This is a genomic window from Pseudomonas sp. AD21 (assembly GCF_002878485.1).
GTDB lineage: Bacteria > Pseudomonadota > Gammaproteobacteria > Pseudomonadales > Pseudomonadaceae > Aquipseudomonas.
Window position 1 is genome coordinate 1 of sequence record NZ_NQYG01000034.1, and the last position, 57,443, is coordinate 57,443.

General features: G+C 61.4%; 51 protein-coding genes (1 of these 51 running past the window's edge). 27 read left to right on the forward strand and 24 right to left on the reverse strand.

The annotated features are described in order from the left end of the window. Positions 1–159: 159 nt before the first annotated feature. Positions 160–1,653, reverse strand: a complete 1,494-nt coding sequence (locus PseAD21_RS18990) for a CoA-acylating methylmalonate-semialdehyde dehydrogenase (protein WP_102357029.1) — start codon at positions 1,651–1,653, stop codon at positions 160–162. Between the two features lie 143 nt (positions 1,654–1,796). Then, positions 1,797–3,146: an aspartate aminotransferase family protein gene (locus PseAD21_RS18995; protein WP_102357030.1), complete on the reverse strand. Its 1,350-nt coding sequence runs from the start codon at positions 3,144–3,146 to the stop codon at positions 1,797–1,799. A gap of 138 nt (positions 3,147–3,284) precedes the next feature. Between PseAD21_RS18995 and PseAD21_RS19000 the strand changes: the two genes are divergently transcribed. From PseAD21_RS19000 to PseAD21_RS19030, 7 genes are all read left to right on the forward strand, one after another. After that, the gene (locus PseAD21_RS19000) at positions 3,285–4,205 is read left to right on the forward strand and encodes a LysR family transcriptional regulator (protein WP_007968115.1); all 921 of its coding nucleotides are present in this window, start codon (positions 3,285–3,287) and stop codon (positions 4,203–4,205) included. 120 nt (positions 4,206–4,325) lie between these two features. Further along, positions 4,326–5,714 (forward strand): uracil-xanthine permease family protein, encoded by a 1,389-nt coding sequence (locus PseAD21_RS19005; RefSeq protein WP_102357032.1) that lies wholly within the window; start codon positions 4,326–4,328, stop codon positions 5,712–5,714. 87 nt (positions 5,715–5,801) lie between these two features. Next, positions 5,802–6,452: a TetR/AcrR family transcriptional regulator gene (locus PseAD21_RS19010; protein ID WP_102357034.1), complete on the forward strand. Its 651-nt coding sequence runs from the start codon at positions 5,802–5,804 to the stop codon at positions 6,450–6,452. An 8-nt stretch (positions 6,453–6,460) separates the two neighbouring features. Next, positions 6,461–7,042, forward strand: coding sequence for a YigZ family protein (locus tag PseAD21_RS19015; RefSeq protein ID WP_102357035.1), 582 nt, complete (start codon positions 6,461–6,463; stop codon positions 7,040–7,042). A gap of 538 nt (positions 7,043–7,580) precedes the next feature. Further along, positions 7,581–9,140, forward strand: a complete 1,560-nt coding sequence (locus PseAD21_RS19020; protein WP_102357037.1) for an ABC transporter ATP-binding protein — start codon at positions 7,581–7,583, stop codon at positions 9,138–9,140. Between the two features lie 14 nt (positions 9,141–9,154). Beyond that, a complete protein-coding gene (locus PseAD21_RS19025; RefSeq protein ID WP_102357038.1) occupies positions 9,155–10,261 on the forward strand; it encodes an ABC transporter permease in 1,107 nt (368 codons plus the stop codon). Next, the gene (locus tag PseAD21_RS19030; RefSeq protein ID WP_102357040.1) at positions 10,261–11,187 is read left to right on the forward strand and encodes an ABC transporter permease; all 927 of its coding nucleotides are present in this window, start codon (positions 10,261–10,263) and stop codon (positions 11,185–11,187) included. The genes PseAD21_RS19025 and PseAD21_RS19030 overlap by 1 nt, the downstream gene beginning before the upstream one ends. 79 nt (positions 11,188–11,266) lie before the next feature. Here the strand turns inward: PseAD21_RS19030 and PseAD21_RS19035 are convergent, their stop codons facing one another. Further along, positions 11,267–11,626 (reverse strand): hypothetical protein, encoded by a 360-nt coding sequence (locus PseAD21_RS19035; protein ID WP_256588190.1) that lies wholly within the window; start codon positions 11,624–11,626, stop codon positions 11,267–11,269. 223 nt (positions 11,627–11,849) lie between these two features. Between PseAD21_RS19035 and PseAD21_RS19040 the strand changes: the two genes are divergently transcribed. Then, positions 11,850–12,536, forward strand: a complete 687-nt coding sequence (locus PseAD21_RS19040; protein ID WP_102357041.1) for an SDR family oxidoreductase — start codon at positions 11,850–11,852, stop codon at positions 12,534–12,536. A 258-nt stretch (positions 12,537–12,794) separates the two neighbouring features. Then, entirely contained in the window at positions 12,795–14,153 is a 1,359-nt protein-coding gene (locus PseAD21_RS19050; protein ID WP_102357043.1) for an 8-oxoguanine deaminase, read from the forward strand. A gap of 112 nt (positions 14,154–14,265) precedes the next feature. On the opposite strand, the gene PseAD21_RS19055 is transcribed toward PseAD21_RS19050, so the two are convergent. Then, entirely contained in the window at positions 14,266–15,357 is a 1,092-nt protein-coding gene (locus PseAD21_RS19055; RefSeq protein WP_102357044.1) for a calcium:proton antiporter, read from the reverse strand. Positions 15,358–15,645: 288 nt separating this feature from the next. On the opposite strand from PseAD21_RS19055, the gene PseAD21_RS19060 reads away from it, so the two are divergent. The 3 genes from PseAD21_RS19060 (at position 15,646) to PseAD21_RS19075 (ending at position 18,862) form a co-directional block, all read left to right on the forward strand. After that, the gene (locus tag PseAD21_RS19060) at positions 15,646–16,719 is read left to right on the forward strand and encodes a BMP family ABC transporter substrate-binding protein (protein WP_102357092.1); all 1,074 of its coding nucleotides are present in this window, start codon (positions 15,646–15,648) and stop codon (positions 16,717–16,719) included. A gap of 143 nt (positions 16,720–16,862) precedes the next feature. Continuing rightward, positions 16,863–17,828, forward strand: coding sequence for a 2-oxoglutarate and iron-dependent oxygenase domain-containing protein (locus PseAD21_RS19070; RefSeq protein WP_102357046.1), 966 nt, complete (start codon positions 16,863–16,865; stop codon positions 17,826–17,828). An 80-nt stretch (positions 17,829–17,908) separates the two neighbouring features. After that, a complete protein-coding gene (locus PseAD21_RS19075) occupies positions 17,909–18,862 on the forward strand; it encodes an adenosine deaminase (RefSeq protein WP_102357047.1) in 954 nt (317 codons plus the stop codon). Positions 18,863–18,980: 118 nt separating this feature from the next. Here PseAD21_RS19075 and PseAD21_RS19085 read toward each other — a convergent pair whose 3' ends face one another. The 3 genes from PseAD21_RS19085 to PseAD21_RS19095 form a co-directional block, all read right to left on the reverse strand. Then, positions 18,981–20,363 carry an MFS transporter gene (locus PseAD21_RS19085; protein WP_102357049.1) on the reverse strand — a complete coding sequence of 461 codons (1,383 nt, stop codon included), beginning with the start codon at positions 20,361–20,363 and terminating at the stop codon, positions 18,981–18,983. A gap of 130 nt (positions 20,364–20,493) precedes the next feature. After that, complete coding sequence (locus PseAD21_RS19090; RefSeq protein ID WP_102357050.1) at positions 20,494–21,225, reverse strand: helix-turn-helix transcriptional regulator; 732 nt, start codon at positions 21,223–21,225, stop codon at positions 20,494–20,496. A gap of 315 nt (positions 21,226–21,540) precedes the next feature. After that, complete coding sequence (locus PseAD21_RS19095) at positions 21,541–22,470, reverse strand: LysR family transcriptional regulator (protein ID WP_102357052.1); 930 nt, start codon at positions 22,468–22,470, stop codon at positions 21,541–21,543. Positions 22,471–22,590: 120 nt separating this feature from the next. Between PseAD21_RS19095 and PseAD21_RS19100 the strand changes: the two genes are divergently transcribed. From PseAD21_RS19100 to PseAD21_RS29775, 3 genes are all read left to right on the forward strand, one after another. Beyond that, positions 22,591–22,884, forward strand: a complete 294-nt coding sequence (locus tag PseAD21_RS19100; protein WP_102357053.1) for a putative quinol monooxygenase — start codon at positions 22,591–22,593, stop codon at positions 22,882–22,884. 32 nt (positions 22,885–22,916) lie between these two features. Beyond that, entirely contained in the window at positions 22,917–23,930 is a 1,014-nt protein-coding gene (locus tag PseAD21_RS19105) for a zinc-binding alcohol dehydrogenase family protein (RefSeq protein ID WP_102357055.1), read from the forward strand. A 153-nt stretch (positions 23,931–24,083) separates the two neighbouring features. Then, positions 24,084–24,257 carry a hypothetical protein gene (locus PseAD21_RS29775; RefSeq protein ID WP_007914687.1) on the forward strand — a complete coding sequence of 58 codons (174 nt, stop codon included), beginning with the start codon at positions 24,084–24,086 and terminating at the stop codon, positions 24,255–24,257. Between the two features lie 5 nt (positions 24,258–24,262). Here PseAD21_RS29775 and PseAD21_RS19110 read toward each other — a convergent pair whose 3' ends face one another. Both PseAD21_RS19110 and PseAD21_RS19115 read right to left on the reverse strand, forming a co-directional pair. Beyond that, a complete protein-coding gene (locus PseAD21_RS19110; protein WP_102357056.1) occupies positions 24,263–25,465 on the reverse strand; it encodes a multidrug effflux MFS transporter in 1,203 nt (400 codons plus the stop codon). A gap of 90 nt (positions 25,466–25,555) precedes the next feature. Beyond that, positions 25,556–25,753 (reverse strand): cation transporter, encoded by a 198-nt coding sequence (locus tag PseAD21_RS19115; RefSeq protein ID WP_102357058.1) that lies wholly within the window; start codon positions 25,751–25,753, stop codon positions 25,556–25,558. A gap of 148 nt (positions 25,754–25,901) precedes the next feature. Here PseAD21_RS19115 and PseAD21_RS19120 point away from each other — a divergent pair, with 148 nt between their 5' ends. The 3 genes from PseAD21_RS19120 to cueR all read left to right on the forward strand — a co-directional run bounded on the left by PseAD21_RS19120 (position 25,902) and on the right by cueR (position 29,218). Next, complete coding sequence (locus PseAD21_RS19120) at positions 25,902–26,285, forward strand: hypothetical protein (protein WP_025111720.1); 384 nt, start codon at positions 25,902–25,904, stop codon at positions 26,283–26,285. Between the two features lie 129 nt (positions 26,286–26,414). Further along, complete coding sequence (locus PseAD21_RS19125) at positions 26,415–28,808, forward strand: heavy metal translocating P-type ATPase (protein ID WP_102357059.1); 2,394 nt, start codon at positions 26,415–26,417, stop codon at positions 28,806–28,808. Continuing rightward, positions 28,805–29,218: a Cu(I)-responsive transcriptional regulator gene (gene cueR / locus PseAD21_RS19130; protein WP_102357061.1), complete on the forward strand. Its 414-nt coding sequence runs from the start codon at positions 28,805–28,807 to the stop codon at positions 29,216–29,218. Before PseAD21_RS19125 ends, cueR begins: the two co-directional genes overlap by 4 nt. Here the strand turns inward: cueR and PseAD21_RS19135 are convergent. From PseAD21_RS19135 to PseAD21_RS19145, 3 genes are all read right to left on the reverse strand, one after another. Further along, positions 29,172–30,374, reverse strand: a complete 1,203-nt coding sequence (locus PseAD21_RS19135) for an MFS transporter (protein WP_102357062.1) — start codon at positions 30,372–30,374, stop codon at positions 29,172–29,174. The two genes, cueR and PseAD21_RS19135, sit on opposite strands and share 47 nt — an antisense overlap. Positions 30,375–30,641: 267 nt before the next feature. After that, positions 30,642–31,538, reverse strand: a complete 897-nt coding sequence (locus PseAD21_RS19140) for a PA4780 family RIO1-like protein kinase (protein ID WP_102357064.1) — start codon at positions 31,536–31,538, stop codon at positions 30,642–30,644. A 318-nt stretch (positions 31,539–31,856) separates the two neighbouring features. Continuing rightward, positions 31,857–33,134, reverse strand: a complete 1,278-nt coding sequence (locus PseAD21_RS19145; protein ID WP_102357065.1) for an acetyl-CoA C-acetyltransferase — start codon at positions 33,132–33,134, stop codon at positions 31,857–31,859. A gap of 350 nt (positions 33,135–33,484) precedes the next feature. Here PseAD21_RS19145 and PseAD21_RS19150 point away from each other — a divergent pair, with 350 nt between their 5' ends. From PseAD21_RS19150 to PseAD21_RS19165, 4 genes are all read left to right on the forward strand, one after another. Continuing rightward, the gene (locus PseAD21_RS19150; protein ID WP_102357067.1) at positions 33,485–34,837 is read left to right on the forward strand and encodes a 3-oxoacyl-ACP reductase; all 1,353 of its coding nucleotides are present in this window, start codon (positions 33,485–33,487) and stop codon (positions 34,835–34,837) included. A gap of 2 nt (positions 34,838–34,839) precedes the next feature. Then, positions 34,840–35,694, forward strand: a complete 855-nt coding sequence (locus PseAD21_RS19155) for a MaoC/PaaZ C-terminal domain-containing protein (RefSeq protein WP_102357068.1) — start codon at positions 34,840–34,842, stop codon at positions 35,692–35,694. Between the two features lie 326 nt (positions 35,695–36,020). Beyond that, entirely contained in the window at positions 36,021–37,595 is a 1,575-nt protein-coding gene (locus PseAD21_RS19160) for a collagen-like triple helix repeat-containing protein (RefSeq protein ID WP_102357070.1), read from the forward strand. Between the two features lie 134 nt (positions 37,596–37,729). Beyond that, positions 37,730–39,400, forward strand: coding sequence for a ShlB/FhaC/HecB family hemolysin secretion/activation protein (locus PseAD21_RS19165; RefSeq protein WP_102357071.1), 1,671 nt, complete (start codon positions 37,730–37,732; stop codon positions 39,398–39,400). 146 nt (positions 39,401–39,546) lie between these two features. Here the strand turns inward: PseAD21_RS19165 and PseAD21_RS19170 are convergent, their stop codons facing one another. The 9 genes from PseAD21_RS19170 to cpaB all read right to left on the reverse strand — a co-directional run bounded on the left by PseAD21_RS19170 (position 39,547) and on the right by cpaB (position 49,622). Further along, positions 39,547–41,946 carry an autotransporter outer membrane beta-barrel domain-containing protein gene (locus PseAD21_RS19170; RefSeq protein ID WP_102357073.1) on the reverse strand — a complete coding sequence of 800 codons (2,400 nt, stop codon included), beginning with the start codon at positions 41,944–41,946 and terminating at the stop codon, positions 39,547–39,549. Positions 41,947–42,165: 219 nt separating this feature from the next. Next, entirely contained in the window at positions 42,166–42,438 is a 273-nt protein-coding gene (locus PseAD21_RS19175) for a DUF3613 domain-containing protein (protein WP_102357074.1), read from the reverse strand. A 17-nt stretch (positions 42,439–42,455) separates the two neighbouring features. Next, positions 42,456–43,178, reverse strand: a complete 723-nt coding sequence (locus tag PseAD21_RS19180; RefSeq protein WP_102357076.1) for a tetratricopeptide repeat protein — start codon at positions 43,176–43,178, stop codon at positions 42,456–42,458. A gap of 23 nt (positions 43,179–43,201) precedes the next feature. Beyond that, the gene (locus PseAD21_RS19185) at positions 43,202–44,086 is read right to left on the reverse strand and encodes a type II secretion system F family protein (protein ID WP_102357077.1); all 885 of its coding nucleotides are present in this window, start codon (positions 44,084–44,086) and stop codon (positions 43,202–43,204) included. A gap of 1 nt (position 44,087) precedes the next feature. Next, complete coding sequence (locus tag PseAD21_RS19190) at positions 44,088–44,972, reverse strand: type II secretion system F family protein (RefSeq protein WP_102357079.1); 885 nt, start codon at positions 44,970–44,972, stop codon at positions 44,088–44,090. Positions 44,973–44,990: 18 nt separating this feature from the next. Continuing rightward, positions 44,991–46,259: a CpaF family protein gene (locus PseAD21_RS19195; RefSeq protein ID WP_025111734.1), complete on the reverse strand. Its 1,269-nt coding sequence runs from the start codon at positions 46,257–46,259 to the stop codon at positions 44,991–44,993. After that, positions 46,256–47,449 (reverse strand): pilus assembly protein, encoded by a 1,194-nt coding sequence (locus tag PseAD21_RS19200; protein WP_102357080.1) that lies wholly within the window; start codon positions 47,447–47,449, stop codon positions 46,256–46,258. The genes PseAD21_RS19195 and PseAD21_RS19200 overlap by 4 nt, the downstream gene beginning before the upstream one ends. Further along, complete coding sequence (locus PseAD21_RS19205) at positions 47,446–48,669, reverse strand: type II and III secretion system protein family protein (protein ID WP_102357081.1); 1,224 nt, start codon at positions 48,667–48,669, stop codon at positions 47,446–47,448. The genes PseAD21_RS19200 and PseAD21_RS19205 overlap by 4 nt, the downstream gene beginning before the upstream one ends. A 20-nt stretch (positions 48,670–48,689) precedes the next feature. After that, positions 48,690–49,622, reverse strand: a complete 933-nt coding sequence (gene cpaB / locus PseAD21_RS19210) for a Flp pilus assembly protein CpaB (protein ID WP_102357082.1) — start codon at positions 49,620–49,622, stop codon at positions 48,690–48,692. A 345-nt stretch (positions 49,623–49,967) separates the two neighbouring features. Between cpaB and PseAD21_RS19215 the strand changes: the two genes are divergently transcribed. The 3 genes from PseAD21_RS19215 to PseAD21_RS19225 all read left to right on the forward strand — a co-directional run bounded on the left by PseAD21_RS19215 (position 49,968) and on the right by PseAD21_RS19225 (position 50,978). Continuing rightward, positions 49,968–50,174, forward strand: a complete 207-nt coding sequence (locus PseAD21_RS19215) for a Flp family type IVb pilin (RefSeq protein WP_102357094.1) — start codon at positions 49,968–49,970, stop codon at positions 50,172–50,174. A gap of 117 nt (positions 50,175–50,291) precedes the next feature. Next, complete coding sequence (locus PseAD21_RS19220) at positions 50,292–50,504, forward strand: Flp family type IVb pilin (RefSeq protein ID WP_102357083.1); 213 nt, start codon at positions 50,292–50,294, stop codon at positions 50,502–50,504. 66 nt (positions 50,505–50,570) lie between these two features. Continuing rightward, positions 50,571–50,978: a response regulator gene (locus PseAD21_RS19225; protein ID WP_102357084.1), complete on the forward strand. Its 408-nt coding sequence runs from the start codon at positions 50,571–50,573 to the stop codon at positions 50,976–50,978. A gap of 60 nt (positions 50,979–51,038) precedes the next feature. Here PseAD21_RS19225 and PseAD21_RS19230 read toward each other — a convergent pair whose 3' ends face one another. Both PseAD21_RS19230 and PseAD21_RS19235 read right to left on the reverse strand, forming a co-directional pair. Beyond that, positions 51,039–51,824: a response regulator transcription factor gene (locus PseAD21_RS19230; RefSeq protein WP_102357086.1), complete on the reverse strand. Its 786-nt coding sequence runs from the start codon at positions 51,822–51,824 to the stop codon at positions 51,039–51,041. Positions 51,825–51,943: 119 nt separating this feature from the next. After that, complete coding sequence (locus tag PseAD21_RS19235; protein WP_102357087.1) at positions 51,944–52,414, reverse strand: prepilin peptidase; 471 nt, start codon at positions 52,412–52,414, stop codon at positions 51,944–51,946. A 76-nt stretch (positions 52,415–52,490) separates the two neighbouring features. Between PseAD21_RS19235 and PseAD21_RS19240 the strand changes: the two genes are divergently transcribed. After that, a complete protein-coding gene (locus PseAD21_RS19240; RefSeq protein WP_041068044.1) occupies positions 52,491–52,937 on the forward strand; it encodes a TadE/TadG family type IV pilus assembly protein in 447 nt (148 codons plus the stop codon). After that, positions 52,934–55,681: a PAS domain-containing sensor histidine kinase gene (locus PseAD21_RS19245; protein WP_102357089.1), complete on the forward strand. Its 2,748-nt coding sequence runs from the start codon at positions 52,934–52,936 to the stop codon at positions 55,679–55,681. The genes PseAD21_RS19240 and PseAD21_RS19245 overlap by 4 nt, the downstream gene beginning before the upstream one ends. On the opposite strand, the gene PseAD21_RS19250 is transcribed toward PseAD21_RS19245, so the two are convergent. Further along, positions 55,678–57,443, reverse strand: partial view of a pilus assembly protein TadG-related protein gene (locus PseAD21_RS19250; RefSeq protein ID WP_102357091.1) — the 3' portion only. Its footprint extends 223 nt past the window's final position; the window shows 1,766 of its 1,989 coding nt (coding positions 224–1,989); its start codon lies beyond the right edge, outside the window; the stop codon is at positions 55,678–55,680. The genes PseAD21_RS19245 and PseAD21_RS19250 overlap by 4 nt on opposite strands.

Genomic DNA, 57,443 nt, shown 5'->3' on the forward strand with positions numbered 1-57,443 from the left:
AAGGAGTTTTCCGTTTCGACTGCGCCGGAAGTGGGGCGAATTATAGACATCTGAAATCTGCCGTCAACCGTTAATTTCACATTTCTGTCATATCCGTCAAAAAAGCCCGAAAACACGAAGGCCGACCTCTAGAGGTCGGCCTTCGTTATGCCCTTCTACTTACAAGCTAGGGAAAGCGAATTGCGAAGCCTCGTGGCTCGCACGTTGCGGCCAGCGCTGGGTGATGGCCTTGCGACGGGTATAGAAGCGCACACCGTCCGGGCCATAGGCATGCAGATCGCCGAACAGCGAACGCTTCCAGCCGCCGAAGCTGTGGTAAGCCACCGGTACCGGCAGCGGTACGTTGACGCCGACCATGCCGACTTCGATCTCGTCGCAGAACAGACGCGCCGCTTCACCGTCACGGGTGAAGATGCAAGTGCCGTTGCCGTATTCGTGATCGTTGATCAGCTTCATCGCCTCTTCAAGGCTGTTGACCCGTACCACGCACAACACCGGCCCGAAGATCTCTTCCTTATAGATGCGCATCTCAGGGGTGACGTTATCGAACAGGCAGCCACCGAGGAAGAAGCCGTCTTCATGGCCTGGAATGCTCAAGCCACGACCGTCGACCACCAGGGTTGCGCCCGCCGCCACGCCGTCATCGACATAACCGCTGACTTTGTCACGTGCCTGACCAGTGACTAGTGGCCCCATGTCCAGACCACACGAAGTTCCGGCACCGATTTTCAACGCCTTGATCTGTGGAACCAGTTTGGCCACCAGTGCATCGGCTACTTGGTCGCCAACGCACACTGCTACCGAAATCGCCATGCAGCGCTCGCCGCAGGAACCGTAAGCTGCGCCCATCAGTGCGCTGACCGCGTTGTCCAGATCCGCATCCGGCATCAGCACGGCGTGGTTCTTCGCGCCGCCGAGTGCCTGCACGCGTTTGCCGCGCTTGGTGCCTTCGGCGTAGATGTACTCGGCAATCGGCGTCGACCCCACGAAGCTCAGCGCTTTGACTTCCGGCGCTTCGATCAGCGCATCCACCGCCGTCTTGTCGCCATGCACCACGCTCAGCACGCCTTTCGGCAGGCCGGCTTCCAGCAGCAGTTGAGCGATCAACAGCGTCGAGCTTGGATCACGCTCGGACGGCTTGAGAATGAAGCAGTTGCCGCAGACGATCGCCAGTGGGTACATCCACAACGGCACCATCGCCGGGAAGTTGAATGGAGTGATACCGGCGACCACACCCAGTGGCTGGAAGTCCGACCAGGCATCGATGTTCGGGCCGACGTTGCGGCTGTACTCGCCCTTGAGGATTTCCGGAGCTGCGCAGGCAAACTCGACGTTCTCGATACCGCGCTTCAGTTCACCGGCGGCGTCTTCCAGCGTCTTGCCGTGTTCTTCGCTGATCAATTGCGAGATACGCGCTTCGTTCTGCTCCAGCAATTGCTTGAAGCGGAACATCACCTGGGCACGTTTGGCCGGTGGCGTGTTGCGCCAGGCCGGGAATGCGGCCTTGGCGGCATCGATCGCGTGTTGAATGGTTTCGCGGGTGGCCAGCGGCAGCTTGTGAATCGCTTGACCGGTGGACGGGTTGAACACATCAACCGCGCGACCGTTCTCGGTTACCAGTTCGCCATTGATCAAATGCGGGATAACGCTCATCGAAAGCTCCTGAATTCTTGTCCACAGACGCCCGTTTAAGAGCGCCTTCTATATATAGGTAGTTTTGATCAGGAGCCGGATGTCACTGGCGCGATTTAGTACGCCTTCGCGAGCAAGCTCGGCTCCCACAGGTTCTACATCAATCAGTCGAGCTTGTTCAGCACTTCGCCAACCGCGTCGAACAGACGATCAAGGTCTTGCGGCTTGCTGTTGAAGGTTGGGCCGAACTGCAGGGTGTCGCCGCCGAAGCGCACGTAGAACCCGGCTTTCCACAAGGCCATGCCGGCTTCGAATGGACGCACGATGGCATCGCCGTCACGGGCCGCAATCTGGATCGCACCGGCCAGGCCGTAGTTACGGATGTCGATGACGTTCTTCGAACCTTTCAGACCGTGCAGGGCATTTTCGAAATGCGGTGCAACCTCGGCGACGCTCTGCACCAGGTTTTCCTTTTGCAGCAGGTCGAGTGCCGCAAGACCTGCGGCGCAAGCCACCGGGTGCGCCGAGTAGGTGTAGCCGTGCGGGAATTCCACGGCGTATTCCGGAGTAGGCTGATTCATGAAGGTCTGGTAGATCTCGGAGCTGGCAATCACCGCGCCCATCGGGATCGCGCCGTTGGTGACTTGCTTGGCGATGCACATCAGGTCCGGGGTCACGCCGAAGGTGGTGGCGCCGAACATGGTGCCGGTACGGCCGAAACCGGTGATCACTTCGTCGAAGACCAGCAGAATGTTGTGCTGATCGCAGATCTCGCGCAGACGTTTCAGATAACCCTGTGGCGGAACCAGTACGCCAGCGGAGCCGGCCAGAGGCTCAACGAATACCGCCGCGATGTTCGACGCGTCGTGCAGTTCGATCAGCTTGAGCAGCTCATCGGCCAGGGCGATACCGCCCTGCTCCGGCATGCCACGGGAGAATGCGTTGCTGGCCAGCAGCGTGTGCGGCAGGTGATCGACGTCCATCATCGACTGACCGAACAGCTTGCGGTTGCCGTTGACGCCGCCGAGGCTGGTGCCGGCGATGTTCACGCCGTGGTAACCACGGGCACGGCCGATCATTTTGGTCTTGGTCGACTGGCCTTTCAGGCGCCAGTAGGCACGGACCATTTTCACCGCGGTGTCGGCGCACTCGGAGCCGGAGTCGGTGAAGAACACGTGGTTCAGGTTGCCCGGGGTCAGATCAGTGATCTTTTCCGCCAGTTGGAACGACAGTGGGTGGCCGTACTGGAAGCCTGGCGAGTAATCGAGGGTGCCCAGTTGCTTGGCGACCGCTTCCTGGATTTCCTTGCGGGTGTGCCCGGCGCCGCAAGTCCACAGACCGGACAGCGAGTCGTAGATCTTGCGACCTTTGTCATCGAACAGCCAGCTGCCTTCGGCACCGACGATCAGACGCGGATCGCGCTGGAAGTTACGGTTGGCGGTGTACGGCATCCAGTGCGCGTCCAGCTTCAATTGGCTGGCCAGTGGCGATGGAGCGTTTTCAGGCAAGTTCATCGGGCAAAACCTCGCAGGGCATAAGCATCAGGGAGATAGAAAGCGTTGTTGCAGCTAAATTGCCACGCGGATAAAGTCGGTGAAATCCAACTTTTCTAACCTTCAGTTAGATCACTGCTAAACAATGAGAACAACAACATGAGCAGCCGCCGTCCCGATCCGCTGGCCCAGGTCAGTGACTTTGATATTCGCCTGCTGCGGATTTTTCGTAGCGTAGTGGAATGCGGCGGCTTCTCGGCGGCGGAAACCGTGCTCGGTATCGGCCGTTCGGCGATCAGCCAGCAGATGAGCGATCTGGAACAGCGCCTCGGCCTGCGTTTGTGCCAACGCGGTCGCGCCGGGTTCTCGCTGACTGAAGAGGGTCGCGAGGTTTATCAGTCGGCGCTGCAACTGTTGAGTGCGCTGGAAAGTTTTCGCACTGAGGTCAACGGCCTGCATCAACACCTGCGGGGCGAGTTGATCATCGGTCTGACCGACAACCTCGTTACCCTGCCGCACATGCGCATCACCCATGCCCTCGCCCAGTTGAAGGAACGCGGGCCGGACGTGCAGATCCAGATTCGCATGATCGCCCCCAACGAAGTCGAACAAGGCGTACTCGATGGCCGCCTGCATGTCGGCGTGGTACCGCAGGCCAGTGCGCTGTCGGGGCTGGAGTATCAGCCGTTGTACAGCGAACGCTCGCTGCTTTACTGCGCGGTGGGTCATCCGCTGTTTTATGTCGATGACAAGCAACTGGATGATGAGCGCCTTAATAGTCAGGACGCGATTGCCCCGACCTTCCGTTTGCCGGCGGAGATTCAGGCGCATTATCAGGCGCTCAATTGCACCGCCAGTGCGTCTGACCGTGAGGGCATGGCGTTTCTGATTCTCACCGGGCGCTACATCGGTTATCTGCCGGACCACTACGCCAGTCTGTGGGTGCAACAAGGACGCTTGCGTGCGCTGAAATCAACAACACGGTTCTACGACCTGAGCCTTGCATCGGTCACGCGCAAGGGCCGGCGCCCCCATTTGGTGCTGGAAAGCTTTCTCGAAAGCCTGGCAGCAACGCGCTGAAACCCAGAAGAGGCCCGGCCACGCTAGGCCGGAGTAAGTAAACCAAACAATAACCTGAGCAAGTGGACAGCTTTTTGCAATGCAGGATCAACCCGATCCTTCAACAAGAAGCCCACGCCCATGCAGCCAGATTCCGCACCGTCCAGCGACCTGATCTACGGCCTCGACGACCGCCCCAAACCGCCGGCCGCAATCCTCGCCGCCCTACAACACGTGCTCGCCAGTTTCGTCGGCATCATCCCCCCGCCGCTGGTGATCGGCTCGGCCCTCGGGCTGACCGCGCACTTGCCGTACCTGATCAGCATGGCGCTGATGGTCTCCGGGGTCGGCACCTTTATTCAGGCGCGCCGTCCGTTCGGTATCGGCGCCGGGATGATCTGTTTGCAGGGCACCAGTTTTGCCTTTCTCGGGGCCGTGCTGTCCGCCGGTTTTCTGGTCAAGCAACGTGGCGGCAGCCCGGAAGACATTCTCGCAATGATCTTCGGCGTGTGCTTTTTCGGCGCGATCGTGCAGATCGTCCTCAGCCGTTTCATCGGCCAGTTGCGCAGAGTCGTTACACCGCTGGTGACCGGGATCGTGATTACTCTGATCGGTATCAGCCTGATAAAGGTCGGCATCACTGACCTGGGCGGCGGCTTCAATGCGCCGGACTTCGGCGCGCCGGGCAATCTGGCACTGGGTGTGTTCGTGTTGCTGACGATCATCCTGCTCAATCGCTCGAACACGCCGTGGGTGCGGCTGTCGGCAATCATTATCGGACTGCTGCTTGGCAGCCTGGCCGCATGGTTCAGCGGCAAACTGGTTCCGCTGGCATTGCCTGACCTGCCGCTGGTCAGTCTTCCTGCGCCATTCAAATTCGGTTTCAGCTTCGACTGGACGGCTTTCCTGCCCGTCGCGCTGATTTATCTGATCAGCACCATCGAAACCGTCGGTGACCTCACGGCCAATTGCATGCTCGCCCGCCAGCCCATCAGCGGCCCTTCTTATATAAGCCGTTTGCGCGGCGGCGTACTGGGTGACGGCGTGAGCTGCATGATCGCTGCCACCTTCAGCGCCTTCCCCAACACCACATTCGCGCAGAACAACGGCGTGATCCAGTTGACTGGCGTTGCCAGCCGCTATGTTGGCTTGTACATCGGCGCGATCCTGTTTTGTCTCGGCCTGTTTCCGATGATCGGCGCGGTGTTGCAGCAGATTCCGAAACCGGTACTCGGCGGCGCCACGCTGGTGATGTTCGGCAGCGTCGCAGCGGCTGGGGTGCGGATTCTTGCGCAGTCACCGCTGGACCGACGCAGCATGCTGATCATCGCCACCTCGCTCGGCGTCGGCCTGGGCATCGCCGCGCAACCGAACCTGTTGCACCTGCTGCCGCAACTGGTGCAGAACCTGTTCGATTCGGCGATCACCAGCGGCGGGCTGACCGCGATCATCCTCTGCCTGTTGCTGCCGGAGGCGAAAACCATAACCGTCGAATCCGCCGCACCGTTGAACAAGATCGAACAGGCGTAACGGTTTTATTGCATCAGGACTTGTCGGATGCCTGTGGGTGAGTTATCAACGCAACTGGTTGCACCCACAGACAAACCGGAAGTGCCTATGACCTTTGAAGTCCCAGCCCACGGCGGCAAGCCCGCCAGCCGCATTCGTCAGAAGAACGAAGAGACCATCCTCAAAGCCGCCGAAGACGAGTTCGCCCGTCACGGTTACAAAGGCACCAGCATGAACACCATCGCCCAGAATGCCGGGTTGCCCAAGGCGAACCTGCATTACTACTTCACCAACAAGCTTGGGTTGTACGTGGCGGTGCTGAGCAACATCATCGAACTGTGGGACAGCACCTTCAACACCCTGACGGCCGATGACGATCCGGCCGAAGCGCTGACCCGCTACATCCGCGCCAAGATGGAATTCTCCCGCCGCCAGCCACAAGCCTCGCGCATCTTCGCGATGGAAGTGATCAGCGGTGGCGAATGCCTGAGCGAATATTTCAACCAGGATTACCGCGCCTGGTTCAACGGTCGGGCAGCAGTGTTTCAAGCGTGGATCGATGCCGGCAAAATGGATCCGGTGGATCCGGTGCACCTGATCTTCCTGCTGTGGGGCAGCACCCAGCACTACGCCGACTTCGCCACGCAGATCTGCCGGGTCAGCGGGCGCAGCAAGCTGACCAAGCAAGACATGGAAGACGCCGGCAACAACCTGATCCGCATCATCCTCAAAGGCTGCGGCCTCACACCTTCCGTATAAGACGTTTTATGCCTTTCACCCTCAGCGGTTTTTGCGAGTACCGCGAAGAGATTCGCAAAAGCCGCTTTATCACCTTCGCTGCTCCGATCGGCAGCCCCGCGGACGCGCAGGCGTTCTTCGAGCAACACAGCGACTTGAACGCCTCGCATAACTGCTGGGCGTGGAAGCTCGGTGATCAATACCGCAGCAATGACGATGGCGAACCCGGCGGCACCGCCGGGCGGCCGATTCTGGCGGCGATCGAGGCGCAGGATTGCGATCAGGTCGCAGTGCTGGTGATCCGCTGGTATGGCGGCATTCAGCTGGGCACCGGCGGATTGGCCCGGGCCTATGGCGGCGGCGCGAACAAGTGCCTGCAAACGGCGGAAAAAACCGAGTTGATCCGCCGCGTGCCGTTGCGCTGTGCCTGTGGCTTTGCCGAGTTGCCGCTGCTGAAACTGCGGGTGGCGGGCCTGGGTGGTTTGGTGGTGGAGGAAAACTTCACCGCCAACGGCGTCGAATTGCAGTTGGCGGTGGGTGAGGCGCAGATTGATTTGCTGCAGATGCAACTGGCGGATTTGAGCCGGGGGCGGATTCTGCTGCAGCGCTGACAACCTGCAATCTTTTGGGGCGCATGGCCGAGGGCTTATGCCAATAACTTGCCCACATCTGCTGTGCACCCGACTGTGGATAACCTGAGCACATTCCGCTGTAACCCTTCTGTCACGTGGCTTTGCGCGATTTGCTCACTTTTCGTCCAATCCACATGAAAAAAAAATTAATCCCGCGTAAAAACAAATAGTTAGAGCTGTTTATCACCATTAGAAGATAAGCGGTCTTTGCTTATGCCCGGCTTTTCGGCTTGCGCACAAATACTGTGGAACAACCTGTGGATAACCCGTTCATGGCTGGCGCAGTCGCAGGTTCTGCATAGCTTCGACCCGGTTGCTCGTTTTTTAACCAGTTTGTCACAGTGCAAAAGTGGAGCCGGATCAACGGCTTTGCTCTGTATTGGTGCCCGCCTGCCCAGTTTTTTTAGCGCGATGCTCTAGTTCCGGCGCGCGGCAACGGCTACGGCGGGGGTTCCTGACTCAATGGCCAGGAAATTGCTTTATCCACAGGCACACCGCCAAGCCAGTCGAGCCTGTCATGCACACCTTTTCTACAAGCACCGCCCCCACCCCGCGCCTGCAACTGCGCCACATCGGCAAACGCTATCCCGGTTGCCTGGCCAATGACGCCATCGACCTGAGCATCGCCCCCGGCGAAATCCACGCCCTGCTGGGCGAGAACGGCGCGGGGAAAAGTACCCTGATGAAAATCATCTACGGCGTCACCCAGGCCGATGCGGGCGAAATGCTCTGGCAGGGCCAGCGGGTGAATATCCGCAATCCGGCGCAGGCCCGACATTTGGGGATCGGCATGGTGTTCCAGCACTTTTCGCTGTTCGAAACCCTCAGCGTGGCGCAAAACGTTGCCCTGGCGATGGGCGCCAAGGCCGGCACGCCGAAACAACTGGAGCCCAAAATTCGTGAGGTTTCACGCCGCTACGGCATGGCGCTGGAGCCGGAGCGACTTGTCCACAGCCTGTCGATCGGCGAACGGCAACGGGTGGAGATCATCCGCTGCCTGATGCAGGACATCCGCCTGCTGATCCTCGACGAACCGACGTCGGTGCTCACCCCGCAAGAGGCGGAAGAGTTGTTCATCACCCTGCGTCGTCTGGCGGCCGAGGGCTGCAGCATTCTGTTCATCAGCCACAAACTCGGTGAAGTCCGTGCGTTGTGCCACAGCGCCACGGTGCTGCGTGGCGGACGGGTGGCCGGGCATTGCATCCCCGCCGAATGTTCGGACCAGCAATTGGCGCAGCTGATGGTCGGCGAAGCGGCGGCATTGATCGGCGAGTACCCGAAGGTCAGCGGTGGCGCGGCGTACTTACAGGTCAACGGCTTGAGTTGGCACAACCCCGATCCGTTTGGCTGCTCGCTGACCGCCATAAACTTGCAGGTACGCAGCGGGGAAATCGTCGGCATCGCCGGGGTCGCGGGCAATGGCCAAGACGAATTGCTCGCCCTGCTCAGTGGCGAACACCCCCTGCCCCGCGCCAGTGCCGCAACGATTGGTTTTGCCGGTCAAGCCGTCGCCGATTTACGTCCGGATGCGCGCCGCAGACTCGGCCTGGCTTTCGTTCCCGCCGAACGCCTCGGTCACGGCGCCGTGCCGGAGTTGAGTCTGGCGGACAACGCCCTGCTCACCGCATTTCAACAAGGGCTGGTGAGCAACGGCTTGATCGAGCGCGGCAAAGTCGAAGCCCTCGCCCAACAGATCATTCAACGCTTCGGGGTCAAAACCCCGGATACCCAGGCCGCCGCGCGCAGTCTCTCCGGCGGCAACCTGCAGAAATTCATCCTTGGCCGGGAAATCCTCCAGCAGCCGAAACTGCTGATCGCCGCGCATCCGACCTGGGGCGTCGACGTCGGCGCTGCGGCAACCATTCACCGGGCGCTGATCGCCTTGCGCGATGCCGGCGCAGCGATTCTGGTGATTTCCGAAGACCTCGAAGAACTGTTCCAGATCAGCGATCGCCTCGGCGCCCTGTGCGCCGGACGACTGTCGCCCCTGCAAAACACCACCGACACCCTGTTGAGCGACGTCGGCGGCTGGATGGCCGGGCAATTCAACGACGCGCCTTCATCGGCCACGCTCTGACGGAGTTTCCCGACATGCTGCTTTCCCTCGAACCCCGTGGCCAGCAATCACGCCTGATGCTGTGGTGCTCGCCACTGCTGGCGGCACTGCTGACACTGGGCTGCGGCTCGCTGCTGTTCATCGCCCTCGGCCATGATCCGCTGCAAACCTTGCACACCCTGTTGATTGCACCAATCAGCGACCTGTATGGCGTCTCCGAATTAATGGTCAAGGCGCTGCCGATTCTGCTCTGCGCACTCGGCCTGGCCGTGGCTTATCAAGCGCGGATCTGGAACATCGGCGCCGAAGGTCAGCTGCTGCTCGGTGCACTCGCCGGCAGCGCGCTGGCGGTGAACATCATCGACATGCAAAGCCGTTGGGCGCTGGTGCTGATTCTGCTCACCGGCACCTTCGCCGGCGCCGCCTGGGCCGGGCTGACGGCGTGGTTGCGCACGCGCTTCAACGCCAACGAAATCCTCACCAGCATCATGCTCAATTACATCGCGCTGAACCTGTTGCTGTTCTGCGTGCACGGGCCGTTGAAGGATCCGGCCGGCTACAACTTTCCCGAGTCGGCGATGTTCGGCGACGCCAGTCGCTTGCCGTTGCTGATGGAGGATGGCCGGGCGCACGCCGGAGTGTATTTCGCCCTGCTCGCGCTGGTGACAGTGTGGGTGTTGCTGCAGAAAAGCTTCGTCGGTTTCCAGATAAAAGTGCTGGGCCTGGACAAGCGCGCGGCCGGGTTTGTCGGCTTTCGCGAGAAGCGTCTGATCTGGCTCGCGCTGCTGATCAGCGGCGCTTTGGCCGGGCTGGCCGGGGTCTGTGAAGTGACCGGACCGATCGGCCAACTGGTGCCGCAGGTGTCGCCGGGTTACGGCTACGCGGCGATCACCGTGGCGTTCCTCGGCCGGCTCAATCCGCTCGGCATTGTGTTTTCCAGTCTGCTGATGGCGCTGCTGTACATCGGCGGCGAAAGTGCGCAGATGACCCTCAATCTGCCCCAAGCGATCACCCAACTGTTTCAGGGAATGATGCTGTTTTTCCTGCTCGCCTGCGACGTGCTGATTCTCTATCGACCACGCCTGAAACTGCACTGGGCACGGCGCACATCGACCACCGCCATAACCGCCGGAGCGCTGTGATGGATATCGATCTGTTGAGCAATATTTTCTACGCCATGGTGCGTTGCGGCACGCCCCTGCTGTTGGTAGCGCTGGGTGAGCTGATCTGTGAGAAGAGCGGCGTGCTCAACCTCGGCCAGGAAGGAATGATGCTGTTCGGTGCGGTGATCGGTTTCATCGTCGCGCTAAACAGCGGCAACCTGTGGCTCGGCGTGTTGCTGGCGATGCTCGCGGGGATGCTGTTGTCGTCGCTGTTTGCCCTGGTGGCGCTGGTGTTCAATGCCAATCAGGTCGCAACCGGACTGGCGCTGACGATTTTTGGTGTGGGGCTGTCGACCTTTATTGGTGCCGCGTGGGTCGGCAAGCCGCTGAGCGGTTTCGAGCCGTTGGCGATTCCGTACTTGAGTGGCATTCCGCTGATCGGGCGCATGCTGTTTGCTCAGGACTTGCTGGTGTACCTGTCGTTCGCCCTGTTTGCGCTGGTGGCATGGGTGATCATCAAAAGTCGTGTCGGGTTGATCATTCAGGCGGTTGGCGAGAACCCGGATGCAGCCAGTGCGATGGGCTTGCCGGTGTTGACCGTGCGTACGTTGGCGGTGCTATTTGGCGGGGCAATGGCCGGGTTGGCCGGGGCGTATCTGTCGCTGGCGTACACGCCGATGTGGGCCGAAAACATGACCGCCGGGCGCGGCTGGATCGCGTTGGCGCTGGTGGTGTTTGCCAGTTGGCGAGTGTGGCGCCTGTTGCTCGGGGCCTACCTGTTCGGCCTCGCCAGCATCCTGCACCTGGTGGCGCAGGGGTTGGGGCTGGCGATTCCGTCGAGCTTGCTGGCAATGTTGCCGTATGTGGCGACGATTGTGGTGTTGGTGCTGTTGTCGCGGGATGCGGTGCGCACACGGTTGTATGCGCCAGTGTCGTTGGGGCAGCCGTGGCAGTCAGGGCATTGATGCGGTGACCCTACCGGCCTTTTCGCGAGCAAGCCCGCTCCCACAGTGTCCGTGTCGTATACAGAACTTGCCAACGACACTAAACCTGTGGGAGCGGGCTTGCTCGCGAAGGCGTCCGAACAGGCAACACCTGAGCAATGCCCCACGCCAGTTCAAGGAACAGAAAACCCACCAATAGTGAACTGGCGCCATGAAACAAGGCATACCCCTGCCAGGCCGCAAACAGAAACCGCGCCACCGCGTCATAGCGCCCATACACCGGTTGCGGATCACGAATCCGCAGCACCGCCCACACGCAAACCACCGAACCCAACAGATTCGCCATCAACATATGCACAGGCTGAAACGCCGGCAGTTCACCGGGCAAATTCAGCGCTGTCAAAAAACCATGCAACGCGACAAAACTCCACGGCGTGGCAAACGCGCCCGTAACGATCAGGTCATATCAGGCGCTACCGCGCACCACGTTGCGATACTGCGTCGAAGTCCACATCATCCTTGCTCCAAAATTTGAGGAGCAACCACGGTAAAGCCTGGAGTATGCTCCAAGGTCAATACCTCTTTTGAGACCCCGCTCGATGTGTTGCGACGAGCGTTGCAACAACGGCTCGGTCAGGCGTGTCCATTGAATCCGTGAACCGTAACTTTCAAGGAATCCCTTCATGTCCCAGGCAAAAAACGCACTGATCATCGGCGCCTCCCGTGGCTTGGGCCTCGGGCTGGTGAAAACCCTGCTGGCCGATGGCTGGCAGGTGACCGCCACCGTGCGCAATCCGCAGAAAGCCGAGGCGCTGCAGGCGTTGGGCAAGGTGCGTATCGAGAAACTCGACATGGACGACCAGCAAGCCGTGATCGCCCTGAGCCAACAGCTCAAGGGCGAGACCTTCGATCTGCTGTTCGTCAACGCCGGGGTCAAAGGCCCGGAAGTGCAGACCCCGGGCGGCGCGACACTGGCCGAAGTCGGTCAGTTGTTCTTCACCAACGCGGTGGCGCCGATCAATCTGGCGCAGCGCTTTGTCGGGCAGATCCGCGACGGCAGCGGCGTGCTGGCGTTCATGAGTTCCGGGCTGGGCAGCGTGACCGTACCTGACGCACCGGAGCTGGCGCTGTACAAGGCGAGCAAGGCCGCGCTGAACTCGATGACCAACAGTTTCGTCACGCAATTGGGCGAGCAGAAACTCACTGTACTGTCGTTGCATCCGGGCTGGGTGAAGACGGATATGGGCGGTGACGGTGCCGACCTTGACGTGGACACCAGCACTCGTGGGCTGATTGATCAGGTGAATGCGTATACCGGCAAGGGCGGACATCACTTCATCAACTACAAGGGCGAAACCATTCCCTGGTAATAACCGAAGATCCCAATGTGGGAGCGGGCTTGCTCGCGAAAGCGTTGTGTCAGTCAATAGATCAGTTGCCTGACATACCGCTTTCGCGAGCAAGCCCGCTCCCACAGGGGCAGTGTGTGTTGGCTGTCGGGTTGGGCTTGCCCGCCGCAACGATTTGTTTGAAACTGCGCACCTCGTCCTTCGCGGCGACCCTGGATCAGCAGACAGGGCAACACTGAGCTGGCAACCCTGAACCCAACTTTCAGAGGAGCCGGCAACATGCCCGCGACCCGTACCTGGTTAAAAAATCCCCTCGCCATTTTCACTTCCAACGCGCTCGATGCCCGTGGCGGTCTGGTGCTCCAAGATGGCGTCATCGTCGAAGTGCTGGCGGCCGGTCAGCAACCGTCCGCGCCGTGCAATGAAGTGTTCGATGCCCGCGAACACGTGATCCTGCCGGGACTGATCAACACCCATCACCATTTCTATCAAACCCTGACTCGCGCCTGGGCGCCGGTGGTCAATCAGCCGCTGTTCCCGTGGCTGAAAACCCTGTACCCGGTGTGGGCGCGGCTGACCCCGGAAAAACTCGCCCTCGCCACCAAGGTCGCGCTGGCTGAACTGCTGCTCTCCGGTTGCACCACCGCCGCCGACCACCACTATCTGTTCCCGGACGGTCTGGAAAACGCCATCGACGTGCAAGTCGACACCGTGCGCGAACTGGGCATGCGCGCCATGCTCACGCGCGGTTCGATGAGCCTCGGCGAGAAGGACGGCGGCCTGCCACCGCAACAGACCGTGCAGGAAGGCCAGGTGATTCTCGACGACAGTCAGCGCCTGATTCACGAGTACCACGAGCGCGGCGATGGTGCGCAAATCCAGATCGCTCTGGCACCGTGTTCGCCGTTCTCGGTGACCCCGGAAATCATGTCGGCCAGCGCCGAACTGGCGAACACACTCGACGTACGCCTGCACACGCACCTGGCGGAAACCCTCGACGAAGAAGATTTCTGCCTGCAGCGCTTCGGCCTGCGCACCGTGGATTATCTGGACAGCGTCGGCTGGCTTGGCCCGCGCACCTGGCTGGCCCACGGCATCCACTTCAACCCGGACGAAATCGCCCGTCTTGGCCAGGCCGGCACCGGTATCTGCCATTGCCCGAGTTCGAACATGCGCCTGGCTTCCGGCATCTGCCCGAGCATCGACTTGACCGATGCCGGCGCGCTGTTTGGCCTGGGCGTAGACGGTTCCGCTTCCAACGATGCATCGAACATGATCCTCGAAGCGCGGCAGGCGTTGTACATCCAGCGTCTGCGTTATGGTGCGGAAAAGATCACCCCCGAGCGCGTGCTGGGTTGGGCGACCAAGGGCTCGGCGAGTCTGTTGGGGCGCACCGACATCGGTGAGCTGGCGGTGGGCAAGCAGGCGGATCTGGCGTTGTTCAAACTGGATGAACTGCGTTTCTCCGGCAGCCACGATCCGGTTTCGGCGCTGTTGTTGTGCGGCGCGGATCGTGCGGATCGGGTGATGATCGGCGGCAAGTGGCGGGTGATTGATGGTCAAGTCGAAGGTCTTGACCTCAAAGGCCTGATCGCCGATCACAGCCAGGCGGCTCGCCAGTTGATCGCCGGTAGCTGATACACCGCTGATCAAACCTGTGGGAGCGGGCTTGCTCGCGAAGGCGTCGTATCATTCAGTTTTAAGCTGCCTGACACACCGCTTTCGCGAGCAAGCCCGCTCCCACATGTTCTTAAAGGCCCAGCAGCGACAGCATGATGAACGTCGCAAACAGCACAAAGTGGGTCATGCCTTCGATGGCATTGGTCTCGCCGTCATTCAGGTTGATCGCACTGACGATCAACGTGATGAAGATCATCACCGTCTGCACCGGGGTCATCGCCATTTGAAACGGCTGGCCGGTGTACAGCGCCATCGCTTCCATCACCGGCACGGTCAGGATCACCGTCGACAGTGACGCGCCCATCGCAATGTTCACCACCGACTGCATGCGGTTGGCGAGTGCCGCACGTAACGCCGTCAAAATCTCCGGCGCTGCCGAAATCGCCGCCACCAGAATCGCCGTGATCACCGGCGGTGCGCCCGTGCCTTCCAGGCCCAGATCGAGGGTCTTGGACATCACTTCGGCCAGCGCGCCGATCACCACCACCCCGAACACCAGAATGCCGATCGACCACGCCAGACTCAGCGGTTTCGGCTCCTGCTCCACCGGTTCTTTCTTGCGGCGTTTATCCGGGTAGCTGTAGCTGAAAAAGTAGCTGTGCGGCCCAACCTGCATGCGCAGGAACAACGCGTAAAGCACCACCATCGCACCGATGGTGAACGCCGAATAAACCTTCCAGTTAGCCGCCGGAATGAACTCCGGCACCACCATCGACACGCCCATGGCGGTGAGGATCATCACGCTGTAACTGCGCGCCGAATCGTCGTTGTACGACTGCTCGCCATGCTTGAGCCCGCCCATCAGCGCGGCGAGGCCGAGGATGCCGTTGATGTCGAGCATCACCGCCGAATAGATCGTGTCACGCACCAGCGTGGCTGATGCTTCGTTGCTCATCATGATCGCCAGGATCACCACTTCCACCAGCACCGCAGCGAGGGTCAGGATCATCGTGCCGTAGGGGTCGCCGACTTTTTCCGCGAGCAGTTCGGCCTGATGGGCAACGCGCATCGAGGCGGCGACGATGAAGGCGATCAGTACCAGCCCGCCGGTCAGCGCAACGATCTGGCCGCTGTGCAGCAACCAGTGCTCCAGCGGATAAGCGACACACGCGGCAATCACCGCCAGCAGCAGAAAACTTTCTTGCTTGAGAATCGTGAGCATGGCGGGCCTTTTTGCCGAGAGGTTCGAATGAGCTACTGACTGCGGCGTGGCGCTAACGTTTCGTTACACCTTAGCGCACCAGTGGATGGCAGCGAGCTCGGCAGGTGCCCTTTTATTGGCCTTGAGGACGCTATCGCGAGCAGGCTCACTCCTACAGGAGAATGCATTCCAAATGTAGGCGTGAGCCTGCTCGCGAAGGCCGCAACTCGGTTTCGGACTGTTTGTTGTCCTGTTGGTCAGCAATTTGCATTGACCCTGACCACACACAACAAAATGGAGTTCGAATTCATGCAAATACGCCCGCTGCACAAACTGCTGTGCGCCGCCATCGGTCTGGGGATCAGCCTGAGCGCCAGCGCTGCCGACCCACTGAAGGTCGGTTTCGTCTACATCGGCCCGATCGGCGACCACGGCTGGACGTATCAGCATGAACAGGGGCGAAAGGCGCTGGCGGAGAAATTCGGCCCGCAGATCACCACCAATTACGTCGAGAACGTCGCCGAGGGCGCCGACGCCGAACGGGTGATCCGCAACATGGCCAAGGACAACTACGACCTGATCTTCACCACGTCCTTCGGCTACATGAACCCGACCCTGAAAGTCGCCAAGCAATTTCCCAAAGTGACCTTCGAACACGCCACCGGCTACAAGCAGGACAAGAACCTCGGCACCTACCTGGCCCGCACCTATGAGGGCCGTTATGTCGGCGGCTTCCTCGCGGCGAAGATGACCAGGACCAAGAAGATCGGCTACGTCGCCTCGTTCCCGATTCCGGAGGTGATCCGCGACATCAACGCCATCCAGTTGGCCCTGAACAAGTACAACCCCGGCACCGAGATCAAGGTGGTATGGGTCAACTCGTGGTTCGACCCGGGCAAGGAAGCCGATGCCGCCAACGCGCTGATCGATCAGGGCGTGGACGTGGTGTTCCAGCACACCGACAGCCCGGCGCCGATCCAGGCTGCCGAGCGGCGCGGTGTGTACGCCGTGGGTTACGCCTCGGACATGGCACACTTCGGCCCGAAAGCGGTGCTGACCTCGATCGTCAACGACTGGGCACCGCACTACATTCAGGCCACGCAGAGCGTGATCGACCACACCTGGAAGTCGCAGGATTACTGGGGTGGGCTGAAGGAAGGCACCGTTGAGCTGCCGATCAGCGACCTGGTGCCGGCACCGGTGAAAGCCGAGGCCGAACAGATCATCGCTGACATCAAGAGCGGCACGCTGCAACCGTTCACCGGGCCGATCAAGGATCAGGCCGGGGTCGAGAAAATCCCGGCGGGCGTGAGTGCGACCAATGCGCAACTGGCGTCGATGAACTATTACGTGGAAGGGATGAAGGCCGAGATGCCGAAGTAATCCCCGGCCTACCAGCAGCCCCCTGTAGGAGTGAGCCTGCTCGCGATAGCGGTGTGTCAGGTGCAGATATTTCGACTGACACACCGCTATCGCGAGCAGGCTCACTCCCACAGTTGGATCTTCAGCGCTCTCAAGGATTGTGTATGGATCAGCTTCCGATCATCGACATCTCACCGCTCTACAGCGACGACGAAAACGCCTGGCCCGCCGTGGCCGAGCAGATCGATCTCGCTTGCCGCGAGTGGGGCTTTTTCTACATCAACGGTCATCCGATTTCAGCCCGGCGCATCGCCGCCGTGCTTGATCAGACCCAGCGCTTCTTTGCGCAACCGGCAGCAGAAAAACTCAAGATCGACATCCCCCAGCCCCGCCATCACCGTGGTTACGGCGCCATCGCCACCGAACAACTCGACCCGGACAAACCCAGCGATCTGAAAGAGACCTTCGACATGGGCCTGCACCTGTCGGCGGATCATCCCGACGTGCTCGCGGAAAAACCGCTGCGCGGGCCCAATCGCCATCCGGCGCAAGCAGGCTGGGAGGCGTTGATGGAGCAGCATTACCTCGACATGCAGGCGCTGGCGCAAACCCTGCTGCGGGCGATGACAATTGCCTTGGGCATCGAGCGCGATTTCTTCGACTCACGCTTCGTTGAGCCGGTCAGCGTGCTGCGCATGATCCACTACCCGCCTCGCCACACCGCCAGCAGCGCCGAACAACAAGGCGCCGGGGCGCACACTGATTACGGTTGCATCACCCTGCTCTATCAGGACAGCGCCGGCGGCCTGCAGGTGAAGAACGTCAACGGTGAGTGGATCGACGCGCCGCCGATTGAGGGCACGTTCGTGGTCAACCTCGGCGACATGATGGCGCGCTGGAGCAACGACCGTTATCGCTCGACACCGCATCGGGTGATCAGCCCGCTGGGGGTGGATCGTTATTCAATGCCATTCTTCGCCGAGCCACACCCGGACACCCGCATCGAATGCCTGCCCGGTTGCCTGGACGCACAGCGTCCAGCGAAATATCCGACCACCACCTGCGCCGAATTCCTGTTGTCGCGCTTCGCCGATACCTACGCCTATCGTCGCGAGCAGGAAGCGGTCTGATGGATCGCTTGGTCAGGTTTTGCCAATTGTTTCGGCGAGCGTCTGTAGAATGCCGTCATTGCACCTGATGAGAAAAGAATATGTACGACTGGCTCAACGCCCTGCCCAAGGCTGAACTGCACCTGCATCTGGAAGGCTCGCTGGAGCCCGAGCTGCTGTTCGCCCTGGCCGAGCGCAACAAGATCGCCCTGCCGTGGAACGACGTCGAAACCCTGCGCAAGGCTTACGCCTTCAACAACCTGCAGGAATTCCTCGACCTGTATTACCAGGGTGCCGATGTGCTGCGCACCTCGCAGGATTTCTACGACCTGACCTGGGCCTACCTGCTGCGCTGCAAAGAGCAGAACGTGATTCACACCGAACCGTTCTTCGACCCGCAGACCCACACCGACCGGGGCATCCCGTTCGAAGTGGTGCTCAACGGCATCGCCGCTGCACTCAAGGATGGCGAACAGCAACTGGGCATCACCAGCGGTCTGATCCTGAGCTTCCTGCGCCACCTGAGCGAAGACGAAGCACAGAAAACCCTCGATCAGGCGCTGCCGTTCCGTGACGCATTTGTCGCCGTCGGCCTCGACAGCTCCGAGATGGGTCATCCGCCGAGCAAGTTCCAGCGCGTGTTCGACCGTGCCCGCCACGAAGGCTTCCTGACCGTCGCCCACGCCGGTGAAGAAGGCCCGCCGGAGTACATCTGGGAAGCCATCGACCTGCTGAAAATCCAGCGTATCGACCATGGCGTACGCGCCATCGAAGACGAGCGCCTGATGCAGCGGATCATCGACGAGCAGATCCCGCTGACCGTGTGCCCGCTGTCGAACACCAAGCTCTGCGTGTTCGATCACATGTCGCAGCACAACATCCTCGACATGCTCGAACGCGGAGTGAAGGTCACGGTGAACTCCGATGACCCGGCGTACTTCGGTGGTTACGTCACCGAGAACTTCCACGCGCTGCACGAGCACTTGGGCATGACCCAGGATCAGGCCAAGCACCTGGCGCAGAACAGCCTGGATGCACGGCTGGTAAAACCATAAGCAACACCGCAAAACCCTTGTAGGAGTGAGCCTGCTCGCGATGGCGGAGTGTCAGACACAGATGTGTTAGCTGACAGAACGCAATCGCGAGCAGGCTCACTCCTACATTGGATTGGTGTTAGCCGATGGATTGGGTTTCAGTCAGCTCTTCGAGGGTTTTGCCCCGCGTCTCCATCCCGAACAGCCACACCACCCCCGCCGCAATCGCAAAGCACAACGCTCCCAAGGCGAACACCCCGCCCTGCCCGGTAATCGGGAACACCAACCCGGTCACCAGCGGTCCGAGCAACGAACCGACACGGCCAATCGCCGAAGCGAAGCCTGAGCCTGTGGCCCGCGCCGACGTCGGGTACAACTCCGGCGTGTAGGTGTAAAGCACCGCCCACATGCCGAAGAGGAAAAACTGCATCAACAGCCCGGTGCCGATCAGCAACGCGACGTTGCCGCCGAACACCGCGCTCTGGCCATAAAGAAACGCCATCACCCCGCCGCCAAGCAAGGTGACGATGCACACCGGTTTGCGGCCCCAGCGCTCGACCAGCCACGCGGCCATCAGAAAACCGGGAATCCCGCCCAGCGAGATCAGCACGGTGTAATACACCGACTGGGTCACAGCGAAACCCGACTGTTGCAGCAACGCGCTGAGCCATGACGTCAGTCCGTAGAAACCGAGCAAGGCGAAAAACCACAGACTCCAGATCATCGTGGTGCGCTGGCGGTATTGCGGCGACCAGATCTGCTTGAGGGCGGAAAAGAAGTTGCCCGGTGGCGTCACCGTCCTCGGCAGGCGTACCGGCTCGGGCAACGTCGCGACACCGAGCGATACACGTACACGCTGTTCGATTGCGCCCAGGACCTTGTCCGCCGTTTCATGCCGCCCTGCCTGCTCCAGCCAGCGTGGAGACTCGGGGATGAAGAAACGGATCGCCAGCACGAACACCGCCGGCACCGCCAACACCAAGAAGATGTCGCGCCAGCCAATCAGCGGCAACAGGAAGTAGGACAACCCCCCCGCCGCGACAAAACCCAGCGGCCAGAAACCGTCCATCAACGCGATATAGCGCCCGCGACGCTGCGCCGGAATCAGCTCGGACAGCATCGACTGCGCGATGGGAAATTCCATGCCCATGCCGATCCCCAGCAGAATGCGGAACAGTGTCAGGCTCTCCACCGTTTGCGCGGTCGAACACAGGTAACTGGCCACGCCCCACAGCACGATGCTCCACTGGAACACCGGTTTGCGCCCAAAGCGATCGGCGAGCATGCCCGATAGCGATGCCCCCAGCACCATGCCGAAGAAACTCGAACTGGCGAGCAACCCGGCTTGGGCACTGCTCAGGCCAAACTCGCTTTTGATCGAGCCGAGCAGGAACGTCATCATGGCCAGGTCCATGGAGTCGAAAAAGAACGCCAAGGCAATGATGATGAAAATGACGCGGTGATAACCGCTGAGCGGCAGGCGCTCCAGTCGTTCTGCTGCGCTGAAGCTTCGCGTATCCATGGCCCGTCTCCCCATCCGCAATGTTTGCCGGTCGAGTGTGCGCGATAACGGTTCAGCGCTTTTTCTGGATACGACCTGTTCGCAGTCACTGGCGACGCCCGCGTCGTAGTGGCAGCCGGCGAATGCTCTATTACGCCAATTCGAGCTCGGTTTCCCTGGCGAAGCGGTGGATTTCGCGCTGCCCGGCCGGGGTCACCTGCAAGGCTCGCGAGTCCTTGGGCAGCGTCAGCCAGCCGGACTGCATGAACAGTTGCAACAACGCAGCGCCCAAAGAGCCACCCAGGTGCGGACGCCGTTCGCTCCAGTCCGGACAGGCGCAGGCGATCTGAGCCTTGCGATGAGCCAGGGCCTGGATGAACACGCCCCGGTTGGCCAGTTCGGTCGAACCCTTGAGGGTCACCACGACCCGCTGCTCGATCTGTTCGATCCAGCCCTCATCGAGCAGGCGTTGATACAGATCGGCGGCCAGCGTGCCACCCAAATGGTCATCGCAAAAGCGCGCGCGCAGCAGCGAAGACGGTGCGGTCTGGGGATTGACGATCGGTGTCGAGCGCTTGAATACGTGAGGAATGTCACGCGGTGCACTGGCGATCGTGGCACTGGCCAAGGCTTCGATGGCAGCGGCGATTTCCGGGGCTGCCAGGCGGAAAAAACGCTTGCGCCCACGAGCTTCGACTTTCAACAGACCGCCAGCGGACAAGCGCCCCAGATGCGCACTGGCCGACGATGGCGACAGCCCTGCCAGCAGCGCCAGCTCCTCGGCCTGGCGGGCCGAGCCATCCATCAACGCCCACATCATCGCACTGCGCTTGGGGTCGGCCAGCAGCGTGGCGATCTGGCTGATGCAAGGTGCATGTTCCATGTATTCACTCCCTGTTGAATCGTATCGTCTACTGCTCGAAGACATCTTGACCAGTAATGCGTCGTCGGCCAAGACGCGTAAAACGCCATGAACCGGAGCAACGCAGGCCAGTGATGCAGCACCCGTCAATGGAGTGTCCGCGGCGTTTGTGCACTTCTGGTCCAGCCCCGGAAAAACCGGCCGGACTCTGCCCTGGCCGGTTATCGGTGCAGGTTTGAGGCGGCGCTAGTATAAGCGGGATACACGCCGCTTCCTGCGCCGTGGCTGGCACGAATGGTGATAGTTGCTGAGAGAAATTTCGCTAATTGCCTGCGACTAATGATCAACTTTCGGGAAATGCGGAAATTGACTACTCAATTCGGCGCATCGGCTGGCGAGCATTTCCCTTAAAAGGTTCACCGGCTTACTCAATTGCGCGCGATGGGCGCACAACAGATTCAGCGGAGCGCGCTCGCACTGCAGTTCCGGCAGCAGCACTTTGAGTCGCCCGGCGAGGACATCCGCGCCGACATCGAGCCACGACTTGTAGGCGATCCCCGCCCCTGCCACTGCCCACAAGCGCACCACGTCGGCGTCATCACTGAAGCGGTCACCGCTGACCGTCAGGCCGACTTCACGTTTGCCGTCATGAAAGCTCCAATGGTCGTGCACCCGGCTGCCGAGCATGTACAGCAGGCAATTGTGCTGAGCCAGTTGTTCGAGCTGACGCGGTTCGCCGTGGCGCGCCAGGTACGCCGGCGATGCACAGAGCACGCGGCGGTTGTGCGGGGCGATCGGCAAGGCGACCAGGCTGGAGTCTTCCGGTTCGCCGTAGCGCAGCGCGATGTCCACGGGCTGGCGGAACAGATCGGCGATGCGGTCACCGAGCAGCAGGCGCACGGTCAGCTTCGGGTGCTCGCGCTGAAACTCGTCGAGCCACGGCAGCAACAGGTTGCGGCCGAAGTCCGAAGGCGCCGACAGTTGCAGGATCCCGCTGACCTGATCCTGCGCGCTGCACAGGTAGCGTCGCCCCTCATCCAGTTGGCTTAACGCGGCGCGGGCATATTCGAGAAAGCCTTCGCCCTCGGCGGTCAGGCGCAGGCTGCGGGTCGAACGGGCCAGCAGACGTGCGCCCAGTTGCTGTTCGATGCGCTTGAGCGCAGCACTGGCGACAGCAGCGGACATGTCCATGACCCGCGCCGCCGCCGACAGACTGCCCAGGTCCGCCGCGCGAACGAACAACTGCAAATCATCGAAACGCAGCATTCTCAGCCTCGATTATCAAAAAAATATTGAAAGAGACTGCTCTTTTAGCCGGTTTTATCGCGCCGAGAAATAGCCAATCATCTGCTCCATCGAATTCATCCCGCTTCTCTGGAGCCGAGCATGTCCCAGCCATTCACCGCCATCGCCACCCTGATCGCCAAGCCAGGCCAGCAGGACACCCTCGAAAACGCCCTGCGTGAACTGGTTGAGCCCAGCCGCGCCGAAGCAGGCTGCAGCCAGTACGACCTGCATCGCGACCTGGCCGATCCGCTGACCTTTTATGTGATCGAGCACTGGGCCAGCGAGGAGATCCTCTCGGCGCACAACGCCAGTGCGCATTTCCTGAACTTCCAGGCGACTGCGGCCCATTGCATCGAACACTTCCAATTGAAACGCCTGGGCGCCATCGCCTGAGCCCTTCTTCTATTACCGTTACGGAGCAAGTCATGAAAGCCATCGCCTATTACGCCTCCCTGCCGATCAGCGACGAAAAATCCCTGCAGGACATCGAACTGCCAGAACCGGTCGCCGGCCCGCGCGACCTGCTGGTAGAAGTCAAAGCTATCTCGGTCAACCCGGTCGACACCAAGGTGCGGCAGAACGTGGCCCCGGAAAACGGCGCGGCGAAAGTGCTGGGCTGGGACGTCGCCGGTGTGGTCAAGGCTGTCGGCAACGAAGTGAGTCTGTTCAAGGCCGGCGACAAAGTCTTCTACGCCGGCTCCATCGCCCGCGCCGGGGGCAACAGCGAACTGCACGTGGTCGATGAGCGGATTGTCGGCCACATGCCCAAGTCCCTCGGTTTCGCCGAAGCCGCCGCCCTGCCGTTGACCGCCATCACTGCCTGGGAACTGTTGTTCGAACGCCTGCAGGTTCGCGAGGGCAAAGCCGCTGAAGGCCAGAGCCTGCTGATTGTCGGCGCTGCCGGTGGGGTCGGCTCGATCCTCACCCAACTGGCCAAACAATTGACCGGCCTGAAAGTGATTGGCACGGCCTCCCGCGCGCAGACCCGCGACTGGGTGACTGAGCTGGGCGCCGATCTGGTGATCGACCACAGCCAGCCGCTGAGCGAAGAGCTCAAGCGCACCGGGATCGACCACGTAACCCACGTCGCCAGCCTGACCCAGACCGATCATCACCTCGATCAACTGGTCGAGGCGTTGGCGCCGCAAGGCAAACTGGCGCTGATCGACGATCCGAAGTCGCTCGACGTGACCAAGCTCAAGCGCAAGAGCCTGTCGCTGCACTGGGAATTCATGTACACCCGCTCGCTGTTCGAAACCCCGGACATGATCGAGCAGCACTCACTGCTCAACCGCGTGGCCGAGCTGATTGATGCGGGGACGTTGAAGACCACGGTGGGCGAGCATTTCGGCAAGATCAATGCGGCAAATCTGCGTCGCGCGCATGAACTGCTGGAAAGTGGCAAAGCCAAGGGCAAAATTGTTTTAGAAAGTTTCTGAGAATTTGAAGGTCATAACGAGCGCCAGCTCCCGTAAGGGCTGGCGCTGGTTTTTGCCGTCAGTCAGATGCTTGACCGTTGTCACAAATGCGATCGTATTCAGGTCTACAATCGAAACCTCTGCGATGCATCTTTTACACAAGGGAGGTCAGCAATGAAGATCCTGATAAAAGAAGTGGCAAAGTCCCAATGGCAGGTTCGTCTCGACCAGCATGCCGTGACATTTCGCAGTGAAGCCGAGGCTCTCGCCTTCACCCGCACCCTCGAAGCGCGACTCTGCGCGCCCCATCAGATTCCCGACCGCAGCCAGCAACGCGCGGCTGGCTGAGCCTTTTACGCCTCGGCCTGGGCTTGCGCCAATGCGCGGGCATTCTGCAGGCGGCGGGTGAGCATCGCGACGCTCACGACCAGTAAACCGCACAGGCTGATGACCATCGCCATCGGCACGGCGGTGCCGTCGTGCAATACCCCCACCAGTGCCGAAGCACCAGCGGCGACGCTGAACTGCATGCAGCCGAGCAACGCCGATGCACTGCCGGCGCGAGCGCCCTGTCCATTCATTGCACAAGCCGCCGCGTTGGGGCTGATGCAGCCAAGGCTGGAGACACAGATAAACAATGGAATCAGCAGCGGCCACAAGGCTTCGGTGTGCAAGACACTCACCGCGAGCAGCGCCAGCCCGGCACACAGGTAAACCCAGACCGCCCGCGACAGCAGAAATGCCGGGCCACGCTTGGCCAGCAGCCGCGCATTGACCTGCGCCACCAGAATGAACCCCGCCGCGTTGGTGCCGAACAGCCAGCCGAAATGCTCGGCCGGCACGCCGTACAGTTTGATGAAGATGAACGGTGAACCGGCGATGTAAGCGAACATCCCGGCAATGGCGATACCACCGGTCAGGGCGTGACCGAGATAGACCCGATCCTTCAGCAGGCGGCCGTACTGGCGCAGTGCACCGGATAACGGCTGACGCGGCATATGCGCCGGCATGCTTTCCGGCAGGCCGAGCGCCACCGCCAGTCCGGCCAGGGCGCTGAACCCGGTCAGCACGAGGAAAATCGACTGCCAGCCCGTGGTATTGACCAGCAAGCCACCGAGCATCGGTGCCAGAATCGGTGCCAAGCCCATCACCAGCATCAACTGCGAAAAGACTTTCGCCGAACCCACCGCGTCGCACTTGTCGCTGACTACCGCCCGGGAAATCACCATCCCCGCACAGCCGCCCAACGCCTGGACAAAGCGAGCACCGATCAGCCATTCCAGATTCGGCGCATACGCGCAGGCCAGTGACGCCAGCGTGAACAACGCCAGACCGGTGAGCAACGGGATCCGCCGGCCAAAGCGATCCGCCACCGGACCATAAGCCAGTTGGCCAATCGACAATCCGGCGAAATAGGCTGCCAGCGTCATCTGCACGTGCTTCTCATCGGTGCCGAACGCCAGCGCCATGGAAGGAAATGCAGGTAGATAGAAGTCGATCGCCAAGGGCCCGAAGGCGGTCAAGGCACCGAGAATCAGAATGGTACGGAAGTTCATCAGGCATCCAGGTTGGCAAGTCGGCAGCCCGACAGTCTAGCCGCGCCCGGACGCCTTGAACATTCCGATAGCTCGCTAACTATAAAAACGTCAGGCGAGTTTGACGGCGTAGCCTTCTTCGCTGATGACCTCCATGACCTGCTCAGCACTCAGCGCACTTTCAACACCAACCTCTTTGGCCGCCAGATCGACCCGCACGCTGGCCGCCGGATCCTTTGCCTGCACCGCGTTGGTGATGGCTTTGACGCAGTGGCCGCAGGACATGCCTTGAACGTTGAACACTTGCATGGATTGACTCCTTTGAGTGAGATTGCCGGCAGTGTCGAGCTTGCCACCATGGCAAGGTCAAGTTCTGCAAGAAACGGCCGGGCTGGCAATCGGCGTCGCGCTCAGCCAAGCTGCGTGCATCAATGACTCAAACTCAGGAGATTCAGCCATGCGCTGGTCAGCTTTCAGCCTGTTTGGCTTGCTCAGCCTCTTTGCCGCCCTGCCCCAGGCCAACGCGACCGGCGAGGACTACGCGGTTCTGATCATCTCGCGCGAGCGCCTCGAAGTACCGACCTCCTGCGAGATCGGCGTGTACATTCAGGACCAGTTTGCCGGACGCCTGCTGCAGGAGCAGTCCACCTCGTTCAACCTGCAACACGGCACGTTTTCCATTCGCCTGAAACTTGAGCCGAGCCAGGTGCCGGGTTGCAAGCCAGGCATGCTGGCACCGCCGGCTCAGGAGATCACGCTCAAGGCCGGGGACGTGGTGAAGTACCGGATCGCGACGTCTGCCAAAGGTTTGTACCTGCGACCTGCCGCCCTCGAATACTGAGCAAAACCACAAAATGTGGGAGCGAGCCTGCTCGCTCCCACATTTTGTGGTGAGCCAAAGATTGGCGCTTGACCTTGCCCGCATGGCAAGGTTGATCCTTGTAGGCATCTACTACAGGGAGTACGACCGATGTCCGATTCCACCACTTTCGATCTGCCGATAGCCGGCATGACCTGCGCCAGTTGCGCCGGGCGTGTCGAGCGGGCGTTGAGCAAAGTCAGCGGCGCCAGTGCCGTCAGCGTCAATCTCGCTACCGAACAGGCTCGCGTCCAGGCGCCGGGCGACAGCTTGCCGGCGTTGATGGAGGCGGTGGAGCGTGCTGGTTACAGCGTCCCGCAGCAAACTATCGAACTGAGCATCGAAGGCATGACCTGCGCGTCGTGTGTCGGCCGTGTCGAACGTGCCCTGAACAAAGTGCCGGGAGTGAAGAGCGTCAGCGTCAACCTTGCCAACGAACGCGCTCACCTCGAGTTGCTCGGTCAGATCGATCTGCAGTCGCTGCTCGACACTGTGAGCAAGGCGGGTTACTCGGCCAGCGTCTGGCAGGCTGAACACCCTGCCACCGATAATCAGCAACAGCGCCTGCAACATGAGCGTTGGGCATTGATCTGCGCGATCGCCCTGGCGTTGCCGCTGGTGTTGCCGATGCTGCTGCAACCGTTCGGCATTCACTGGATGCTCCCGGCCTGGGCGCAATTTGCCCTCGCCACGCCGGTGCAATTCATTTTCGGTGCACGTTTCTATGTCGCCGCGTGGAAAGCCGTGCGCGCCGGGGCAGGCAACATGGACTTGCTGGTAGCCCTCGGCACCAGCGCCGGTTATGGCTTGAGCCTGTACGAATGGGCCACCGCCGTCGGGCGCATGCCGCATCTGTATTTCGAAGCGTCGGCGGTGGTCATCGCCCTGGTGCTGCTCGGCAAATACCTGGAAAGCCGCGCCAAGCGCCAGACCGCCAGCGCCATCCGCGCGCTGGAAGCCTTGCGCCCGGAACGGGCGATTCAAGTGATCGACGGCCACGAGCAGGACGTTGCGATCAGCGCCCTGCGCCTGAACGATCAGGTCTTGGTCAAACCCGGCGAACGCTTCCCCGTTGACGGCGAAGTGCTGGAAGGCCAGAGCCACGCTGACGAAGCGCTGATCAGCGGCGAAAGCCTGCCGGTGCCGAAACAACCCGGCGACAAGGTCACTGGCGGTGCGATCAACGGCGAAGGTCGCCTTCTGGTGCGCACCACCGCCCTTGGCGCAGAAAGCGTGCTGGCGCGGATAATCCGGCTGGTGGAGGACGCTCAGGCGGCGAAAGCGCCGATCCAGAAACTGGTGGATAAAGTCAGTCAGGTGTTCGTGCCCACCGTGTTGCTGATCGCTTTGGCGACACTGATCAGTTGGTGGCTGTACGGCGCGCCCATGGAAACCGCGTTGATCAATGCCGTCGCCGTGCTGGTGATCGCGTGCCCCTGTGCGCTCGGCCTCGCTACCCCGACGGCGATCATGGCCGGCACCGGCGTGGCTGCGCGTCACGGCATTCTGATCAAGGACGCCGAAGCACTGGAGCGTGCCCATGAAGTCAGCACGGTGGTGTTCGACAAAACCGGCACCCTGACCTCCGGCACCCCGCGAATCGCGCATTTCAGTGCACTGGATGGCGATGAAAACTCAGCGTTGCAACTGGCCGGCGCCCTGCAGCGCGGCAGTGAGCATCCACTGGCCAAAGCGGTACTGGACGCGGCGGCCGAGCGCGACCTGAGCGTGCCCGATGTCAGCGACAGCCAATCCCTGACCGGGCGTGGTATCGCCGGCAATCTTGAGGGGCGGCGCCTCGCACTGGGCAACCGGCTTTTGCTGGAAGAAAGCGGTTTGAGCGCCGGCAACCTCGCCGAATCTGCCAAGGCGTGGGAAACCGAAGGCCGGACCTTGTCGTGGCTGATCGAGCAAAGCCCTGAACCGCGTGTGCTCGGGTTGTTCGCCTTCGGTGACACACTCAAGCCCGGCGCACTGCAAGCGGTGCAACAACTCGCAGCCCGAGATATCCACAGCCATCTGCTGACGGGCGACAACCGTGGTAGCGCGAAAGTCGTCGCCGAGGCTTTGGGCATCAAGAATGTCCACGCCGAAGTGCTGCCCGCCGACAAAGCCGCCACCGTCACCGAACTGAAGAAAACCGGAGTGGTGGCGATGGTCGGCGATGGCATCAACGACGCCCCGGCACTGGCGGCGGCCGACATCGGCATTGCCATGGGCGGCGGCACCGACGTGGCGATGCACGCGGCCGGCATCACCTTGATGCGCGGCGACCCACGTCTGGTGCCAGCAGCGCTGGAGATCAGCCGCAAGACCTACGCGAAGATCCGCCAGAATCTGTTCTGGGCGTTCGTCTACAACCTGATCGGCATTCCGTTGGCGGCGTTCGGCTTCCTCAACCCGGTGCTGGCCGGTGCAGCGATGGCACTGTCGAGCGTCAGCGTGGTGAGCAATGCGCTACTGTTGAAAACCTGGAAACCGAAGGACCTGGAGGAGCACCGATGAACATCGGCCAAGCGGCCCGGCACAGTGGCCTGAGCGCAAAGATGATCCGCTATTACGAGTCGATTGGCCTGCTCAAGGCCGCCCATCGCACCGACAGCGGCTACCGGGTCTACGGCGAGGATGACTTGCACACGCTGGCGTTCATCAAGCGTTCGCGGGATCTGGGGTTTTCCCTGGAAGAAGTCGGCAAGCTGCTGACCCTCTGGCAGGATCGCCAACGCGCCAGCGCTGATGTGAAAGCCCTGGCACGTCAGCACATCGACGAGTTGAACCAGAAGATCCGCGAACTCGGCGAGTTGCGCGACACCCTGCAGGATTTGGTCGAACACTGTAATGGCGACCATCGCCCCGATTGCCCGATCCTCAAGGAACTGGCGTCGGGCTGCTGCGCGCAACCCGCGCGCGCCTGAGCGCCAATCCTTTGACCGTCAACAACGTACCAAGCGGGATGCCGTGGAACAGCAGCACCACGGCCCCCGGTGTCCCCCAGCCATAGAACGGCGCGGCAATCAGCATGCCGACGCCGAACCCGGTCATTTGCAGCAAGGTCAGAAAGCTGAAGATCGGCAGGCGCAAATGCTCCGGTTCACGTTGCAGGCGCGACATCAGGCCGACTTCGGAAAAGCCGTCGCCCAACCCCGCAGGCAACGAAAACAGCAACAGACCATAGAGGCTGTGCTGCTGGAACATCAGGATGAAACCGCAGGACATCAACGCCACGCCGAAGAAAAACCGCCGCTCCAGATGGCAGTTGTCCGAGCCTTCCAGGCGACTGGCAATCCGCGCACCAAGCAGTTTGCCGCTGGCCCACACCGCCAGCATCAGGCCCAGCGTGGTGCTGGCCGAGTCCGGTGTCAGTAATTTGGAAATGATCGGGAAGCCGACGTTGTGTGCAGCGCTGCCCAAGGTATCGGCCATGGTCACAGCAAGCATCGCCGCGATCACCGGGGCACTGCGCAGACCTTGCCTGAGGGCTGGCCATTCACCGTGTTCGCTGGCCGATTGTTCGTCGATCACTGAGGCGGCGAAGCGCAACGGTGCGATCAACAGCGCCGCCAGCAAATAGGTCAGTGCGTTGAGCGCGAACACCGTTTCGAAACCGAATGCCGCCACCAGCAAACCGGAGACCAGGCTGCCGCCGACCATCGCCGCCGATGACGCCGAGGTGATCCAGGCATTGGTTTTCAGGAGCTGCGCCGGTTCGATCAGCCGCGGCAACTGGCTGTTGAGGCCGATGGCGAACATCGAGTTGCCAAAGCCCAGACCAAAGGCGATCACCGGCAACAGCAAAGCCTGCTGGCTGACCGGCAAGATCAACAGCCCGCCGAGCAGCGCCGCACGCAGCAGATCGAAGGCGATCAACGGCACCCGGCCATTCCAGCGTCGATAGAACCGTGTGCCGATCAGACTGGCGAAAATCCCCCCGCCGACACGGCTGGCCAGGAATATCCCGACGCTCATGGCGCTGTTGCTCAGCAGGTAGACGTAAGTCGCCAGCGCGACCATGTTGAGAAAGGCGCCGAAGTCGGAGATCAGCCGGGCGGTGATGATCAGGCGGGCGTTCACATTCAATCCTTGAGTGTGCGAGGGCTGACAAGAGTCCCATACGCATTTCAAGAACACCATAAATCCCTTGTAGGAGTGAGCCTGCTCGCGATGGCGGTGGGTCAGACAACACTCTTGCTAAATGACACGCCGCCATCGCGAGCAGGCTCACTCCGACAAGGGACCTGCGGCGTTTTCGAGCAGGCTCATTCCTGCAGGGGATCTGCGGTGGTTCTGGCAATGGGGCAGGCACAAAAAAACCGGCCGAAGCCGGTTTTTTTTAAACGCTTACTGCATCCACGGTGGCGGCGGTGGTTCGTCGGACTTGCCCTTCGGCTCGTCATCCGCCGCACGGATCGCCTGCTTGCGCTCTTCATCCAGACGCGCCGCTTCGATCTCGCGCAACACGCCGCCGACGTCGGCCAGGTCTTCCGGATCGTCGAACTCGCCGGTCAGCACACTGTTCGGGTGCAAGATGCCAGCTTCGTACAACGCCCACATTTCCTTGGCGTACTTGGTCTGCTTCAACTCCGGGGCAAAGCGCCCGAAGTACGAAGCCATGTTGCCGACATCCCGCTCCAGCATGCTGAATGCATGGTTGTTGCCCGCCGCATCCACCGCCTGCGGCAGGTCGATGATCACAGGACCTGTCGGGGTCAGCAGTACGTTGAACTCCGAGAGGTCACCGTGCACCAGACCGGTACACAACATCAGTACGATCTGCGAGATCAGGAACGCGTGATATTCGCGGGCCTGATCCGGCTCCAGCACCACGTCGTTCAGACGCGGCGCGGCGTCGCCGTATTCGTCGGCCACCAGTTCCATCAGCAGCACGCCATCGAGAAAATCGTACGGCTTGGGCACTCGCACGCCGGCACCGGCCAGACGGAACAGCGCCGCGACTTCGGCGTTCTGCCAGGCATCTTCGGTCTCTTTGCGACCGAATTTCGAGCCCTTGGCCATCGCCCGGGCCTGCCGGCTGTTACGCACCTTGCGGCCTTCCTGATACTCGGCCGCCTGGCGAAAACTGCGTTTGTTCGCCTCCTTGTAGACCTTCGCGCAACGTAACTGGTTACCGCAGCGCACCACATAAACAGCTGCTTCTTTACCACTCATGAGTGGGCGCAGCACTTCGTCGACCAGACCGTCTTCGATCAGGGGTTCAATGCGTTTTGGAGTCTTCATCAGCTTTTATTGTGGGTCCTTTATTACCAAACACGCGAATGTCACTCGTTATACGGCAATCCTCGCGCCACGGGGAGGGGTTGCCGACCTGTGAACCCTGTGGATGCACACACTGTGCCGAAATAATCGGCCATTGTGGATCATAGCTGAGCACACCTTGTTTGTAGTTATCGGCCGTCGAGGGCATTTGCGACAGAATCTGACACGACACCAATCCCCGTGGCAGCGGGATTGCTCGCGAAGGCAGTGTGTCAGACACAATGACGGCGACTGCCACGGCCCCTTCGCGAGCAAGCTCGCTCCCACAGTAAACGATGCTCAGCGTTCGATGATCGCGGTGACGCCCTGGCCGCCAGCCGCGCAGATCGAGATCAGCCCGCGTCCCTTGCCCGCCGCATCCAGCAGTTTCGCCAGGTTGGCGACGATCCGCCCGCCGGTCGCGGCAAACGGATGCCCCGCCGCCAGCGAACTGCCTTTGACATTCAGCCGGCTGCGGTCGATCGAGCCCAGCGGCGCGTCCAGCCCGAGGCGGATCTTGCAGTATTCAGAGTCTTCCCAGGCCTTGAGCGTACACAGCACCTGCGCGGCGAACGCTTCGTGAATTTCGTAGTAGTCGAAGTCCTGCAAGGTCAGCCCGTTGCGGGCCAGCAGACGCGGCACCGCATACACCGGCGCCATTAACAGGCCTTCGGCGCCGTTGACGAAATCCACCGCCGCCGCTTCGCCGTCGCGCAGATAGGCGAGGATTGGCAAGCCACGCTCCTTCGCCCATTCCTCACTCGCCAGCAGCACCACCGAAGCACCATCGGTGAGCGGCGTGGAGTTGCCCGCCGTCAGCGTGCCCTTGGCGCTTTTTTCGAAGGCCGGTTTGAGCGCGGCGAGTTTTTCCAGGGTCAGGTCGGGGCGCAGGTTGTTGTCGCGGGTCAGACCGAGGAACGGCGTCATCAGGTCGTTGTGCCAGCCTTCGCCGTAAGACGCGGCGAGTTTTTGATGGCTTTCCAGAGCGAGTTGATCCTGCTCTTCACGGGGGATGTTCCAGGTCTGCGCCATCAACTCGCAGTGCTGCCCCATCGACAGACCGGTGCGCGGCTCACCATTGCGCGGGAACTCCGGGATCAGGTCTTTGGGCCGCAGCTGCAGGAAGGTTTTCAGCTTGTCGCCGGTGGTCTTGGCGCGGTTGGCCTGCAAAAGAATCTTGCGCAGGCCTTCACTGACGCCGATCGGCGCGTCCGACGTGGTATCGACGCCGCCAGCAATGCCGCAATCGATCTGGCCGAGGGCGATCTTGTTCGCCACCAGCAAGGCGGCTTCCAGCCCGGTACCGCAGGCTTGCTGGATGTCATAGGCCGGGGTGGTGGGTGACAGTCGTGAGCCGAGCACGCATTCGCGGGTCAGATTCATATCCCGTGACAATTTAAGCACCGCACCCGCCACCACTTCGCCGATGCGCAGGCCGTGCAGGTTGTAGCGTTCGATCAGGCCTTCAAGGGCAGCGGTAAGCATCACCTGATTGCTGGCAGTGGCGTACGGCCCGTTGGAACGGGCGAAAGGGATACGGTTACCACCGATGATGGCGACGCGGCGCAGCTGACTCATGAAAAGCTCCTTTTCCAAATGGTCGAATTCACCTGAACCCCTTGTAGGAGTGACCTGTAGTGAGGGGATTCATCCCCGATGGGTCGCGCAGCGGCCCCCCTCATTGCACTCGCGATACATCAGGGACATCGCGCGCACTTATGCGACTGCTTCGCAGCCGATCAGGGATAAATCCCCCCACCACAGGTCACTCCTGCAGGGTTCAGCGTTGTTACTGAATTTGTGTTCGGCCACAAAACCATCGGCGGCCAACTACTCTGCTGTTCTAGCGTAGGCCTTATTGCGTGGATCGAACGATTGATTGCCGTGGGTAGTCCACACTTTGAACCCCAACTTTTGGAGAGCGTTCCATGTCTGACCGCTATATCGACTTCGCCAACTCGTCCATCGGCCACCGTTTGGTCGGGGCTTTGGGCCTGCCGTCGCCGGTGCGGCTGGAACGCTGGCAGGCCGGACGTCTGCGCCCGGTGGACGGCGCGCTGCTGATTGGCGGCGGGCCGCTGGCTGAACGCGTCAATGCGTTCGCCAACCGCCTGACCGATGCGATCTACAGCTACGGCACCGAACCTTCGCTGGCCACTGCGTGGATTCCCGGGCATGGGCCGAAACTCAAGGCCGTGGTGTTCGACGCCAGCGACCTGCAGCACACCGACCAGCTCAAACAGCTGCGCGAATTCTTCCAGCCGCTAATGAAAAATCTCGAGAACAGCGCGCATCTGGTGATTCTCGGCCGCGCCCCGGAAAACCTGCGCGATCCCTTCGCGTCCAGCGCGCAACGGGCGCTCGAAGGTTTCTCGCGCTCACTGGCCAAGGAGCTGCGCAGCGGCGGCACGCTGCAACTGATTTATGTCGGTGACGGCGCTGAGGAACAACTGGAAGGCCCGCTGCGGTTTTTCCTCTCGCCCAAGAGTGCCTTTGTCTCCGGGCAGGTGATTCGCCTGACCGCGTGCGCCACACAAGTTACCGACTGGACGCGACCACTGGCCGGACGCAAGGCGCTGGTTACCGGCGCGGCCCGCGGGATCGGCGCGTCGATTGCCGAGACCCTGGCCCGCGATGGCGCCGAGGTGATTCTGCTCGACGTACCACCGGCCAAGACTGATCTGGACGCCCTCGCCGCGCGGCTCGGCGGCCGGGCGATCACCCTCGACATCTGTGCCGAAGACGCCGCTGCGCAGCTGATCGAACAGTTGCCGGACGGCCTCGACATACTGGTGCACAACGCCGGCATCACCCGTGACAAGACCCTGACCAACATGACCCCGGAATTCTGGGACGCGGTGCTGGCGGTCAACCTCAATGCCCCGCAAGTGCTGACCAAGGCCCTGCTCGACAGCGGCACTCTGCACGACCATGCGCGGGTGATTCTGCTGGCGTCGATCAGCGGTATCGCCGGCAATCGCGGACAGACCAACTACGCCGCGAGCAAGGCCGGTTTGATTGGCCTCGCCCAAGCCTGGGCGCTGACACTGCTCGAGCGCGGCATCAGCATCAACGCCGTGGCGCCGGGCTTCATCGAAACCCAAATGACCGCACACATCCCGTTCGGCCTGCGTGAGGCCGGGCGGCGCATGAGTTCGCTGGGCCAGGGCGGCTTGCCGCAGGACGTCGCCGAAGCCGTCGCGTGGCTGGCACAACCGGGCACCGGCGCGTTCACCGGCCAGGCGCTGCGGGTCTGTGGACAAAGTGTTCTGGGGGCGTAGACATGAGCATTGAATGGCACACCCTCGACCGCGAACCGAGCCTGCCCGGGCTGTATGCGCGGGCCGCGACGCGCCGCAAGATCACCGGCACCCAACTGCCCGACAGCGGTTTGCGCTGCTGGGTCGACGTCGACGCGCAGAAACTGGTGGCCTATCGCAAGGTCTGCGGCTTTGCCGATGACGGACTGTTACCGCCGACTTATCCACATATCCTTGCGTTCGCGCTGCAGATGCAATTGCTCACGGCAAAGGATTTTCCGTTCCCGTTGCTGGGGCTGATTCACCTGAGCAACCGCATCCGTGTATTGCGGCCGATGGGCGGGATCAGCCGCGCGCAAGTCAGTGTCCGGGTGCACAACCTGCAACCGCATCCCAAAGGCGCGACCTTCGACTTGCTGACCACGCTGGATGATCAACTCGGGCCGCTGTGGGAAGCCGAAAGCCAGATGCTCTGTCGCGGGGTGAAACTTGATGGTGAACCCGTCGAGCAAAGCTGGGAACCGTCACAGGTGTTGACGCAGGTGGCGCAATGGAAAGCGCCGGCCGACATCGGTCGGCAATACGCCAAAGTCTCGGGCGACTACAACCTGATTCACCTGAGCGCCGTCAGCGCCAAGCTGTTCGGTTTTCCCACCGCGATTGCCCACGGGTTGTGGAACAAGGCGCGAACGCTTGCGGCCCTTTCCGATCACTTGCCCAAGGCCAACCTTGAAGTGGCCGTGCACTTTCGCAAACCGGTGCGCCTGCCCAGTGAGGTTTCGCTGCTGGCGACTGCGCCGGGGTCGAGTGGAGAATTGCGTCTGATCGGCGCCGGGGACCTGGAGCACATGGTCGGGCAGTGGCAGCCGATTGCCTGATCCTTCGCCAGAGGTTTTCTATCCGCTGAGGGTTCGCCAAGCCTGTAAATTGTGTGTATATCACTTAAGTTTTTCCGCGCCGCGCATCGCGCTCTGAAAAACACCCAGCCTTGATTCTCAAGGCTTTTTTTTGCGCGTTTATAACCTGGGTATTAGTCCTTAGGCGCTGCACCGCGCCTTATATATAAAGGCGTTAATACCAACTTGAGAATGGTCGGAACCTGCGGCGCGATTGAGATTGGCACCACGGACGAGGCATCACCGGCAACAGATCGGTGAGCCATCGAATGCAACGAACGTTGTGACAGGTGCAAGGAATCTCAATCATGAAAACTCAAGTGTGGTGCAAATCGGCAACAGCGCTGGCATTGATCCTCTCCCTTGGTCTCGCGGGCTGCAGCAGCGGCGGTGGCGGCCATCACAGCAGCTCCGGCAGCTCTTCGCCAGACAGTGCAACCTCAGGCACTGGCGGAACCAGCGGCACGAGCGGTACTGGAGGTACTGGTGGCACCGGTGATACCGCTGGCACAGGCGGTACCGGTGGAACGGGCGGAACGGGTACAACTGGCGGTACTGATCCAACCAAACCGACCAATCCAACGAATCCTACTGACCCCACGAATCCAACCAACCCGACCACGACGCCGCTGGTAACCACGACCCTGGTGCAGGATGTCGGCAAAACCGTCTCCGGCGTCGGTGATGGCGTCGGCCAGGTCGGCGATTCGCTGAGCACCGTTCCGGTCGTCGGTGGCGTCGTGCAAAGCGCGGCCAACACCGCCGGCAATGTGGTCAGCACCTTGGGTAATGGCGTGGCCAACGGCATCGGCAAGCTGGGCACAGTCGACAATGGCCTGGGCGTCACTGCCTCCTCGGTGGGCGGCGTAGTGGCAGATGTCGGCACCGGCGTCTCTGACCTGAGCGGCAAACTGGCGACCGCCACCGGCAGCGTTCCGGTCGTCGGCGGTGTGGTCACCAAAGTCGCACCGGTGCTCGACGGCGTCGGCGAAAAAGTCACCATGCTCGGCGACACCCTGAGCCTGGCCACCACCACCGGTCCGCTCGGCTCAGTGACCAAGAGCGTCGGCAACGGCCTGGTACCCGTGATTGCGATGGTTGAAAGCACCACCGACAAAGTCGGCGATACGACTGGCCTCGGCGCTCCGCTCAATGGCGTCATCGGCCAGGTCGGTGGCGCAGTCAAAAGCTTGGGCGGTCAGGTTACCGGCGCCGGCAGCGGCAATGCCCTGACCAATACCGTCGGCGGCGCCCTGACCAACGTCGGCACCACGGTCGGCAAAGCCGGCGGGCTGGTCGACAACGGCAGCACGTCCGGTGGTGGCTTGGGCGGCGGTCTGGGTGGCGGTCTGGGCGGTACCGGCCTGCTGCAAACTGTTGGCGGCGCCGTGGTCAATGTCGGCGGCGGTCTGAACGCAGGCAACACCAACGGTGCGGTCAGTGCCGGTGGCGTCACCACCGCTTCGCTGGGCAACACCATCGCCTCGCTCAACACCGTACTCGGCGGCTCGGGCACACCGATCACTGGCACCACCTCGCCGCTGGCGACAGTAGGGGCCACTGTGGGCGCAGGGCTTAATCCGGTGACCACTGCGGTCACCAGCGTGACTCAACAAGTCGGCGCCTCGACGGGCCTGGGCGCACCGGTCGCCGGTCTCACCGGTCAGGTCGGCGGAGCGGTCAGCACAGTCGGCGCGACCATCGCTTCCACCAACAACCCGGTCACCACGGCGGTCGGCGGTGTGGTCAGCAACGTAGGCGGTACCGTCGCCGCCGTCGGAGGCCTGCTCAACGGCGGCACCAGCACCGGCGGCACCACAACCGGTGGCCTGGGCGGCGTACTCGGTGGCCTGACCGGCACTCTGGGAGGCACCACACACTAAATTGCACCTGGCCGATTCGACGGCCTCACCTACAGCGCCTACGCTTGGTTGAGGGCGGAAGACTCCCACGAGTCTTCCGCTTTTTTCTTAGGAAAAAATCAGCCCAGTGCTGTGATCTGACCACGGAGTGTCCTATGCGCGTAATGGCATCCCTGCTGTTCCTCAGTCTCAGTTCCGCCGCCCTCGCCGACACCCTGCCCAGCTTTCTCAACAGTAACGAAACCACCCGCAATCTGCCTGTGCCGAACCTGCCGGCGGATGCCTATCGCCCGGCCACCACGCCCCTGCAAGTCCCCGAACCTGGCGCGGCCGCGACACAACCGCTGCTGATGGAGACCAAGATCAATCTGAAGACCGTGCAGATCGAAGGCGGAACGATCTACCCGCTCAACGAACTGGCCGAAGTCTACAAACCCCTGATCGGCCACCAGACCAGCCTGGCCGATCTGATTGAAGCCACGCGCAACATCACCCGTCGCTATCAGAAAGACGGCTACCTGCTGTCCTATGCCTTCCTGCCGCAACAGCGTTTCGACGGTGGCGTGGCCCGGGTGGTGCTGGTCGAAGGTTATGTTCGCGATGTCCAGGTGCAGGGCGATGTCGGCCGGGTCAAGGGCCTGCTCGACGAACTGGCGGCAAAAATCCAGGCCGAACGGCCGCTGACCCGCAAGACGTTCGAACGCTACACCACCCTGATGACCCGCATCCCCGGCGTGACCATCCAGGCGCAAGTGCCGCCGCCCGGCACCACCGACGGCGCGACTACCCTGGTTGCCCAAGCCAGCCGCAAAGCGTTCACCAGCAGCCTGAACTCCACCGAAGATAACCGTAACGGCACTCAGGCACTGCTTGGGGTCAGCAGCAACTCGCAGACCGCCATGGGCGAGCAGTTGACCCTCAGCGGACTGTTTCCGCCGGGGGACGATCATGAGCATTACTACCGTCTGGACTACAACCAGTTCCTCAACAGCGAAGGCACGCAACTGAGTCTGTTCGCTTCACGCTACCGCTCCGACCCGGGCACCAATGTGCTCACCAGCGATGGCTTCGAACTCAAGCCGCACAAGGAGGACGACCGTTATTCCATCGGTGTCAGCCACCCGTTCATTGCGGCGTCAAACGAGTTGCTCAATGGCGGTGCGCGGCTGTATGCGGTGGATGACAAAAACCGTTACGACGTGGTCGGCTACCCGGTGAGCATCGAGGAGCGCACCAACGTGCGCGCCCTCGCGTTCGAAGGCGACTGGCGCAAGACCGATGCCCGGCAACTGCGGATTCTCAGTGGCGGCCTGTATCAAGGTCTCGACAGCATGGGCGCGCACTCCAACAACCCGGCACTGGACCTGAACTTCCTGCGCCTGCGCCTCTCCGGGGTGCAGAGCGACAAGTTCTTCGACAACTGGCAAGGCGTGCTGTCGGCGGCGCTGTACTGGAGTGACGACACCCTGCCCGACAGCGAGCGCGCAGTGTTTGGCGGGCAGAATTTCGGCCGTGGTTACCCGGATGATCAGGCGTCGGGCGACAAGGGCTGGGGCGCGGCTTACGAGGTCAACTACAGCTTCAATCGCGACGGCAACTGGGTGCGCATTCTGCAGCCGTACGTAGTGCTGGACCGGTCGAAAACCTGGTTCAACAAACTGCAGGTGCAGAGCAACGACCTGTCATCGGCGGCAGTGGGCCTGCGCTTTGGTGATGCCAAGTACTACAACATTGCGTTGGAGGCGGCCAAGCCAATGTCGGATGAAGCGCTGGATACGTTCAATCGTCGGGCGCGCTACAGCATCAGTTTCAGCTATCAGTTGTAGGGGCCAGGATTACCTTTTCAGCCTTGAGTCAAAACAAATGTAGGAGCGAGCCTGCTCGCGAAAGCGGTGAATCAGCCAACTGTTTGGTCGACTGATACGCCGTCTTCGCGAGCAGGCTCGCTCCCACAGGTTTTACGTTGTGTGAATCAGAACGCGTAACGCACCTTCGCCGTGAAACCATCGGCATCGAAACCGCTCGACGCTACATGGTTATAGGAGCCCCCGACACTCCAGGCACCCATTCGGTAGTTGGCGCCCAGATCCAGCTCATAGCTGTCACGCACCGGCGTGGTGCCACGGCTGACGGACGACTCACCGCCCAGCACAAACGCCGAAGTAGTGCTGACCTTGTCGCCAATGAAGTCATGCCAGGCCATCAGTTTCGCTTCGGGTTCCAGGCTGCCGTTACCGACATCGAATGCTGCCGCCAGACGCGCACCGACGCCCATCTCACCGACTTCATAACGTTGGCTACCGACATTGAGCGACGCCGAACTGCCCTTCTCGCGATACGCATCCATGCCCACATTGGCATAGCGCGCGCCGACCTGAGGCTCCAGCACCACATCCGGCATCAGGTGCAAGCTGTAACCGGCCAGCGCGCTCACACCGAACACGTCACTGTCGTAATCAGCCTTGGCCCGGGTGCCGGCGATGTAACGCTTGGATTCGTTGTCGTTCCAACCGTACATCAACGACGAGTCCACGAACCAGTTGTCATGCACCCAGTTGCTGTACAGCGTCAGCGCATGCCCGGTGACGTTGGTCTTGTTGCCGAGATCGGATTTCACATCGGTATCGAGATAGCTGTAGGCCAGACCCAGCGTCATGTCGGCATTCAACTGGCCATCGGCACCCACCGCGATCCCGTGGCTGTCGGCGTCATAACCGGCCACGCCACGGCGCTCGTCCTGGTTGGCGTCGCTGCTCAGGGTTTGCAACCACACGCCTTTTTCCGGATTGCCGGTGGCCGAGCGGGCGCGGCTGGAGCGATCGTTGATCACACCCGTTACCAGCGTCTGGCTATTGGTGGCCGCGTGAAGCACGCCACGGCTGACATCCGGACTGAGGGTTTCGCCCAGCCGTGCCAGTTCGGCATCGGTGCTGGCGTTGGCGAATGCCTGAAACACCGGATCCTGCTCATCGAGGTGCGACAACAGCCCCGGCACATGCCCCACCGCCGTCGCCGCATTATCACTGCCGCCGACTGCCAGGGTGTTCTCGGCCAGCACCTCGCTCGACTTGGTCGTCACCACGCTCGTGATGTCATTGCCGACAACGCCGAAGCTCTTTACATCCAGCAGCGCAGAGGTCGACGTCACGCTCAGGTTGTTGCCACCGATCAACTCGCCCGAGCTGATCAAGGTATAACGCGTGCCGCCCGGGGCGACCCTAAAATCGCTGGAACGTGCCAGCAGACGCAGTTGAGCGCCCGGTGCGATGTCCGTGGTGCCAGTGACTTTCAACACCGGCAACGCCGGGTTGGTGTCGTTGCCCAGGTACATTTCCAGCACCGAGTTCGACTCTTCCATGTCGAAGTCGCCAATGAAGGTGGTGTGCGGCTTCATCAGGGTCAGCGTGCCCTCCTCGATGGTGACGTAGCCGGAACGGATGGTCGAACCGTCGAAGATGGCGTCACCGTCGACTTTCACCCCGGACAGACCCAACAGATCACCACGGACGGTACCGCCGTAGAAGCTGAAATAACTCTCACCGTCATCCACCTGGATCGCCGCCTTGCCACCCTCGATCAAACCATTCTGCTGATAGATCCCGAACGGCAGAGCGCCAGTCGCCTGGCCGCTGACGTGAACACCAATATCCTCGCCGGAGAGGGTGCCGTTGTTGAACAGCGCAATGGCATTCGTGCCCGCGGGACGCGTGAATTTGACGCCCTCGAACACCAGCGCTTCGGCGTTGCTGCCGGTCGCGCGGATGGTCCCCGTGTTGTTGACCGACAGGCTCATCGTGGTGCCGTCGAGCAACACGCCCAAGGCATCGGCACCGCTTGCCGTGATGGAGCCTCGATTGGTCAACCCGGTCATGTTGGTGTGCACCAGCAAGACGCCGCTGGCTGTCTGACCGCTGACGTCGATACTGCCTTCATTCGATAAAGAACCGCCCAGCGTGCTGCCAATATCGGAAATACCGCTGGAATTGCCAGAGTCGGTCAATCCGTGAATCGAAATGGAGCCTTCGTTAATCACAGAGCCGGTGATCCGGGTGGGCGCCAGCCCGGCGGTGCTCATGCTGATGCCGGCGCCAAAACTGGCACCGTCAATCTGGATATTGCCGCTGTTGCGCAGTTGATCCGCCGTCACGCCCGTGAGCTGTGCGCCATAGGTCAAGGTCGACGCTGAGGCCGGCGCGATATTCCCGTTACCGCTCAAAGTGACCAGCCCAAGGCTCTGCAGATTGCTGGTCAGCGGACCACTACTCAGATCGTGGTTCAGGCTTGCGCCGGCGGCGACAGCGAGGGATGTGTGCAGTGTGGTGGCAGCAATGGAGAGCGCCAGGACAGAGCGGCGCAAACGAGCGGTATTCACGAGAGATTCCCTTCCAGAACATGAGAAACAGTTTCAGCAGGGTTCATCACGTGACTCAGGCATCCCTACCGACCCCACCAGGTCGTCTGGTTCGGGCGCGGGGAATGTACAGGAGCCATCATTTTGATACCACCTAAAAAGTCAAAGTGATGGCGCCAATTTCCAGATGGGCGCTCCCACCCTGCGCAGGCGTCTACACGATCAGGTGGCGCCATCGACCTAGTTTTTGGTCTCGATCTTGCCGCCCGCATCCGGGTCGTAGAAATCCGGGATCTCGTATTTGTACTTTTTCAACCAGCGCTGCATCGCCAGTTCCCGTTCGGCTGCCGTGGCGGTTTGTGGTTTGGGCGAAGCGGCCTGGTTGCGGCTTTGCAACACCAGCCAGCCTTCGGTTTCCTGTTGCTGCGCCGAAGCCGGACCGGCGTCGATCGCCTGAGCCGCGAGCGGCAGGCTGAGCAGGGTCAGGCAGCACACACGGTGCAAGGTGTTCATGGTGATCTCCCTGAGTTTCACTTGAGCGTCGACGGTTGTGGGTCAACCACCACCGCCACCTGATTGGCGGCCGCTGCCGGAGCCTTGGCCGGTACCTTGAGTTTCTCCGCACGGCTCTGGGCTTCGGAAAACTGCTCCGGCGTCAGGTGCGCACGGCTGACGATTTCGGCGGCTTGCTGCCAGTTGTTCTGGTACAGCAGCAAGGTCACCAGATTCAGCGGCGCCAGTTGATCGTTCTGCTTGAGTTCAATGGCAGTGAGGAACTCGAACCGGGCGTCTTCAAGGCGTAACTGGTTGAGGTAGACCACGCCCAGGTCGTTGCGGATCTTGTCATTGGTCGGCGCCAGGCGCACCGCGCGCTGCAGGTGCGCCTGGGCCTGGCCGTTGTCGCCACGCGCCGCATAGAGCTGGCCCAGGCCATGTTCGGCATCCGCCGTCAGGCAGCTGCCGAGCAGGCCGCGGTACAGCGGTTCGGCCTCGTTGCGCCCCAGTAACCGATAGACCTTGGCCTTGCGCAGGCGCACCTCGACCAGGTTGTCGGGCAGGCTCTGCAGGTTGGCCAGACTGGCGTGCAGCTTGCCGTCGTTGGCCAGATCGTCCGCCAGGTTCAGGGCCAGTTCCTGCTCGGAATCGAGCTTGCTGCAACTGGTCGGTGCCAGCATCGCCGACCACGGCGCCTGGCCGTCGGTGGCACAGCCACCGAGCATCAACAGACTTGCCACGACAATCAGTGCTTTCATCAAACGCTCTCCACGAGCCAACGTCAGTTTGCAAACGCCCGGGTAATCGCGGTGAACCCCGGGCCGGCCAATACGATCAGCAAGGCAGGAAACAGAAACAGCATCATCACCACCGACATCTTCGCGGACATCTTCGAGATGTATTCCTGCAGTCGGGTCAGGCGCCGATCATCGAGCAATTGCTTGAGCGCCAGCAGCGATTTCATCGCCCCGCCGCCCTGCTGGATCAACTGTTGCAGGATCACGCAGGTGTCGGTGAATTCATCGACCGCGAGCATCACCGCGGCCTTGTGCAGTTCCTGTCCCAACTCAAGTCCCGAGTCGACCCGTGCCAGAATCAAGCGCAGTTCACGGGTCAGTTCCGGCAGCAGTTTTTGCCCTTCCATGCTGAGCACGCGCAAGGCTTGTTCGACCGCCATACCGGACTCGAACAGGATGCGCAGCAACGGAATGAACGTGGAAATTTCCACGGCGATGGTTTTCTGCCGACGCCCGGCGGCGTACGCCAACAGCCGCTTTGGCAGCAGGTAGCCGCCACCCGTGGCGAACATGGGCACCAGCCAGCCGTTGGCCGCGTGGGGGAAAAACACTTCCTGCAGAAAGATCGCCAGCCCCAGCGCCAGCAACGGCGTGCCGATCTGGCAGGCGGCGTACAGCGAGCGCTCACTGGCGCGGCGCCAGCCGAGGCGGCTGAGCAAGGTCTGGGTTTCGCTGTCGATGCTCACCGAACGCTGGCCAAAACGGCTGCTGCCCAAGGCGCGCAGCCAATGGCCGAAACGGTTCTCGCGCACCAGATGGCCCTGCAACCGCTGGTTAATCTGACGCACCCGACGCCGCTCCGTCAGCAGGTGGTTGACCACCAGTAACAGCGCGCCGAGCAGCAACATCAGGGCGGCGAGATAGACCATGTCAAACACTCCGCAACATGCGCCACAGCGCCAGGCAGCCGGTCACTTGCAACACCACGGCGATGATCAACATGGTCTGGCCACCGGAGTCGTGCCACATGCCGAGCATGTAGCCGGGGTTGGTCAGCATGAAGTAACTCACCAGGATCACCGGCAGCGAACCCAGCACCCACGCCGTCATGCGCGTCTCGCCAGTGAGCGCGCGCAATTGCCGGGCGCCCTGATCACGCTCGCGGATCAGCTTGATCAGGTTCTCCAGCAACTCGCTGGCATTGCCGCCGTAACGATGGTTGACCTTCAGCCCAAGGGCGAACATGCGCAGTTCGTCCTGTTCATAAAGTTCGGCGAAATCGCTGACCGCATCCGGCAGGTTGACGCCCAATTGCACGTTGCGCTGCACCCGCCCCATGGCTTTTTTCAGCGGATCGTCACTCGCCTCGATGCTGCCCATGACCGCATCACTCAAGGTGCGTCCGGACTTGAGGCTGCGCACGGTGTGGTCGAGCAACTGCGGCAACTGCTCGATCATGCGTTTGATCCGGCGGTGGTACAGCCAGGAAATGTACAGACGCAAGATCAGCGGCGGCGCCAGCAGCATCGTCAGCAAACCGATCCAGCTTGCCAGCAGATACCCAAGAGCAATCGCCGCGCCCCACAGCGTCAGCCACAGGCCGAAGCGTTCGGTGGGACGGCCCAGCCCGGCACGCAAAAACATCCGTTCAAGCCCGACCCAGGTCGGCGTCTGCGCGGCCAGTTGTGGCTGTCCTGCCGCGAGGCGGTTGAGCACGCGCTCGTTGCTGGTCTTGTGGATACCGTGCAGGAAAAGCCAGATCGACAGCCCGAGCAGGATCAGGCAAAGCAGGATGAGAATGGCCGGTCCGATCATGATGTGCGTCCCATGCTGTCAGCCCAGGTTCGTCTCGTGCCGCAACTTGTCGCCCGCCGGATTGACCGCTTCGCGCAGGAAGCCGAAACCGGTGCGCCGATCAAGGCGAAACAGGGTGTTGGTGACATACACGTCTTCACGAATGCCGACCACCTCCACCACCTCGCTGACGCAGCGCCGGCCATCGGGCATGCGGGTCAGCTGGATGATCACATCGAGGGCGGCGCAGATCATCTGGCGCAACGTGCGCTCGGCGATGGAACGGCCGGTCAGACCCACCAGTGTCTCCAGGCGCAACAACGCATCCTGCGCATTGTTGGCGTGCACGGTGCTCATCGAACCGTCGTGACCGGTGTTCATCGCCGTCAGTACATCGACCACTTCGACCCCGCGAATCTCGCCGAGGATGATCCGGTCGGGGCGCATCCGCAGGGCGTTGCGGATCAGGTCGCTGGCCTTGACCTCCCCGTGGCCCTCGGCATTCGGCGGACGGGTTTCCAGGCGTACGACGTGCGGGTGGCCGAGTTGCAGTTCGGCGACATCTTCGATGGTCACCAGGCGTTCGTGAGGGTTGATCAATTGGCTGAGGATGTTCAGCAACGTGGTCTTGCCGGTGCCGGTACCGCCGCTGATGAGCACGTTGCAGCGCTTGCCCACCGCCTCTTGAAGGAATTCGAAAATAGCCAGATCGATGGTCTGCATCGCCATCAGGTCACTGCTCTTGAGCATGTCCTTGCGAAATTTGCGGATCGACAGGCACGGGCCGTCGAGGGCAATCGGCGGAATGATCGCGTTGACCCGACTGCCATCCGGCAGACGCGCATCGACCATCGGCGAGGACTCGTCGAGGCGGCGCCCGAGTGGCGCAAGAATTCGTTGCATGACCCGCTCGACGTGATGCGCATCGATAAAACGCAGGTCACTTTGGTGCAGCACGCCGTCGCGCTCGATGAATACCCGGTGCGGGCCGTTGACCAGAATCTCGGTCACCGACTGATCGCGCAGCAACACTTCCAGTGGACCGAAGCCGGTGAGCTCATCGACGATCTCCTCGGCCAGACGCTCCATCTCGTAACGGGAAATCGCCAGGTGCAGACGGGCGATGTATTCGGCGACCTTGTCGGTGACAAACTGCGCCAGCAACTGACGCGAGCCTTCCAGCAGGTTTTTCCCCGACTCCTCAATGGCGTCGATTATGTAGCGGTGCAGGACCAGCTTCAGGCCTTCGTGATCGGAGTTGCCGGCCGGGCCATGCTGCACCGCACCGAACAGTTTTTCCGCGCTCATGAGGTGCCTCGCAAGCGATCGAACCAGGTGACGGCCTTGGGTTTGGCCAAGCCTTCGGAGCGTTTGGCCAGGCGCTCGCCGAGGGTGCGCAGGCTCTGCGTGAGTTTTTCCCGCGGGGCCAGTTCGAACAGGCTGACGCCCTGGTTTTTGGCGTTCAGACGCACCTCGGCGTTGGCCGCCAACACCGCGATCACTTCCAGATTGAAGGTTTTTCCCAGGGTTTCAGAATCCGGAGCAACGTTGCCCAGATAGCCGTCCACCAGCAAACGCGCGTGGTCGAGCTTCATGCCTTTCTCGCGCCACAGATTGAGCACGGCGAGGTTGCGGCGGCAGTTGAGCACGTTCTGATCGGTGTACCACAGCAGCTTGTCGCAATGGCTGACAAAGGTGCGCAAGGCTTCGCTGTCGGACTGCCCGGTAAGGTTCACGACGATGTGCTGGAAATGTTGGCGCAAGGCGCTGAGCAGCATGTACAGCTCGGCGGCGCTGGTGCTTTCCAGCGGCTCGTCGTTGCTGGCATACGCCAGAATCCGCAGGCCCGCTTCGGTGCTGGTGAAGGCACTGTCGATCAGGGTGGTGTCGAGCCTGCGCAAATGGCGCAAGGCATCGCCGAAGTGAAACGAACTCTCAAGCCCGAGCAACGCCAGGCTGTCGCCACGGGGCAGGCCCAGATCCAGCAGCAGGGTTTGCTGACCGCTTTTTTGCACCACCTGCGCCAAATGGTTGCTCAGCAGTGCGCCATCCGAATTGCTTTGCGCGCCGTACAACACGGTGAGGCCACCGAGCTGGGTGTTGGTAGTCACCGGTGGCAGGCGTTTGTTCAGGCGTCTTACCAGCCCGGCGACTTCACTGGCGCGCGAACCGTACGCCACGAAATCCCGGGCGCCGGCGCGCATGGCATTGAGCACCAGTTGATTGTCCATGCCATCGCCGAGCGCAACGATGGCGAGCATCGGTTTGGCTTCCAGCGCGCCCTCGATCAACGCGCTCTGCGCCACCACATGCTCACGGTCCAGGCCAACGAACACCAGGCTGGCGAAGGTGACATCGACCAGCGCCAGCAATTCGTCCAGGCTCCCGGCCCCGGCACTGACCACTTGCCCCAGCGGGGCGAGAGCGCCTTGCAGCCACTCCAGATCAGTGCTGTTGCGGGTGATCGCAAGAAAGGTCTGGCTCAGGTTCTGGTTCATTGGGACAACCCGCTGCGCTTGTCGAAGTTACCGTTTTCCAGGAAGAACATGCGGTAGAAGTTCGGGTCGTAGTTGCGCAGTTTTTCGCCCGGCAGCGACGGCAATTGCGCATCGGCGGCCAGCGGCTGCACCAGGTGCGGGGTGACGATCATCAGCAGCTCGCGCTCTTCGCGCTTGATTTGCGAATCACGGAAAAACGCGCCGATCACCGGGATGTCGCCCAACCCCGGAAACTTGTTCACCTGCGAGGTGTTGGTGGTGCTGATCAAGCCACTGATGACGAAGCTTTCGCCGTCGGCCAGCGACACGCTGGTATCGGTGCGGCGTACAGTCAGGGCCGGCACCGGGGTGCCGGCAATGGTGATGGCGTTGGCGTAATCCAGTTCGCTGACTTCCGGGGCAACCTTGAGCGCCACGCGGTTGCGGTCGATCACAGTCGGGGTCAGGGTCAGGCGGATCCCGAACTCCTTGTACTCGATGGTCACCGTGTCGCTGCCGGAACTGGGCACCGGGATCGGAATTTCACCACCGGCGAGGAAGCTTGCGCTCTGCCCACTCAGCGCCACCAGGCTCGGCCGCGCCAGGGTGTAGGCGAAACCGCTGCCTTCGAGGGCGTTGATGATCGCCATGGTCTTGCCGCCGATCCATGAGAAGTTGAACTGACCGTTGTCCACCGGCAGCTTCGGCGTCGGCACGCCACTGATGTTCGGCAGCGTACCTGGCGAGCCGAACAGGAAGTTGCCGCGCACACCGATCAACGAGGCCGTGGCCTCCTTGAGCTTGGTGCGGCTGACTTCGACGAAACGAATGTCGGTCTGCACTTGCGAGGGCAGCGTCGGATCATCGGAAGGCATTCGGCTGGCGCTGGTCAATGCCGCGGTGGCACTGCCTTTAACGAACACCATGCTTTGACGCGGCTCACTGGAGCACGAGGTCCAGACTATCAGACTGGTGGCGCCGGGAGCCACGCCGGTCAGCAAAAACGAAGCGCGGCCGGTGTCATGCACATCGGCGATTTTCGGGTCGCCGATGGCCACGCGGGTGATTGCCACCGGCGACTGGATGTCCTGCTGGAACCCTTCGCCGATCTCGATCACCGGCGGCATACGGCCGAGTGCCGAGCAATTGCCCGTGGCCGCGATGGCCGCGTTCATTGACAGTCCCATCAGTATCAAGGCCCGGACTACAGGTTTTACTATCGGCCTGAATCGACTCTGCATGCACGTGGATCCTTGCTCAGTCATGGGGCTTGTTGGGAAACCTGGTTGCCGCGGATCACTTCCATCGGCGTGCGCGTATGGCCGCCAGTGGCCGGCGTTTTCGGCGCCGCGCCCAGGGCCAGTTGCGTGAACTGGAAGAGTTGGCTGTTGGCGTTGTCCAGGTGCGCCGGCGACTGCTTTTCACCAGCCCAGTATTTGGCCAGGCGCTGCTCCTCGCTGCTGCGCACGGCCAGGCGCAACGTGCCGACCTGGGTGGCGAGCATCATCCGGCTCAGCAACTGCTCAGGCACCGCCAGCACCACGGTGCGCGCGGCGATGCGGCGTTGATCCTGTTTGAGTTTGTCGTCGGCGCTGAGGGCCGGGCTGGCGGGCTGGCCGTCGTTGGTCAGGCCGTATTGATCGCCAACGCCGAGTACGCGCATGGCCGGTACGACGATCTGCGCCGATTGCTGCAGATTGCTCGCGTCCTGGCGCAGGTAGAGCAACACGTCGACGTAGTCACCGGGGATCAGTTGCCCGGCAGCACCGATTACCTCATCCACCGCCACGGTCAAGGCACGCTCATCACTGTGAATCATCCGTGCCAGCGATCCGCCAGCTTCGAAGCTTTCATCGTTGAGCCAAGTGCCCGCGCTCAGGTGTCGCCAAGGGGTACGGCCGACTGCTTGATCGACGCTGGACAGGCTGCCGGCCGGGGCACTGCGCAGCTTTTCCAGCGCCAGATCCGCAGCCGTCAACGGGGTAAAAGGCGGGACATCGTGCAACAGCACGACCACGGGCTGACGGGTCTGGTCTTCGGCGGCGGCGACGGTTTTTTCCACAACGGCAGCCGGGGCGGCAGGCGCCTGGGCAACGGGAGCCGGTTGCCGACTGAGGACCAGGCCCCAGTAACCGACGATGATTGCCCCAAGCAACAACACTACTGCAAGACCCATGGTGACGCGACTGTTCATGACGGCTCTCCCTTTCCTTACTGCACCGACAGCCTGTACTTCCTGATGAGAGATTTTTTCGCGATCAGGCAGCTATGAACATGCAACTATTTCGCTATTTCCAAACTAGCTGATCCGAGCCAAAACGCCATTACTGACAGGAAAATAACTCACTAAAGTATGAGTCCTGGCCAATTAACTGTAGGGACAGGGCCGACTCACGATCCGACTAATCCTTTGTGATTAATCCGTTCTTACAGTTGTTGACCGGGGGTTTGTTGACAATGCTCTGATAGCACGGTGAAAGCATGCCGCTGTAGCGTTGGATCGGCGCCAGAGGCGCAAAGGAGTGGACGTATGTTTCGGATGATCATCGACTATCTATTGGCCAGGGCCAGATTGCTGTGCAGAAGTGAAGAAGGTGCGTCTGCCATTGAATATGCGATCGTGGTGGCAATGGTGGCGGTCGTTGTGGTGGTGTTTGTGACGCCCATCGGCGACAAGGTGCTGGCCATTTTCAACCTGGTGCTGACCAAACTCGGTGGCGCTACACAGGTCAGACCGACGCCCTGATCCAAACCTTTCCCCTCTTCCAGTGCCCGGGTCAGTGCTGAAAAACAGCAACGCTCCGGCACTGGCAAGTCATCGGATTTCAGGTCCGATCTCCCGCTGTCATGAAGGAGAATGTCCATGATCCTTGAATACCTGATAATGCGCCTGAGGTCCTTTCTGGCCAGCACGGAAGCCGCGTCAGCCATCGAGTACGCCATTGTGGTGGCCATGGTGGCGGTCGTGGTGGTGGTATTCATCACACCACTGGGCGCGAAAATCTTTGCGATCTTCAACAGCGTCCTGGTGTCCCTGGGCGGCACTGCACAAACAGCTCCGGTGCAGACACCCTGATGTGAATCGCGTCCGGCGAATGTCGCGCTACACTCGATCTCACTTTCAGCTACTCAGGGACTGCCCATGACTGCTTCCTCACTCCCCCGCCAACAGTTGCTGCTGGTTGACGATGAAGAGGATGCGTTGCTTGAGCTGGCCGAGTTACTGGAGGGCGAGGGCTTTGTCTGCCACACCGCGACGTCGGTGAAACTCGCCCTGCACCACCTCACCCGCTATCCCGATATCGCCCTGGTGATTACCGATCTGCGTATGCCGGAGGAGTCCGGCATGTCGCTGATCAAACGCCTGCGCGAGCACACTTCACGCCAGCATCTACCCGTGATCGTCACGTCCGGACACGCCGACATGGAGGACGTCAGCGACATGCTGCGCCATCAAGTGCTGGACCTGTTTCGCAAGCCGATCTACCACGTGCGCCTGCTGGAAACCCTGGACAATCTGTTCCCCAATCCCAAGGCTCAGGCCAAGTAATCGGCGACGAGATATTTTGGAAGAATTGACTGCCTGTCCGCGATGGACAGGCCATCGGGATCAGTGTGCGGTTACCCGCTGACGAGCTGCTGAGGCGCTGGGTGAAAGCGCCAATGCCAATTGGGTGCGGTTGTGCATGTGGGTCAGGCGCAACACCTGCGAAACGTAAAGCTTCACGGTGTTTTCGGTGATGCCCAACTCGCAGGCGATCTGATAGTTGGTCTGCCCTTTGCCCACCAGGCGCGCCACATCCAGCTGCCGTGGTGACAACTGATTGAAGATCGCCGGAATTTCCTGCTCTGCCTCGGCGCCATCGCCGCCGAGCATGTCGCTGACCACTGCCGCCGGATTACGCCGGACCTTGTCCAGGTCCTGGTAGAGATCGTCGATGGATTCGGAAAGAAATTGCAGCTTCTGATTCAGATGACCCAGCTGCACATTCTTGTGCCGATCCTGCAGCGCCAATTCCTGACGTCTCACGCCTTCGAGCAGTTCATCCAGTTCGATCGGCTTCTGATAGTAGTCGGCAATCCCTGCGCGCAGGGCCTTGATCACGTCCTGTTTATCAGCGCGACCGGTGAGCATGATCGCTTCGAACACCCGGTGTTTGCCGCAGATACGTTGCAGCTCCTGCACCAGTTGAATGCCATCCATGTCGGGCATATGCAGATCGCTCAGCACCAGGCCGATTTCCGCGTCTTCGCTGAAACGCTCGATCGCCTGCTGGCTGGATTCACACGGCACACAGCGGTAACCGCTGCTTTCGAGAAACTCGCACAACTCTTCGACAATCAACGGTTGATCATCGACTACGAGCACTTTTACCGCAGACGTAAGCTTGTTCACGAACCACTCCATTGCTCGAGGCCAAAGCTGACTTTTTCTGCACTTTGGCGGTGTAACGACTTCATTTGAAAGTAGACGCACTTTCCGACTATGTACATAGGACTAGTGGCAACTGGCGACTAATGGATCCAATGAATCGAAACCAGTACCCCCGCCAGCACGAACGGTGCAAATGGCAGCTTCTTTGACACTCCCGGCTCCATATATCGAAGATGTTCTCTAAGTCGTTGACTCATATGAAGCCAGACTCTTGGCGCGATCAGCAGCCAGAGCAGACTGGCGACGCCGGCGCCGATAAACGCGCAAAGAATGAATAAACCGTTCGTCGCAAGGCCCATGGCTGTCATTAATTTCACATCGCCCGCGCCCATGCGGCCCATGAAATACCCCGGTGCGGTCAACGCCAGGGCGATCACGCCAGCCCAGAGCCCCTCCTGCGCATCGGCCCCGAGCCAGGTCGTGCCGGTCACCCACAGATAAATCAGCGCCAGCGCCCCCGCACCGAACGTCAGCACATTGGATATACGCCGTTGCCGGGCATCCTGGGCTGCGCACAAGGCCAGCCAGATCAGGAGAACTAAACTCTGCATCCGGTTAAATCCCGTCCGATTCTGCTGATTGATTCTATGCTGATACTACGCAGTGAACGTCAGGGTAGACGCAGTCATGAAAACCGGCTTCGCAAAATCACAGGCAGGCGCAGTGGCGATCGAATTCGCTCTGGTATTCGTGATTTTTTTCGCTGTGTTCTACGCGCTCGTCAGCTACAGCCTGCCGTTTGTATTGATGCAGACGTTCAACGAGGCAACGTCCGAAGCGGTGCGTCGCAGCGTCGGGGTCGACCCCAACACCCCCGGTTATGCCTCCGTGGTGGTGAGCACTGCCAACACCGCGTTGACCCAGCAGTTGCAGTGGGTGCCACCAGCGCTGAACCTGGTGGTCGGCGTCGACACCTCAGCGGTGTATGACGCCACTCAAGGTACGCTGACGGTCAGGGTCGATTACCCTACCAGCAAGCTCAATCAGGTCATTCCGTTTCTGGTGCTGCCGGGCGTGGGTGCAGTGCCGAGCCTGCCCGCCACCCTCTCCGCCGCGTCGAGCCTGAAATTTTGACCACCGGCGACAAACTGTTCGGGCGCCTGCTCAAACGCGCGCCTGCGCCTGCCAACGAACTCCCCGACCATCTCGGCTCGCCGCCGCTGGGCCTGCATCTGCATCTGGACCACGACGGTTGCGTGTTACAGCTGGCCGGGCCGTTGCGCCACCAACTGGCACAACAGCCGCCCCACCAATCACCGGTGCCGCTGTCGGCTTATTTACTGGCGCACAGCACGCTGGCGATTGAAGGCCGCCCACAAGACTGGCAAGGGCAAATGCTCGACCTGGACTTTCCCGGCCTCAGCGATCAGACCCTGCACCTGCGCGGTTGGGTGCAGCCTTCGGCCGAGGGCTGGGTGCTGCAACTGATGGACATCGCCGACCTGCTGCTGGAGCGCCAGCAATCGCGCCACCGCGAATCCTGTCAGGCGCTCGCCGGGCAGATCAGCGAACACCTGCGAGCCTGCAGCCTGATGCGCCTGCCGGTGGTGGTCAGCGAGCAATTGCAGGCCATCGCCCAGCGCTGGCATATCCCGTGCCTGGCCATCGCCCTGCTCGACGAACAGGAACAGGGCTGGCAGATCTTCGAACAGTATCGCGCCCACGATGCACCCATGCTGTGGCAGGACGGCCAGCGTCTGGGCACGCCGCTCGACAGCCTCAACGGCAGTGCACCGCAGCGCCTCGGCGCCCATCATGGCTTGTACGAACACGCGCGGGTGGAAGCCACGTTCGGCAACGCCGATGGTTTCGCCGTGCCCTACAGCGATGATCGCGGGGTGGTGGCGTGGCTGCTCTGCGGCTTCTACACCGTCGACGTTGCCGCGCCGCATCTGAGCGACCGCGACTGGATGTCATTGACCAGCGCCCTCGCCGGCCCGTTGCTCAGCCGCCTGCGCGACCAGCAGCATCATCAATACACCGAGCGGCTCGAATCGCTGCAAACCCTGCTCGGCACTGGTTGGTGGGAGATGCTCGGTGACGAGGTGCTGCTGGCCCCGTCGCTGCTCGATGTGCTGCCAGCAGACAGTGCTCGAATCTCACTGCAGGACTGGCTGGCGCTGATTCATCCGGCCGACCGCGAAGAACTGCGCAGTCGCCTGCACACCCTGCAACTGCACGGCGAGGCCCTGACCTTGAACGTTCGCCTGCACCGCAGCGGTCCCGAACAAACGCCCTTGTGGTATCGCGTGCAGGGTCAGGTCGCCGGCACCGGTGAACAGCGGCGCCTGGTAGGGTTCATGCTCGACATCAGCGACATCCAGAACCAGCAGCAACGGGCCGAAGCCGCCCATGCGCGACTGGACAATCTGATCGCCAGCTCGCCGGCGGTGATTTATGTCCAGCGCTACGTCGAAGGCGCGCTGATTCCAGACTTCTTCAGCGCCAGCCTGGAACCTCTGCTGGGCTGGACACCAGACGAGTGCAGCAGCGCCGACTGGGTGCAACTGATTCACCCTGAGGACCGCGAGCTGTATTTCGCCCGCTCCCGACAACTGTTACGCGAAGGCTCGGTGCGCGCGCGTTTTCGCTTGCGCGACGCGCGCGGCGAATATCACTGGCTGCTCGACGAAGCCAAGCTTTTGCGCAATGACCTTGGCCTGCCGGTCGAAGCTGTCGGGCTGTGGCTGGATGTCACCGAAGCGACCCTCGCCGCCGAGCAGGTCAGGCACAGCGAAGAGCGCTATCGGATTCTGGTGGAAGACTCGCCAGCGATGATCTGCCGCTATCGCCCGGACCTGACCCTGACGTTCGGCAACCGTCCGCTGGCGACCTATCTGGAATGCACGCCGGAGCAATTGCCGGGGGTCGATCTGGGCAGCTGGATGTCCGATGAACAACGTGCAGCGTTCGTACAACGCCTGGCGCTGCTGACCCCGGAGCTGCCAGTGAGCACCGCCGAAATCAGCCTGCAGTTGCCCGGGCGCGAACACGCGTGGTGGGTGTGGTCAGATCGCGGCGTGTTCGATGAACACGGGCGCCTGCTCGAAGTGCAGGCCGTGGGCCGCGACAACACCGAGGTGCGGCGCTCGCAGCAGCAACTCACGCAAAGCGCGAAAATGGCCACCCTCGGCGAAATGGCCACCGGCCTCGCCCACGAAATCAACCAGCCACTGAACGTCATGCGCATGGCCATCGTCAACGTGCTCAAGCGCCTGGGTAACGGCGATGTGCAGATCGATTACCTGACCGACAAACTCAACCGCATCGACGCCCAGGTGCAGCGCGCGGCAAAAGTGGTCGATCACATGCGCGTGTTCGGCCGCCGCTCGGAGGTCGAGCAGCAACTGTTCAACCCGGCCTCGGCCATCGAAGGCACGCTGTCGTTGCTGGCCGAGGGCATGCGCGGCAAGGGCGTGGACCTGCGCATCAGCGAAACCGGTTTTAGCGTGCAGGTACGCGGTTATGTCGATCAGCTGGAGCAGGTGCTGATCAACCTGATGGTCAACGCCCGCGATGCACTACTCGGCAAACGCGAGAAAGATTCGTCGTTCAAGCCCTGGATCTCGATCTACGCCGAGCGCGATGAGCACAAGGTGCGGCTGTGGGTCGAGGACAACGGCGGCGGCATCGACCCGCGTTTGCTGGAGCGGATTTTCGAACCGTTCTTCACCACCAAACCGGTCGGCGTCGGCACCGGGCTGGGCCTGTCGGTGAGTTACGGCATCATCGAAAACATGGGCGGCCATCTCAGCGTGCGCAATTCGGTGGAAGGCGCGCGGTTCTGCATTGAGCTGCCAGTGGCACCGGAGGTCTAGATCACCAGATAGGCCTTGCCCGTCTGGCCACAGGTCATGTTGGCGCCGACGTCGACGTCCATCAGGTTGATGCCCAGGCTTTTAAGCAGATTGTTGAGCAATGGGTCGAGCAATGGGCTAACCAGGTTGGTCACCACAGGCAGCAGATGATTGGTGACATCACTGATCAATGAGGCGACGCCAGTCACAATTGCGCCCAGCGGATTACTGCCCTGCGGTCTGTATACGATCAAATTGATCCCCGCCAACGTGTTGCTCAGGCTGCCGACGATATTGGAGGTCGGCGCAGCTGATTGCACACTTGGCGGCAGTTTAAGGTTGGCAGGTGTCGAAAATGGCGTACCACTGGAAAATAGCAAGTCCTGCGAGTTTTGCGCGACGGGAGTATCCAGCATGATTGCGATGCCGCCGGCACCGTATTGAATATGCGAATTAGGGTCGCAACTGCCGAGCCCAACGACCCGGTAACAGGTCGCTATGCCCAGATCGATCAGCGGCAACGGCGTTACCGTCGGCTCTGCTGAAGATGAGAAAGCATTGGTGGGGTCGATCTTGCCGAGCTTGAGGTCGGCAATCGAGGTAACGGTATGCGCAGTCAGACTCTTGGTACCTGTGGATCCGGTCGGGCAACTGTAATCAGTGACATAACTTTTGGCACCACCGGCATCTAGGCTGATATCGATTCTCGGCGACGGCAAAAGCAGTGGATCCAGTTGCTGACACCCAAGGCATACCACCGAGTTCAGCACTGCCACCAGATTCAGGCCGAGCACAGCATTGAGCGTCGAGGTCAGCCCCCCCACCAGCCCCAGCACCGCGTTGGTCAGTCCGGCCACCCCACTCAATACCGGCAGATCCACCGAGAGCATCGTGCGGATCTGCGCAGTACGCACATAAATCCGGTCCGGCCCCAATGGATTCGCCTTGGCCCGCGCCGGGTCGCCAATCGCCGAAAACTGCGGCGGCTCGATCACCTTGACCCGCACCGTGACGTTCGCCAGCCCCAAGACGCTGATCGGCAAGGTCGCAGCCACCGCGCTTTTGCTGTTGGCCAGTTGCACCACGCCCTGAATCAATTGCAGCAATTGCAGGTTGGCATCCAGCCCGGCCGCCGTGGTGCCGGTCTGCAACTGCAGGATATCGCCGAGTTTGACCGGTGCGGCGTTGATCGCCGCGACCTGCAATTGCCCCAGCGCGGTGATCACCGTGGCGGTCGCGCCATTGAGTTGCACCACTGTCGCAGCCGCCTGAATCAGTTGAGTGACCGTAGCCTGAGTGTTGAGCAGCTGCGTGTAGTTACCGGCGGCCACGTTGAGGTTGATCGCCAATTGATTGAGGTAGCTGAGCAGGTTGATGTCGGTGTTGAGCAGACCATCCCAGCCCAGTGCGGTGAGGTTGACGTTGCCGCCGAGCAGCCCGGAGAACAGCGGGTTGAGAATGTTCGATTGCGCGGTGTTGATGCTCGCCAGGGTACTGCGGATGTTCAATTGCGCCACCGTCGGGATTGGCAAGGCGGCGACCGCCGAGGCATTGAGCGTGGTGCTCAAGCTGACGGGTGAGCCGGTGAACAACGCTTGTACGCCACCGGCAAAACTGGTGGTCACCGTTCGGCTGGCGGCGACCTTGACCGCGGCCGACTGGGTGGCATCGACGGTAAAGGTACGCAGTCCGCTGGCCGCTGTCTGCAGGCTGCCGCAGGTGGTTGCCAGGGTGTTGTTGGCATCGACGGTGTAGCCATTGCGCACGGCGCTTTGCCCGGCAT

Bases quoted from the DNA above. Each gene is read 5' to 3' on its own strand.
- PseAD21_RS19215 (WP_102357094.1), top strand. From the start codon at position 49,968: ATGATCATCGACTATCTATTGGCCAGGGCCAGATTGCTGTGCAGAAGT.
- PseAD21_RS19005 (WP_102357032.1), top strand. From the start codon at position 4,326: ATGCAGCCAGATTCCGCACCGTCCAGCGACCTGATCTACGGCCTCGAC.
- PseAD21_RS19150 (WP_102357067.1), top strand. From the start codon at position 33,485: ATGTCTGACCGCTATATCGACTTCGCCAACTCGTCCATCGGCCACCGT.
- PseAD21_RS19180 (WP_102357076.1), bottom strand. From the start codon at position 43,178: ATGAAAGCACTGATTGTCGTGGCAAGTCTGTTGATGCTCGGTGGCTGT.
- PseAD21_RS19105 (WP_102357055.1), top strand. From the start codon at position 22,917: ATGAAAGCCATCGCCTATTACGCCTCCCTGCCGATCAGCGACGAAAAA.
- PseAD21_RS19050 (WP_102357043.1), top strand. From the start codon at position 12,795: ATGCCCGCGACCCGTACCTGGTTAAAAAATCCCCTCGCCATTTTCACT.
- PseAD21_RS19060 (WP_102357092.1), top strand. From the start codon at position 15,646: ATGCAAATACGCCCGCTGCACAAACTGCTGTGCGCCGCCATCGGTCTG.
- PseAD21_RS19190 (WP_102357079.1), bottom strand. From the start codon at position 44,972: ATGATCGGACCGGCCATTCTCATCCTGCTTTGCCTGATCCTGCTCGGG.
- PseAD21_RS19115 (WP_102357058.1), bottom strand. From the start codon at position 25,753: ATGCAAGTGTTCAACGTTCAAGGCATGTCCTGCGGCCACTGCGTCAAA.
- PseAD21_RS19160 (WP_102357070.1), top strand. From the start codon at position 36,021: ATGAAAACTCAAGTGTGGTGCAAATCGGCAACAGCGCTGGCATTGATC.
- PseAD21_RS19015 (WP_102357035.1), top strand. From the start codon at position 6,461: ATGCCTTTCACCCTCAGCGGTTTTTGCGAGTACCGCGAAGAGATTCGC.
- PseAD21_RS19030 (WP_102357040.1), top strand. From the start codon at position 10,261: ATGGATATCGATCTGTTGAGCAATATTTTCTACGCCATGGTGCGTTGC.
- PseAD21_RS19010 (WP_102357034.1), top strand. From the start codon at position 5,802: ATGACCTTTGAAGTCCCAGCCCACGGCGGCAAGCCCGCCAGCCGCATT.
- PseAD21_RS19120 (WP_025111720.1), top strand. From the start codon at position 25,902: ATGCGCTGGTCAGCTTTCAGCCTGTTTGGCTTGCTCAGCCTCTTTGCC.
- PseAD21_RS19075 (WP_102357047.1), top strand. From the start codon at position 17,909: ATGTACGACTGGCTCAACGCCCTGCCCAAGGCTGAACTGCACCTGCAT.
- PseAD21_RS19090 (WP_102357050.1), bottom strand. From the start codon at position 21,225: ATGGAACATGCACCTTGCATCAGCCAGATCGCCACGCTGCTGGCCGAC.
- PseAD21_RS19020 (WP_102357037.1), top strand. From the start codon at position 7,581: ATGCACACCTTTTCTACAAGCACCGCCCCCACCCCGCGCCTGCAACTG.
- PseAD21_RS29775 (WP_007914687.1), top strand. From the start codon at position 24,084: ATGAAGATCCTGATAAAAGAAGTGGCAAAGTCCCAATGGCAGGTTCGT.
- PseAD21_RS18995 (WP_102357030.1), bottom strand. From the start codon at position 3,146: ATGAACTTGCCTGAAAACGCTCCATCGCCACTGGCCAGCCAATTGAAG.
- PseAD21_RS19235 (WP_102357087.1), bottom strand. From the start codon at position 52,414: ATGCAGAGTTTAGTTCTCCTGATCTGGCTGGCCTTGTGCGCAGCCCAG.
- PseAD21_RS19195 (WP_025111734.1), bottom strand. From the start codon at position 46,259: ATGAGCGCGGAAAAACTGTTCGGTGCGGTGCAGCATGGCCCGGCCGGC.
- PseAD21_RS19070 (WP_102357046.1), top strand. From the start codon at position 16,863: ATGGATCAGCTTCCGATCATCGACATCTCACCGCTCTACAGCGACGAC.
- PseAD21_RS19000 (WP_007968115.1), top strand. From the start codon at position 3,285: ATGAGCAGCCGCCGTCCCGATCCGCTGGCCCAGGTCAGTGACTTTGAT.
- PseAD21_RS19155 (WP_102357068.1), top strand. From the start codon at position 34,840: ATGAGCATTGAATGGCACACCCTCGACCGCGAACCGAGCCTGCCCGGG.
- PseAD21_RS19165 (WP_102357071.1), top strand. From the start codon at position 37,730: ATGCGCGTAATGGCATCCCTGCTGTTCCTCAGTCTCAGTTCCGCCGCC.
- cueR (WP_102357061.1), top strand. From the start codon at position 28,805: ATGAACATCGGCCAAGCGGCCCGGCACAGTGGCCTGAGCGCAAAGATG.
- PseAD21_RS19055 (WP_102357044.1), bottom strand. From the start codon at position 15,357: ATGCTCACGATTCTCAAGCAAGAAAGTTTTCTGCTGCTGGCGGTGATT.
- PseAD21_RS19100 (WP_102357053.1), top strand. From the start codon at position 22,591: ATGTCCCAGCCATTCACCGCCATCGCCACCCTGATCGCCAAGCCAGGC.
- PseAD21_RS19200 (WP_102357080.1), bottom strand. From the start codon at position 47,449: ATGAACCAGAACCTGAGCCAGACCTTTCTTGCGATCACCCGCAACAGC.
- PseAD21_RS19145 (WP_102357065.1), bottom strand. From the start codon at position 33,134: ATGAGTCAGCTGCGCCGCGTCGCCATCATCGGTGGTAACCGTATCCCT.
- PseAD21_RS19025 (WP_102357038.1), top strand. From the start codon at position 9,155: ATGCTGCTTTCCCTCGAACCCCGTGGCCAGCAATCACGCCTGATGCTG.
- PseAD21_RS19110 (WP_102357056.1), bottom strand. From the start codon at position 25,465: ATGAACTTCCGTACCATTCTGATTCTCGGTGCCTTGACCGCCTTCGGG.
- PseAD21_RS19240 (WP_041068044.1), top strand. From the start codon at position 52,491: ATGAAAACCGGCTTCGCAAAATCACAGGCAGGCGCAGTGGCGATCGAA.
- cpaB (WP_102357082.1), bottom strand. From the start codon at position 49,622: ATGAACAGTCGCGTCACCATGGGTCTTGCAGTAGTGTTGTTGCTTGGG.
- PseAD21_RS19125 (WP_102357059.1), top strand. From the start codon at position 26,415: ATGTCCGATTCCACCACTTTCGATCTGCCGATAGCCGGCATGACCTGC.
- PseAD21_RS19220 (WP_102357083.1), top strand. From the start codon at position 50,292: ATGATCCTTGAATACCTGATAATGCGCCTGAGGTCCTTTCTGGCCAGC.
- PseAD21_RS19185 (WP_102357077.1), bottom strand. From the start codon at position 44,086: ATGGTCTATCTCGCCGCCCTGATGTTGCTGCTCGGCGCGCTGTTACTG.
- PseAD21_RS19140 (WP_102357064.1), bottom strand. From the start codon at position 31,538: ATGAAGACTCCAAAACGCATTGAACCCCTGATCGAAGACGGTCTGGTC.
- PseAD21_RS19095 (WP_102357052.1), bottom strand. From the start codon at position 22,470: ATGCTGCGTTTCGATGATTTGCAGTTGTTCGTTCGCGCGGCGGACCTG.
- PseAD21_RS19085 (WP_102357049.1), bottom strand. From the start codon at position 20,363: ATGGATACGCGAAGCTTCAGCGCAGCAGAACGACTGGAGCGCCTGCCG.
- PseAD21_RS19205 (WP_102357081.1), bottom strand. From the start codon at position 48,669: ATGCAGAGTCGATTCAGGCCGATAGTAAAACCTGTAGTCCGGGCCTTG.
- PseAD21_RS19040 (WP_102357041.1), top strand. From the start codon at position 11,850: ATGTCCCAGGCAAAAAACGCACTGATCATCGGCGCCTCCCGTGGCTTG.
- PseAD21_RS18990 (WP_102357029.1), bottom strand. From the start codon at position 1,653: ATGAGCGTTATCCCGCATTTGATCAATGGCGAACTGGTAACCGAGAAC.
- PseAD21_RS19225 (WP_102357084.1), top strand. From the start codon at position 50,571: ATGACTGCTTCCTCACTCCCCCGCCAACAGTTGCTGCTGGTTGACGAT.
- PseAD21_RS19175 (WP_102357074.1), bottom strand. From the start codon at position 42,438: ATGAACACCTTGCACCGTGTGTGCTGCCTGACCCTGCTCAGCCTGCCG.